40 protein-coding genes and 1 pseudogene are annotated in these 46,573 nt (G+C 66.3%); 21 read left to right on the plus strand and 20 right to left on the minus strand.

What is annotated here, in order from left to right:
* Positions 1–384, plus strand: a 384-nt coding sequence (locus K7W03_RS13755; RefSeq protein ID WP_222886549.1) for a transposase, incomplete at its 5' end; no start/stop codon positions are given.
* A gap of 260 nt (positions 385–644) precedes the next feature.
* On the opposite strand, the pseudogene K7W03_RS13760 reads toward K7W03_RS13755, so the two are convergent.
* From K7W03_RS13760 to K7W03_RS13770, 3 genes and pseudogenes are all read right to left on the minus strand, one after another.
* Positions 645–1,436 (minus strand): annotated as a pseudogene (locus K7W03_RS13760) (HAD-IC family P-type ATPase); the annotation flags it as partial.
* Between the two features lie 13 nt (positions 1,437–1,449).
* Positions 1,450–3,153 (minus strand): potassium-transporting ATPase subunit KdpA, encoded by a 1,704-nt coding sequence (gene kdpA, locus K7W03_RS13765; RefSeq protein WP_222886550.1) that lies wholly within the window; start codon positions 3,151–3,153, stop codon positions 1,450–1,452.
* Between the two features lie 13 nt (positions 3,154–3,166).
* Positions 3,167–3,256 (minus strand): potassium-transporting ATPase subunit F, encoded by a 90-nt coding sequence (locus K7W03_RS13770; RefSeq protein ID WP_222886551.1) that lies wholly within the window; start codon positions 3,254–3,256, stop codon positions 3,167–3,169.
* A 420-nt stretch (positions 3,257–3,676) separates the two neighbouring features.
* Between K7W03_RS13770 and pncB the strand changes: the two genes are divergently transcribed.
* The 3 genes from pncB (at position 3,677) to K7W03_RS13785 (ending at position 7,257) form a co-directional block, all read left to right on the plus strand.
* Entirely contained in the window at positions 3,677–4,981 is a 1,305-nt protein-coding gene (pncB, locus tag K7W03_RS13775; protein ID WP_222886552.1) for a nicotinate phosphoribosyltransferase, read from the plus strand.
* Positions 4,982–5,062: 81 nt separating this feature from the next.
* Complete coding sequence (locus tag K7W03_RS13780; RefSeq protein WP_140043279.1) at positions 5,063–6,127, plus strand: type III polyketide synthase; 1,065 nt, start codon at positions 5,063–5,065, stop codon at positions 6,125–6,127.
* A complete protein-coding gene (locus K7W03_RS13785) occupies positions 6,124–7,257 on the plus strand; it encodes an NAD(P)/FAD-dependent oxidoreductase (RefSeq protein ID WP_222886553.1) in 1,134 nt (377 codons plus the stop codon). The genes K7W03_RS13780 and K7W03_RS13785 overlap by 4 nt, the downstream gene beginning before the upstream one ends.
* Here K7W03_RS13785 and K7W03_RS13790 read toward each other — a convergent pair.
* The gene (locus K7W03_RS13790; RefSeq protein WP_099186962.1) at positions 7,187–7,885 is read right to left on the minus strand and encodes a methyltransferase domain-containing protein; all 699 of its coding nucleotides are present in this window, start codon (positions 7,883–7,885) and stop codon (positions 7,187–7,189) included. The genes K7W03_RS13785 and K7W03_RS13790 overlap by 71 nt on opposite strands.
* Positions 7,886–7,923: 38 nt before the next feature.
* Here K7W03_RS13790 and K7W03_RS13795 point away from each other — a divergent pair, with 38 nt between their 5' ends.
* Entirely contained in the window at positions 7,924–8,361 is a 438-nt protein-coding gene (locus K7W03_RS13795; RefSeq protein ID WP_226870147.1) for a DUF2147 domain-containing protein, read from the plus strand.
* Between the two features lie 32 nt (positions 8,362–8,393).
* On the opposite strand, the gene K7W03_RS13800 is transcribed toward K7W03_RS13795, so the two are convergent.
* The 5 genes from K7W03_RS13800 to K7W03_RS13820 all read right to left on the minus strand — a co-directional run bounded on the left by K7W03_RS13800 (position 8,394) and on the right by K7W03_RS13820 (position 15,057).
* Positions 8,394–9,251: a class I SAM-dependent methyltransferase gene (locus K7W03_RS13800; protein ID WP_226870148.1), complete on the minus strand. Its 858-nt coding sequence runs from the start codon at positions 9,249–9,251 to the stop codon at positions 8,394–8,396.
* Positions 9,252–9,313: 62 nt separating this feature from the next.
* The gene (locus tag K7W03_RS13805; protein WP_222886554.1) at positions 9,314–10,597 is read right to left on the minus strand and encodes an HD-GYP domain-containing protein; all 1,284 of its coding nucleotides are present in this window, start codon (positions 10,595–10,597) and stop codon (positions 9,314–9,316) included.
* Positions 10,598–10,887: 290 nt separating this feature from the next.
* A complete protein-coding gene (locus tag K7W03_RS13810; RefSeq protein WP_222886555.1) occupies positions 10,888–12,327 on the minus strand; it encodes an efflux transporter outer membrane subunit in 1,440 nt (479 codons plus the stop codon).
* Positions 12,328–12,337: 10 nt separating this feature from the next.
* The gene (locus tag K7W03_RS13815; protein ID WP_065847089.1) at positions 12,338–13,894 is read right to left on the minus strand and encodes a DHA2 family efflux MFS transporter permease subunit; all 1,557 of its coding nucleotides are present in this window, start codon (positions 13,892–13,894) and stop codon (positions 12,338–12,340) included.
* A complete protein-coding gene (locus K7W03_RS13820) occupies positions 13,891–15,057 on the minus strand; it encodes an HlyD family secretion protein (protein ID WP_222886556.1) in 1,167 nt (388 codons plus the stop codon). The genes K7W03_RS13815 and K7W03_RS13820 overlap by 4 nt, the downstream gene beginning before the upstream one ends.
* A gap of 80 nt (positions 15,058–15,137) precedes the next feature.
* Between K7W03_RS13820 and K7W03_RS13825 the strand changes: the two genes are divergently transcribed.
* Positions 15,138–15,569 carry a MarR family winged helix-turn-helix transcriptional regulator gene (locus K7W03_RS13825; protein WP_222886557.1) on the plus strand — a complete coding sequence of 144 codons (432 nt, stop codon included), beginning with the start codon at positions 15,138–15,140 and terminating at the stop codon, positions 15,567–15,569.
* 249 nt (positions 15,570–15,818) lie between these two features.
* Here the strand turns inward: K7W03_RS13825 and ilvD are convergent, their stop codons facing one another.
* Positions 15,819–17,672, minus strand: coding sequence for a dihydroxy-acid dehydratase (gene ilvD, locus K7W03_RS13835; protein ID WP_222886558.1), 1,854 nt, complete (start codon positions 17,670–17,672; stop codon positions 15,819–15,821).
* A 100-nt stretch (positions 17,673–17,772) separates the two neighbouring features.
* Between ilvD and K7W03_RS13840 the strand changes: the two genes are divergently transcribed.
* Complete coding sequence (locus tag K7W03_RS13840; RefSeq protein WP_222886559.1) at positions 17,773–18,678, plus strand: LysR family transcriptional regulator; 906 nt, start codon at positions 17,773–17,775, stop codon at positions 18,676–18,678.
* 4 nt (positions 18,679–18,682) lie between these two features.
* Here K7W03_RS13840 and K7W03_RS13845 read toward each other — a convergent pair whose 3' ends face one another.
* Positions 18,683–19,480, minus strand: coding sequence for a DUF2189 domain-containing protein (locus tag K7W03_RS13845; RefSeq protein ID WP_025549805.1), 798 nt, complete (start codon positions 19,478–19,480; stop codon positions 18,683–18,685).
* Positions 19,481–19,814: 334 nt separating this feature from the next.
* On the opposite strand from K7W03_RS13845, the gene K7W03_RS13850 reads away from it, so the two are divergent.
* On the plus strand, positions 19,815–22,730 hold the full coding sequence (locus K7W03_RS13850; protein ID WP_222886560.1) for a TonB-dependent receptor domain-containing protein: 2,916 nt from the start codon (positions 19,815–19,817) through the stop codon (positions 22,728–22,730).
* 21 nt (positions 22,731–22,751) lie between these two features.
* Positions 22,752–23,786: an ABC transporter substrate-binding protein gene (locus K7W03_RS13855; protein ID WP_222886561.1), complete on the plus strand. Its 1,035-nt coding sequence runs from the start codon at positions 22,752–22,754 to the stop codon at positions 23,784–23,786.
* Positions 23,787–23,809: 23 nt separating this feature from the next.
* On the opposite strand, the gene K7W03_RS13860 is transcribed toward K7W03_RS13855, so the two are convergent.
* The 5 genes from K7W03_RS13860 to K7W03_RS13880 form a co-directional block, all read right to left on the minus strand.
* Positions 23,810–24,601, minus strand: a complete 792-nt coding sequence (locus K7W03_RS13860) for an N-acyl homoserine lactonase family protein (protein WP_025551190.1) — start codon at positions 24,599–24,601, stop codon at positions 23,810–23,812.
* A gap of 31 nt (positions 24,602–24,632) precedes the next feature.
* Positions 24,633–25,514, minus strand: a complete 882-nt coding sequence (locus tag K7W03_RS13865) for an NAD(P)-dependent oxidoreductase (protein ID WP_025551188.1) — start codon at positions 25,512–25,514, stop codon at positions 24,633–24,635.
* Between the two features lie 34 nt (positions 25,515–25,548).
* Entirely contained in the window at positions 25,549–26,346 is a 798-nt protein-coding gene (locus K7W03_RS13870; protein ID WP_025551186.1) for an SDR family NAD(P)-dependent oxidoreductase, read from the minus strand.
* Positions 26,339–27,727, minus strand: a complete 1,389-nt coding sequence (locus K7W03_RS13875) for an MmgE/PrpD family protein (RefSeq protein WP_319024317.1) — start codon at positions 27,725–27,727, stop codon at positions 26,339–26,341. The genes K7W03_RS13870 and K7W03_RS13875 overlap by 8 nt, the downstream gene beginning before the upstream one ends.
* A 180-nt stretch (positions 27,728–27,907) precedes the next feature.
* A complete protein-coding gene (locus K7W03_RS13880; protein ID WP_025551184.1) occupies positions 27,908–28,453 on the minus strand; it encodes a carboxymuconolactone decarboxylase family protein in 546 nt (181 codons plus the stop codon).
* Between the two features lie 296 nt (positions 28,454–28,749).
* Here K7W03_RS13880 and K7W03_RS13885 point away from each other — a divergent pair, with 296 nt between their 5' ends.
* From K7W03_RS13885 to K7W03_RS13905, 5 genes are all read left to right on the plus strand, one after another.
* Positions 28,750–29,547 carry an SDR family NAD(P)-dependent oxidoreductase gene (locus K7W03_RS13885; protein ID WP_061938191.1) on the plus strand — a complete coding sequence of 266 codons (798 nt, stop codon included), beginning with the start codon at positions 28,750–28,752 and terminating at the stop codon, positions 29,545–29,547.
* A 90-nt stretch (positions 29,548–29,637) separates the two neighbouring features.
* The gene (locus K7W03_RS13890; protein ID WP_222886563.1) at positions 29,638–31,011 is read left to right on the plus strand and encodes an MFS transporter; all 1,374 of its coding nucleotides are present in this window, start codon (positions 29,638–29,640) and stop codon (positions 31,009–31,011) included.
* Positions 31,011–31,964 (plus strand): alpha/beta hydrolase, encoded by a 954-nt coding sequence (locus K7W03_RS13895; RefSeq protein WP_222886564.1) that lies wholly within the window; start codon positions 31,011–31,013, stop codon positions 31,962–31,964. The genes K7W03_RS13890 and K7W03_RS13895 overlap by 1 nt, the downstream gene beginning before the upstream one ends.
* Before the next feature lie 20 nt (positions 31,965–31,984).
* Positions 31,985–32,899 carry an amidohydrolase family protein gene (locus tag K7W03_RS13900; RefSeq protein WP_222886565.1) on the plus strand — a complete coding sequence of 305 codons (915 nt, stop codon included), beginning with the start codon at positions 31,985–31,987 and terminating at the stop codon, positions 32,897–32,899.
* Positions 32,889–33,701, plus strand: a complete 813-nt coding sequence (locus tag K7W03_RS13905) for an amidohydrolase family protein (RefSeq protein ID WP_222886566.1) — start codon at positions 32,889–32,891, stop codon at positions 33,699–33,701. The genes K7W03_RS13900 and K7W03_RS13905 overlap by 11 nt, the downstream gene beginning before the upstream one ends.
* On the opposite strand, the gene K7W03_RS13910 is transcribed toward K7W03_RS13905, so the two are convergent.
* The gene (locus K7W03_RS13910; RefSeq protein WP_025551176.1) at positions 33,689–34,144 is read right to left on the minus strand and encodes a PaaI family thioesterase; all 456 of its coding nucleotides are present in this window, start codon (positions 34,142–34,144) and stop codon (positions 33,689–33,691) included. The two genes, K7W03_RS13905 and K7W03_RS13910, sit on opposite strands and share 13 nt — an antisense overlap.
* An 83-nt stretch (positions 34,145–34,227) precedes the next feature.
* On the opposite strand from K7W03_RS13910, the gene K7W03_RS13915 reads away from it, so the two are divergent.
* A complete protein-coding gene (locus K7W03_RS13915) occupies positions 34,228–35,154 on the plus strand; it encodes a 3-keto-5-aminohexanoate cleavage protein (RefSeq protein WP_044660633.1) in 927 nt (308 codons plus the stop codon).
* Positions 35,155–35,264: 110 nt separating this feature from the next.
* On the opposite strand, the gene K7W03_RS13920 is transcribed toward K7W03_RS13915, so the two are convergent.
* Complete coding sequence (locus K7W03_RS13920) at positions 35,265–36,641, minus strand: MFS transporter (RefSeq protein ID WP_061938211.1); 1,377 nt, start codon at positions 36,639–36,641, stop codon at positions 35,265–35,267.
* A gap of 548 nt (positions 36,642–37,189) precedes the next feature.
* Between K7W03_RS13920 and K7W03_RS13925 the strand changes: the two genes are divergently transcribed.
* The 5 genes from K7W03_RS13925 to K7W03_RS13945 all read left to right on the plus strand — a co-directional run bounded on the left by K7W03_RS13925 (position 37,190) and on the right by K7W03_RS13945 (position 43,947).
* Positions 37,190–40,120 carry a TonB-dependent receptor plug domain-containing protein gene (locus K7W03_RS13925; protein WP_025551926.1) on the plus strand — a complete coding sequence of 977 codons (2,931 nt, stop codon included), beginning with the start codon at positions 37,190–37,192 and terminating at the stop codon, positions 40,118–40,120.
* A gap of 29 nt (positions 40,121–40,149) precedes the next feature.
* Positions 40,150–41,052, plus strand: a complete 903-nt coding sequence (locus K7W03_RS13930; RefSeq protein WP_222886567.1) for a hypothetical protein — start codon at positions 40,150–40,152, stop codon at positions 41,050–41,052.
* Positions 41,053–41,062: 10 nt separating this feature from the next.
* The gene (locus tag K7W03_RS13935) at positions 41,063–41,839 is read left to right on the plus strand and encodes an HpcH/HpaI aldolase family protein (protein WP_065847108.1); all 777 of its coding nucleotides are present in this window, start codon (positions 41,063–41,065) and stop codon (positions 41,837–41,839) included.
* A gap of 16 nt (positions 41,840–41,855) precedes the next feature.
* Entirely contained in the window at positions 41,856–42,794 is a 939-nt protein-coding gene (locus tag K7W03_RS13940; RefSeq protein WP_061938269.1) for a DUF6282 family protein, read from the plus strand.
* A gap of 139 nt (positions 42,795–42,933) precedes the next feature.
* Positions 42,934–43,947 carry a LacI family DNA-binding transcriptional regulator gene (locus tag K7W03_RS13945; protein ID WP_061938222.1) on the plus strand — a complete coding sequence of 338 codons (1,014 nt, stop codon included), beginning with the start codon at positions 42,934–42,936 and terminating at the stop codon, positions 43,945–43,947.
* Positions 43,948–44,083: 136 nt separating this feature from the next.
* On the opposite strand, the gene K7W03_RS13950 is transcribed toward K7W03_RS13945, so the two are convergent.
* Positions 44,084–44,470 carry a carboxymuconolactone decarboxylase family protein gene (locus K7W03_RS13950; RefSeq protein ID WP_044660637.1) on the minus strand — a complete coding sequence of 129 codons (387 nt, stop codon included), beginning with the start codon at positions 44,468–44,470 and terminating at the stop codon, positions 44,084–44,086.
* 123 nt (positions 44,471–44,593) lie between these two features.
* Between K7W03_RS13950 and K7W03_RS13955 the strand changes: the two genes are divergently transcribed.
* Positions 44,594–45,343 (plus strand): SDR family NAD(P)-dependent oxidoreductase, encoded by a 750-nt coding sequence (locus tag K7W03_RS13955; RefSeq protein WP_222886568.1) that lies wholly within the window; start codon positions 44,594–44,596, stop codon positions 45,341–45,343.
* 139 nt (positions 45,344–45,482) lie between these two features.
* On the opposite strand, the gene K7W03_RS13960 is transcribed toward K7W03_RS13955, so the two are convergent.
* A partial coding sequence (locus K7W03_RS13960) for a thiamine pyrophosphate-binding protein (protein ID WP_222886569.1) occupies positions 45,483–46,573 on the minus strand: 1,091 nt, incomplete at its 5' end.

Genomic DNA, 46,573 nt, shown 5'->3' on the forward strand with positions numbered 1-46,573 from the left:
CTAGGGGAGTTTTTTGCTCGACTGGTCGCAGCAGAGATAGACGACGTAAGTCGTTTCCGATCACCACGAAAGCTTGCGGCCTATGCCGGCCTTGTGCCCTCGACTTATTCGAGTGGTGGCAAGACGTTCAATGGGCGCATTATCAAGGGCGGCAACAAATGGTTGCGATGGGCCTTCGTCGAAGCAGTTGTTCCCGCAATTGTGTCCGATCCCGCCCTGAAGTTCGAATATTATCGTCACAAGACCACCAAAGGCGCCAATCGTGCCAAGGTCGCTGTGGCGCGCAAGCTTTTGACAATTGCCTACCATGTGCTGCGCGATAAGCGGGAGTACCAGTCCCGCGACGCGCGCCCTGAGTGGCAGACTGAATCCCGACTGTCCTGATCGCGCACTAGCGAGTTCCGCAATGCGGATCTGCGCTCACTGAGGAGGATAGGAAGTCCGGGACCGAAGGCCACTTTGTGACTGAATCCAACGGATTCGGGGCACGGATTGGAGGTTGGTTGAAGAGCCTTGTCGCGGGCAAGCGTCGGCCCGCGAATGGAGAAACTCGTCCGTTATGACGCCGGCGGACCGCGAAGGAGCAAACCGTGAGGATTATCGACCAACAGCCTTGCGAAATTTCCTCTTGCGTTCTTTCATTGGAGGGCGGCGATGGTCGTGGGAATCAGCGTGATCAGCAAGGCGGCGAGGATCGCCACCGGCACGGCGCCCCCGGCATAGCTGGCAAAGCCCGGAATCGTGCCCACGGCGATCAGGAAGATGATGGTCAGGCCGACCAGCAGCAGCGTCAGCGCAATCTCATTGGGCGTCTTCTGCCGTTCGGCGCCCTCCACCAGCGCGATCATGCGGTCCAGAAAGCCCTGTCCCGGATTGACCGTCACCCGCACCCGAATCCGGTCGGAAATGACGCGCGTGCCCGCCGTCACCGCGCTGCGGTCGCCGCCCGCCTCCCGGATCACCGGCGCGGATTCGCCGGTGATGGCGGCCTCGTTGACCGAAGCGACGCCGGCGACCACCTCTCCGTCGGATGGGATGAGGTCGCCGGTTTCGACCAGCACGACATCGCCCATCCTGAGCGCGCTTGCCGGGACGGTCTCGACCGCGTCGCCCTTCAGCCGCCTGGCCGTCAGTTCCGCCTTGGTCGCGCGCAGCGAAGCGGCCTGCGCCTTGCCCCGCCCTTCGGCCAGCGCCTCCGCAAAGGTGCCGAACAGAACCGTCAGCCACAGCCAGGCCACCAGTTGCAGCTTGAAGCCAGGGGCAAGATGATCCTGCCCCACGGCCAGCAACAGCGTCAGCAGCACCGCCACGGCGGCGGTCGTGAACATCACCGGGTTGCGGATCAGGTCCCTGGGGTTCAGCTTGCGGAAAGCGTCGCCCATCGCGGGCAGGATGAGGTCGGCGGTGAAGAGCGAACGGGTTTCGGACCGGGGCATGGGCTTGTGATCCTTAGAAGAGCTGGCCACGGACCATCGCGAGATGATCGGCCATGGGGCCAAGGGCAAGGCCGGGGAGGAAGGTGAGGCCGCCGACGATCAGCACGATGCCGACCAGCAGCCCGGTCCACAGCGGCCCCGTGGTGGGGAAGCTGCCCGCGGTTTCCGGCGTGTATTTCTTCGCCGCCAGTCCGCCGGCTATGGCCAGCATGGGTATGATGATGAAGAAGCGGCCGATCCACATCGCCACGCCCAGCAGGCCGTTGTAGAAGGGGGTGTTGGCGGTCAGTCCGGCAAAGGCCGATCCGTTGTTGGCGACCGCGCTGGTGAAGGCGTAGAGGATCTCGCTGAACCCGTGCGGTCCCTTGTTGAGCGGGCCGGCAAGGCCCGCCGGCAACACGCTCGCAATCGCGGTGAAGCCCAGTATCGCCATCGGCAGCACGGCGATGGCGAGGACGGCGAGCTTCACCTCCCGGCTCTCGATCTTCTTGCCGACATATTCCGGCGTGCGGCCGACCATCAGCCCCGCCACGAACACGGCGAGGATGGCGAACAGCAGGAAGCCGTATATGCCCGCGCCGACGCCGCCGACCACCACTTCGCCCAATTGCATGTTGAACAGGGGGACGAGGCCGCCGATGGCGGTGAAGCTGTCATGCATGGCGTTGACCGCGCCGCAGCTCGCCGCCGTGGTGATGACGGAGAAGAGGGCGGAGGCAGCGATGCCGAAACGTACCTCCTTCCCCTCCATGTTGCCGCCGGGAACGCCCAGATGATGGAGGACCGGATTGCCGGCCGCCTCCTGCCAACAGGTGATCGCGACGCCGGCAAGGAACAGGACCATCATCGCGGCGAGGATGGCCCATCCCTGCCGCACATTGCCCACCGCCTTGCCGAAGCTGTGGGTGAGGCCGACGCCGATGGCGAAGATCGACAGCATCTGCACGAAATTGGTGAGCGCCGTCGGATTTTCGAACGGATGGGCGCTGTTCGCGTTGAAGAAGCCACCGCCGTTGGTGCCCAGCATCTTGATCGCCTCCTGACCCGCGACCGGTCCCAGGGCGAGCGTCTGCTTCGCGCCTTCCAGCGTCGTGACCTCAACCGGTCCCGCCAGCGTCTGCGGCACGCCGCTCGCCATGTAGAAGATCGCGAGGAGGACGCAGAGCGGCAGCAGCAGATAGAGCGTCACCCGCACCATATCGGCCCAGAAATTGCCGATGGTCGCGCTGCTGCGCCGGGCAAATCCCCGGAACAGCGCAAAAGCGAGCGCAATGCCCGTCGCCGCGGAAAGGAAATTATGGATGGTGAGCGCCAGCATCTGGCTGAGGTTCGACATGGTCGATTCCCCGGCATAGCTCTGCCAGTTGGTGTTCGAGGTGAAGCTGATCGCGCTGTTGAAGGCGAGATGTCCGCTCACCGCGCCCAGATGCTGCGGGTTGAGCGGCAGCACCGCCTGCATGCGCAGCAGCGCATAGGTGAGGAGCAGCAGCGCCGTGTTGAAGACCAGCATATGCACCGCATAGCGGCGCCAGCCCTGTTCCTCGCGCGGATCGATGCCCGAAAGGCGGTAGAAGCCGCGCTCCACGGGGCCGAGCAGGCCGTGAAGCGGCGTGCGGCGTCCTTCGTAAAGCGCGAACAGCCAGAGGCCGACCGGCTTCACGAGGATCAGCAACAGGCCGACAAAGGCCGCGATCAGCAGCCATCCCTGAAAGGTCATGGAACGCGCCTCCCTAAAAGCGTTCGGGCCGCGCCAGCACCGCGACCAGATAGAGGAGGAGGCCGATGGCGGTGAACGTGGCGAGCCAGAGGTCGATGGTCATGGCGCCCGCCCTCACGCCCGCCCGCACAGCGCGGCATAGCCGAGGCTGGCGGCCAGAAGGATCAGGATCAGGCCGATCCAGAGCATGTCTTGCATAAGGAAACTCCCGCAGCCGAAGCTGTCGCGCGGGGTGCGGGACGGGCCATCGTCTGCCGCCGCTCAATTAGGACAGGGCGGCGTTTGAAATCGAGAGAGGGGAAAAGGGCAGGGCATAGAAATTGCGTATGAAAATGGCGCGCGGCGCGGGTTCCGGCCATCATGGCCGCAGGACACGGCCGGCCGGGTCACGGATGGGCGAGGACGGCGCCGTCTTTGCAGATGAAGGGGAACGGGATCATATCCGGTTCAATTGGCGACGATGGCTGACAGTCGCGCCTGTCGCGCATAGACTGGGGCCGGTCACGGGCTGAACGGAATTTCGATGGTTTACACCGACATCGCCAACCGCACCTATAATCATAATTGGCGGCTGGACCCCATCGTCCGCAGCCTGCTGGACACGGATTTCTACAAGCTGCTGATGCTCCAGATGATCCGCCACCTCTACCCGGATGTGCAGGCGACCTTCAAGCTGATCAACCGCACGCAATCCGTGCGTCTGGCCGAGGTCATCGACGAGGGCGAATTGCGCGCGCAGCTCGACCATGCCCGGTCCGTGCGCTTCGGGAAGAAGGAACTGATCTGGCTGGCGGGCAACAGCTTTTATGGCGAGCGGCAGATGTTCAGCCCGGATTTCATCGCGTGGCTGGCCGATTTCCGCCTGCCCGACTATGACCTGCGCAAGGTCGACGGCCAATATGAACTGTGCTTCCACGGCCCCTGGACCCACAGCAGCATGTGGGAAATCCCGGCGCTGGCGATCATCAACGAATTGCGATCCCGCGCGGCGATGAAGGGACGGGGGCGGTTCGAACTGGACGTGCTCTACGCCCGCGCCAAGGCGAAGCTGTGGGAGAAGGTGGAGCGGCTGGCGCAACTGCCCGATCTCGTCATATCCGACTTCGGCACGCGGCGGCGGCACGGCTTCCTCTGGCAGCGCTGGTGCGTGGAGGCGCTGAAGGAACGGCTGGGCCGCCGGTTCATCGGATCGTCCAACGTGCTGCTGGCGATGGACGCCGATCTGGAGGCCATCGGCACCAACGCCCATGAGCTGCCGATGGTGCTGGCCGCCCTGGCCGAGGGGGATGAGGCGCTGGCCGCCGTCCCCTATCGCGTGCTGGAGGATTGGCGCAATCATTATGCCGGCAACCTGCTGGTCGTGCTGCCCGATGCCTTCGGCACGGCGGCGTTTCTGCGCCATGCGCCGGACTGGGTGGCGGACTGGACGGGTTTCCGCCCCGACAGCGCGCCGCCGATCGAGGGGGGCGAACGGATCATCCGCTGGTGGCGGGAAAAGGGACGCGATCCGCGGACGAAGCTGCTGATCTTCTCCGACGGCATGGATGTCGACAGTATCGAGGCGACCTACCGGCATTTTGCCGGGCGGGTGCGGATGAGCTTTGGCTGGGGCACCAACCTCACTAATGATTTCAGGGGTTGCGCGCCCTTTGCCACGACCGGGCTCGATCCGATCTCGCTGGTGTGCAAGGTGGTGGAGGCCAATGGCCGCCCGGCGGTCAAGCTGTCCGACAACCCCGCCAAGGCGACAGGCGAGCCGGAGGAGATCGCCCGATATTTGCGGGTTTTCGGGGGAGAGGGACGTCTGGAGAAGGAAGTGGAGGTCTAAGGGCGGCAGAGGCCAGGCTGCCGCGATTGATCCTTTCCCCCTGCCCGGACGTTCCACGAAGACAGGAGCCATGACGACCCGATGACCGATACGCGCGCTCGCATCAACGCCATCGGGTGCGCCGTCCCCGCGCTGGACATGCATGCACCCTTCATTCGCTGGGCGACCGGCCAACTGGACGATCCGCGCGAGCGCCGGCTGTTCCAGCGCATGGCGGAGCGGTCCGGCATCGGGCATCGCTGGTGCGTGCTGCCGCCGACCGCCGAGGGCGGATCGCCGGTCGATCCCGGCGGCTTCTACGCGGGCGAAATGCCGCCGACCTCGCTGCGCATGCGCTGCTATGCCGATCATGCGCCCCGCCTGGCGATGGAGGCGATCGCGCGGTTGAGGGCGCAGGTGCCGCTCGACCGGATCAGCCATCTGGTGGTGGCGAGCTGCACCGGCTTCGTCGCCCCCGGCATCGACCAGATCATTGCCGAACGGCTGGGGCTGGAGGGGGTCGAGCGCACATTGGTCGGCTTCATGGGCTGCTATGCGGCGGTCGCGGCATTGCGGACGGCGCGGCACATCGTCCGGTCGGAACCCGATGCGCGGGTGCTGGTCGTGACGGTCGAACTGTCTTCCCTGCATTTCCAGCCGGAACGGCAGATCGAGCGGCTGCTGATGATGCTCCAGTTCGCGGACGGCGCGGCCGCCGCCCTGGTGACGGGGGAGGGCGCCGGCGTCGCGATCGACCGGCCCTTCTCGCTCAACCTCGCGGATTCGGCGGAACTGATCCGCTGGGACATAGGGGATAGCGGCTTCGTCATGCACCTGTCCGGAGAGGTGCCGGGGCGCATCCAGACGGCGCTGGGCGATCCCTCGGTGCGCCGCCGCCTGTGGGGAAGCGACGATATGGCCGGGATAGACCGATGGGCGGTGCACGCAGGCGGCCGGTCGATCCTGGACGCGGTGGAGCAGGGACTGGACCTTGGCCGCGATGCCCTGGCGCCGTCGCGGAGCGTGCTGGCGCGGTTCGGCAACATGTCCTCCTCCACCCTGATGTTCATCCTGCACGACATGCTGGCGGACGCGGGGCAGGGGGTGGCGCTGGCCTTCGGACCGGGACTGGCGGCCGAAGGATTCCGTTTCGAAGGGCTGGCATGACGGCGCGCCTGCCCGCTCTGGTCGTCGGTGGCGGACCGGCGGGCGCGGCGGCGGCGATCGCCCTGGCTCGGGCGGGGGCGCAGGTGCATCTCCTCGACCGGCGGAGCGGCCCGCATGATGGCGTGTGCGGCGGCTTCCTCGGCTGGGATGCGCTGGCGGCACTGGGCGATCTGGGTGTCGACGCGGTCGCGCTGGGCGCGCGGCCGATACGGCGGTTGCGGCTGGTGGCGGACGGCCGGCATCTGGAACTGCCGCTGCCCCATGTTGCGGCGGGGCTGTCGCGGCGGACGCTGGACGAAGCGCTGATCGCGCGCGCGGCACGGGCGGGAGCCGTCGTCCAGCGGGGCCGGGCGGTGCGCGCCGCCGACCCGGCAGCGCGTTCGGTCCGGTTCGACGATGGCGGGCGGTTGGCTGGCGACGCGCTGTTCCTGGCGACGGGCAAGCATGAATTGCGCGGGCTGGCCCGCGATCTCACCGGCCGGCGGGAACCGCCCTGCGTCGGGTTCCGCGCGACCCTGCCCGGCAGCGCGGACCTGACGGGCGTGATCGAGATGCACCTGTTCGACGGCGGCTATGCCGGCCTGCTGTTGCAGGAGGATGGCACCGCCAATCTCTGCCTTTCCGTTGCGCGGGACCGGCTGTCGGATGGCGCGCCCGCGCTGATGCGGGCGATCATGGCGGAGGCGCCCCATCTGGCCCGCCGCATGGCTGGAAAAATGCCGCCGTCTTTTGAGGCGATTGCCGGCGTGCCCTATGGCTGGCGCGCGGCGGCGAGCGTTCCGGGACTCTTCCGCATCGGGGATCAGGGCGCGGTGATCGCTTCCCTGGCCGGCGACGGCATCGCCATCGCGCTCCACAGCGGGACCAGCGCCGCGCAGGCCTATCTGCGGGGCGGACCGCAGGCGGCGATGGGCTGGCAGGACCAGTGGCGCCGCCGCAGCCGGCGGCCGCTGGCGATTGCCGAAGCCTTGCGCCACGGGGCGGCGGGACCATGGGGACGCGGGCTGCTGATGCGGCTGCTGGGCATGATGCCGGGGCTCGGCATTCAGGCCGCGCTGCTCACCCGCATATCCGCTCCACGCACAGGCGGAAGGAAAAGCGCCTCACGATCCGCACATCGTCCAGGCTGATGCCCGCCTGGGGCAACAGCTCCGCCCAGTCGCCGGGGCGGAAGGACCGGGCAATGGACAGCCGGCCATCCTCCCGCACGATGCGGTGGACGCGCAGCAGGCGGGCAAGCAGCGGAAAGCCCCAATGGGCAAATCCATGCCGGTGCAGGTCGCAGATCAGCCAGCCCATCCGCGCCTCCGCCTCCATATGGCGCAGGAAGGTCATCAGTTGCGCATCCGTCATATGGTGCGTCACCTGGCTGGAGATGATGAAGTCGAACCGCTCCGGCTGGTCCAGATAGTCGCCGGCCCGATAGTCGATGGCAAGTTCGGGCGGAGTCGCGTGGCGGGCCGCGGCAAGGCTCTTTTCATTGAGGTCCACGCCGATCAGCTCGGCCTCTATCCCGCGCTTCCGGGCCCAGCGGGCGACCGCGCGCAGGACGTCGCCGTCTCCGAAACCGACATCGAGCAGGCGGAAATGCCGGGCCGGACCGACCGCGCGGTTGAGGAAGGCGATGGTGGGCCAGGCAGTGAAGGTCCAGCGGTTCACGCGGGCGAGGTCGTGCAGCACCCGCTCATAGACGGCGGGGTCCAGGTCCGGCGCGTCCATCTGCTCTTCCTGCCGCGAACGGATCGAAAGGTCGGCCATATGCCCTCTCTTCTTCTCCGGCATCATAGCATATCTTCATGGGCATGGAGGTGCATGCCATGGGATATTTCACCGCGCTCCTGATCATGGCGGCGGCGTCCTCGCCGCCGTCCGTCGAGGGTCGTTGGCTGACCGAGGACCGGAAGGGCGTGGTGCAGATCGCGCCGTGCGGCGGGCAGATGTGCGGTCGGATCGCGCAAGTGCTGGACAAGGGACCGGGCGTGCCGGCGACCGATGTCAACAATCCCGACCCCAAGTTGCGCGGGCAGCCGATATTGGGCCTGCTCACCCTTTGGGGTTTCCGCCGCGATGGCGCGATCTGGAAGGGCGGCCGCGCCTACGACCCGAAATCGGGGCGAAGCTACCGCGCGACATTGGGATTGAACGCGGACGGATCGCTCAGGCTGACGGGATGCGTGCTGTTCCTGTGCCAGTCGCAGCGCTGGACCCGGCTGCGCCAGAGCACGCTGCGCTAAATCGGACGCAGGTCGCCATGGGCTGAATCCCCTCACACCCTAGGACCGGCGCTGTCCTTCTCCCACAGGAAGATGCCGTAGCGCATCGCGCCGGTGCGCAGCGCCAGGATCAGGCGCGGCAGGCTGAGGATGAAGTCGCGGTTCCGGGTCCGGGGACTGAGCGCAAGGCTCCGCAGGGCCGGGTCGCGGATCATGGCCACCGCCAGCCGGCGCAGGCAGATCGCCCAGGTGCGGCGGACGCGGACGCTGGCATCCTCATGGCCGCGCAGCGCGAACCCCGCTTGGGCGGCCAGCGCCTCATAATCCGCCCGGCTGCCCATGCCGGGAAGCCGCCCCTCCCGGCAAATGGGTCGCAGCAGGTGGCGGACTTCCCATGGCCGCGCGCCTTCGCCCTCCAGCCAGGCGCAGACGACCAGCCGCCCGCCGGGCCGCAGCACCCGTGCCGCTTCCGTGAAGAAGCGGGCCTTGTCGACCATATGTTCGGAACTTTCGATCGCATAGGCGCCGTCGAAACCCGCATCGGGCAGATCATTGTGCAGCCAGTCCCGGCGCAGGCAGGTGAAGCGGGACAGCGCACGCGCGCCTGCCACCTTCTCCTGCGCGGAGGAGAGGGTGAGGCCCGTGACATGGACGTCGTGCCGGGCGACGATCCGGGCGGCGGTGGCGCCATAGCCGCATCCTATGTCGCACAGCCTCTGTCCCGGTTCCGGCGCAAGCCGCGCCTCCACCTCCTCGACGAGCGCTTCGGCCGCTTCGGCGGGGCTCTCGCTCCCCGTCCGCCAATAGCCATGATGCACATGCTCGCCCCAGATCCGCCGGTAGGCGAGGTCCAGTTCGTCATAATGAACGGCGACGCCCGCCGCGGTAGAGGGCATATCCGGCACGATCATGCCGCCTATATCCCCTGCCCGGCGGGCAGGCGCAACGAATTTTCAGGGCAGGGCCCCCGCCTTCATCCCGCCGCCGCGAGCAGCCTGGCGCTGAGCGCCGGCCATTCGGTCATGTCCCAACCCTCCGGCGTTTCGCGGGTCATGATCTGGTCCGCGCCGAAGCAGTTGGAAAGGTCTATGTCCTCCGCCTTCACGAAGCTGCGGTCGGAAAGCGAATAGAAGGGCCGCACCACCGGCAGCGTCAGGTCGTCGGCATTCTGCTCGACCACGATCGCCAGCCGGTGCGAGCGCAGGCGGACCAGCGATCCGATGGGATAGATGCCGACCGCGCGCTGGAACGCCTGGAAGATTTCGGGGTCGTAGAGCGTCTGCGCCTCGTCCAGCATCAGCAGCGCGCGGGATGGGTCCTCGCCATGACGGTGGATGCGATTGGACGTCATCGCGTCATAGGTGTCGCAGATCGCCGCCATGCGGGCGAACCGTCCGATTTCATCGCCCTTCAGCCCATGGGGATAGCCGCTGCCGTCCAACCGCTCATGGTGATGGAGGCAGACGTCCAGCACGGCGTCCGGCATTTCGCCGCCCAGCGCCAGGAATTCATGCGCCAGCGTGGTGTGGCTCTTCACGACCTCCCATTCCTCTGGCGTCAGCGGACTGTCCTTGTCCCAGGTTTCCTGCGGCACATGGCCCATGCCGACGTCCATCAGCAATCCGGCAAGCCCGGCCTGCTGCACCTCTTCCGGAGAGAGGCGGAGCTGCTGCGCCAGGCTGATCATCAGCGCGCAGACCGACAGGGCGTGCAGATAGAGATATTCGCTGGTGTTCTTGAGCCGCGTCACCGCCATGAAGGCGTGGGGATTGCGCTGGATGGAGCTGGAGATCTCATCGATCATCGTTTCCAGCTTGTTGAGCTTGATCGCATTGCCCAGTCGGGAATCGTCGAAGATCTTCTGCATCGCGCGCACCGACTTGCGGGCGAGGCGGTTGGCATGAACCATCTCCGCCTTGGCCGGCAGCCTGTCCTTCGACAGCGGGTCGAACGGACGGCTGACGGGCGGCGGCGCCCCGCGCCGGGCAATGGTGGCGCCCGCGCGGCCGAACGGACGGTCACGCTGGTCGTCAGCCGGCGCGCGGGGCGGGGCCGGCGCTTCGCTGGGCTTCAGGTCAGCGCCGCGAGAGGTGTCGATCTGCACCCATTCGACCTTGCTCGCCTTCAACGTTTCCAGTTGTTCGGCATCCTCCAGCAGCATCCTGCTCTTCCAGAAGGGGTGGGCGAACCACGACCCTTCCATCTTGTGGAGGAACATGCCCAATTCGACATGCTCGGTACGAATTCTCTTCAACATGATGATGCGCGGCCCCGACTTGAAAGTCCCTCCTGTCCGATCCGAAGCGCGCTCTCCCGTCCCTGCCGGACTCCTCCCCCGGAGCATGTCGCGCTTCCATCGGACAATATGGACTTTTAGAGCATCGTGCGGAAAAGCCTGTCCTGAGCCCTGTCGAAGGACGGGAACCGGTTTTCTGCCTAAAACGATGCGACAACAGAAACTTGAAGCGCGCGGCCTGTGCCCGATACAAGGCAACGCGCTCCAGCGCGGCATTTCGCTCCCAAAGCCTTGCGGAAAGGTTAAATTCCCTATTGCCAGCCGAGGCCGAGCGCCTTTTGCAGGGCGATATAGTCCGCCGTCATCGCCGCCGTCCCCTGGGTCAGCGCCTGAGCCGCCGACAGGCTCTGCCGCTCCGCGTCGAGAAGCTGGATGCGGGTGGCCGTTCCCGCCTCGAAACGCTGGCGCATCAGCGCGGCGGCGCGCTCAGCCGAGGCCTTCGACCGGGCGGCGCTGGCGACGCTCAGCCGCCGCGCGCCAAAGCGCGAAAGCGCGTCCTCGCCGTCGCGCAGGGCGTTGAGCACCGCCTGCCGATATTGCGCGGCCGCCTCGTCCCGGACGCCTTCGGCCTGTCCGACCCGGGCGGCGTTGCGGCCCAAATCGAGGAAGCTCCAGCTCAGGCGCGGCATGGCGATCGCCGCCAGCGTGTCGAGGTCGACCAGATCGCCCGGATCGGTGCCGCCGATGCCGATCAGGCCCATGAAGCTGAGGCTGGGAAAACGCGCGGCCTCCGCCACGCCGATCCTGGCGGTGGCGGCGGCGAACTGGCGCTCCGCCGCCCTGATGTCGGGACGGCGCCTGAGCAGCGCGGCAGGATCGCCGACCGCGACCTGCGCGGGAGGCAGCGGCACGGGCGCGGGCGCGGCCAGCATGGCGTCGAGCGCGCCGGGCGCTTCCCCGGCCAGGGTGGCCAGCGCGTTCAGATAGGCGTCGCGCTCCGCACTCAGCGGCAGCAGCGCGGCGTCGCTCTGCTCCAGCTGGTTGCGCTGCTGTTCCACCTCCAGCGCGGAGGCGGTTCCCCCGGCGTGGCGCTGTTCCGTCAGGCGCAGCATCTCGCGCTGCCGGGCCGTGGCCTGCTGCGCCAGCGCGATACGCTGCTGCCGGTCGCGCAGATTGACATAGGCCTGGGCGATTTCGGCGGTCAGGCTGACCTGCGCGTCCGCGACATTGGCCTGCGCCGCCTCGACCTGAGCCCGTACCGCCTCCACTCCCCGCCGCCGGCCACCCCACAGATCGACCTCCCAACTCGCGTCGAAGCCCAGATTGTAGAAATTGAGCGACTGGCTGTCGCCGCCATCGGAACTGTCCTCCTCCGAATTGCCGAGGTCGACGCCGGGCACGGTGGCATGGACGTAAAGGGCGGAGGCGTTGACATTGGGAAGGGCATTGGCGCGCTCCGTCCGCAACGAGGCGCGGGCCTGCCGCACCCTAGCCTCTGCCACGGCCACGCCGGGACTGGCGGCCAGCGCGCGGCTTTCCAGCGCGTCCAGCACCGGGTCGCCCAGCGCCGTCCACCAGGCCGCGGCGGCGGGCGCCTGCGGGCCGGCGTCGGCGGGCGTCCTGACGAACCGCGCCGCCGGGCTGACCGGCCTGGCCGCTTCCGGCCCTTGATAATCCGGCCCGGCGGTGCAGGCGGCGAGCGTCAGCAGCGGGAGGATGGCCGGAGGAAGGACGGTCTGGGGGAAACGCATGGAACCAGCCTCAATGCATCGCGACCGCTTGCCCCTTGGGCAAGGGACGCAGGAACAGCACCAGCGGCAATACGGCGATGATGCCGACCGCCAGCATCGTGAAGATGTCGTTATAGGTCATCACCAGCGCTTCCCGCTGGATCGTGCCTGCCAGCGATCGAAGCGCGGCGTCCTGCCCGCCCAGCGAATGGGCGAGGCCGCCGATATAATCCTGCACCTGCCCGCTATTGGCGCTCAGGCTTTCCTCCATGCGGCGGCTGTGCAGCCAGCTTCGCTGGTCCTGGATGGTGGCGATGCCCGCCAGCGCCAGCGATCCGCCCAGATTGCGGACGGCGTTGAACAGCCCGGCGGCATCGCCCGCATCCTCGCGCGGGACCGATGCGATGGCCGCCTGGTTGAGGAACAGGAAACCGAATACGCTGCCCACGCCGCGCAGCAATTGCGACTCGACGAAATCATGGCCTACCGCCTGATTGGTCAGCACCGTGTCGACCCAGCAGCTCGTCGCCATGATGAGCAGCCCGGCGCCCACCGCGATGCGGATGTCGAGGTGCCGGATCAGCAGGGGGGTGAGCGGCATCAGCATCAGGCTCGGAATGCCGGACAGCAGGACGATGCGGCCCGATTGCAGCGCGTCATAGCCGGCGATCGCCGCCAGGAACTGCGGAATGACGAAGGCGGTGCCGTACAGCATCATGCCGATCACCAGCCCCATCAGCGCAACGGCCCCGAATTGCCGGTCGAGCAGCAGCTTCAGCCGGATGACGGGCCTTTTCGCGAAATATTGCCCGGCGAACAGCAGGATGAAGCCGATGCCGGAGACGACCGACATCAGGACGATCTCGCTGCTCTGGAACCATTGTTCCCGCTGTCCCTCCTCCAGCACGATGGTAAGGCCGCCAAGGCCCAGCGCCATGCCCGCGATGCCCAGCCAGTCGGCCTGCCGGAATTCGCTGAGGCGCGGCTTTTGATGCGGCATCGTCACCAGCAGCAGGGTGATCAGCACGATGCCCACGGGCAGGTTCAGGAAGAAGGCGTAGTGCCAGCTTATATTCTCCGTCAGCCATCCGCCGACCAGCGGGCCGAGCACCGGCCCAAGAATGGCGGTGACGCCGAACAGCGCATTGCCGATCGGCTGCTGCGAACGGGGCAGGCGCGTGGCGATGATGGTCATCGCCGTGGGGATCAGCGCGCCGCCGGTAAAGCCCTGGCCGACGCGGCCGATGACCATGGTGGTAAGGTCGCCGGCCACGCCGCACAGCATCGAAAAGCCGGTGAACAGAAAGGCGGCGGCGAGCAGCAGGGTGCGCAGCCCCAGCAGCCGTTCCAGCCAGGCCGCCAGCGGAATGACGATGATCTCCGCGACCAGATAGGATGTCGCGATCCAGGTGCCCTCCGTACCGCTGGCGCCGATCTCGCCCTGGATCGTGGGCAGCGCTGAATTGACGATGGAAATGTCCAGCGTCGCCATCATCGCGCCCAGGCTTCCGGCGATGACGGCCAGCCACGCGGCGGTGTCGGCGCGTTCGGGAAGGGGCGGCGCGGCCGAAGCGGCGGTGGCGTTCATCGGCCGATCCGGGCGTTATGCCGCTCCTGCTCCCGGCGGATCTGCGCGGCGGCGTTCCGGGCCGAACGGGTGTCGACGGACACTTCGACGGACATGCCGGGGACCAGCAGCTTCCGGGTTTCGGGGCCGGCGCTGACGGCGATGCGCACCGGGATGCGCTGGACGATCTTGGTGAAATTGCCGGTGGCGTTCTGCGGCGGCAGGACCGAAAACTGGGCGCCGGTGCCGGGCGCGATGCTGGCGACCCGTCCGGGCAGCTCGATCCCGGGCAGCGCATCGACCGCGATCGTCACCGGCTGGCCGACGCGCATCAGGCCCAGTTGCGTTTCCTTGAAATTCGCCTCGACATAGAGGCTGGCATTGGGAACCAGCGTCATCAGCCGGCTGGCGGCCTGAACGAACTGGCCCTGCCGGACGCTCCTGTCACCGATCCGCCCGTCGACGGCCGCCCGCAATATCGTCGCCTCCACATTGGTGCTGGCGGCCGAAAGCTGCGCACGCGCGGCCTCGCCCTGCGCTTCCGCCTGCCGCACCTGCGTCTGCAGGGTGGCGATCCGCTTCTGCGCGCTGGTCAGCGTCGCCCTGGCGGCCGCGGCCCTCGCCCGCGCCTGGGTCGCCTGGTTCTGAAGCTCCGACAGGCGCTCGCGGGTCTCCGCACCGCTGGCCGCCAGCGGGCGATAGCGCTCCACCTCGCGCGCGGCGAAGGCGGCATTGGCGTTGGCGGCGCTCAGATCGGCCTCGGCCTGCGCGACGGCGGCGCGTTGCTCCGCAATCTGGGCGACGACCCCGGCCGCATTGGCCTTGGCCACGTCGATCTGCGCCACGGACTGAGCCGCCTGCGCCCGGTAATCGCGCGGATCGATCTGAACCAGCGGCTGGCCGGCCTTCACATCCTGGTTCTCATCGACGAAGACGCGGTCGACATAGCCGGACACCTTGGGCGCGACGGTGATCGAATCGGCCTGGATATAGGCGTCGTTGGTCGATTCCTGATATTTGCCGAAGGTTTCGAAGCGGATGAACCACAGCACGCCGCCGCCGATCAGCGCCAGCGTCACGAGCAGCAGGATCGGGCGTGCGCGCGGGCTTCTGAGCGCGGAGGGGCGGCTCTGGCCCGAGTCGTCGCCATGGGGGGGAGAAGAAGCCACTGTCTCAGAACTCATCGATGGAACCCGCAGATCGCAATCCCGTCCCCTATGCTCGCGCTTGCACCATAGCGCAATACCATTTATTGAGGTTCCTCATGAATGGCGCCGACGAACAGCTACTGACCGACCTGTTTCGGGTCATCACATCGATCCGCAGATCGTTCGACCGCGCGATGACGGAACAGGGCGCATCGCTTGCCCAGACCAAGATATTGATGTGCATAAAGGCGCAGCTGGGAACAGCGCGCGCCGCCGACATTGCCGAGATCATGAATCTCGCGCCGCGCACGGTGACGGAGGCGCTGGACGGGCTGGAGCGCGAAGGCCTGATCCAGCGGGTGCCGGACAGGGACGATCGGCGGGTGAAGCGGCTGGCCATCACTCCGGCCGGAGAGGCGGCGGTCGCCGTGACGGAGCCTCTCCGCCTGCAACTGGGGGGAAAGCTCTTGAAGGCGCTGAACCCTTCGGAACGGCGGCATTTCCATGCTGCGCTGCAAAAATTATTGCAGGGACTGGACGACGCCTGACCTTTTGATTCGCGCGATATTCTCTGTTATCATCGCCCCGCCCGACCGGCATAAGCCCGGCGGCAAGGGAGAGTGCGATGGAGCGTATGCATTACAGCATGTGCCAATGCAGCGTCGGGTTGCTGAGCCTGTGCAGCGCGTCGGCCCTGGCGTTGACCGGCACGCTTTATATCCTCCTCCACTGACGGCCCGCGGGCAATCGTCCGGAACGACGCGCCGCGGGGTCGAATGCGGCGCGCGCCCTGAATATCAATCCTTTTCCACCTGGCCCACGTCCCGCACCGCGCCGCGCGCCGCATTGGTGGTGAGCGCCGCATAGGCCCGCAGGGCGGGCGACACATGGCGCTTGCGGCCGAACGGCTTCCACGCCTTCGCGCCGCGCGCCTCCATTTCCGCCTTGCGGGCGGCGATGACGGCGTCGTCTAGGTCCAGCCTGATCACGCGATTGGGAATGTCGATGAGGATGGGGTCGCCGGTCGCGATCAGCGCGATCAGCCCGCCTTCCGCCGCTTCGGGCGACACATGGCCGATGGAAAGGCCCGAAGTGCCGCCGGAAAAGCGCCCGTCGGTGATCAGGGCGCAGGCCTTGCCCAGCCCCTTCGACTTCAGATAGCTGGTCGGGTAGAGCATTTCCTGCATGCCCGGCCCGCCCTTGGGCCCTTCATAGCGGATGACGACGACATCGCCCGCCTTCACTTCATTGCCCAGGATGCCGGCGACCGCAGCGTCCTGGCTTTCATAGACCCGTGCCGTGCCGTGGAAGGTCTGGATGGATTCGTCCACCCCGGCCGTCTTCACGATGCAGCCTTCGGGCGCGATATTGCCGAACAGCACGGCCAGCCCGCCATCCTTGGAAAAGGGATGCGCCGCGCTGCGGATGACGCCGGTCTCGCGGTCGGTGTCCAGTTCCTCCCAACGGGCGTTCTGGCTGAACGCCTGGGTGGTGCGGACGCCGCCGGGCGCGGCGCGGAAGAAGTTGCGGACCTCCTCGCTATTGGTGCGGCCGATGTCCCAGCGGTTGAGCGCGTCGCCCAGCGTCGGCGCATGGACGGTCGGCAGGGTCGCGTCGACCAGCCCGGCGCGTTCCAGCTCGCCCAGGATCGCCATGATGCCGCCCGCGCGATGGACGTCCTCCATATGCACGTCATTCTTGGCCGGCGCGACCTTGCAGAGGCAGGGAACGCGCCGTGACAGCCGGTCGATGTCGGCCATGGTGAAATCCACCCCGCCCTCATAGGCGGCGGCGAGCAGGTGAAGCACCGTATTGGTCGACCCGCCCATGGCGATGTCCAGGCTCATCGCGTTCTCGAACGCGGCGAAGGTGGCGATGTTGCGGGGCAGGGCCGATGCGTCGTCCTGTTCGTACCAGCGCTTGGCGAGGTCGACGATGGTGCGGCCCGCCTCCAGGAACAGCTTTTCGCGGTCGGCATGGGTGGCCAGCGTCGACCCGTTGCCCGGCAGCGACAGCCCCAGCGCTTCGGTCAGGCAGTTCATCGAATTGGCGGTGAACATGCCGGAGCAGGAACCGCAGGTCGGGCAGGCGGACCGCTCGATGACCTTCACTTCCTCGTCGGTATAGCTGTCGTCCGCCGCGACGACCATGGCGTCGACCAGGTCCAGCGCGACGGTCTTGCCGCGCAGCTCGGTCTTGCCGGCCTCCATCGGACCGCCCGAAACGAAGATGGTCGGGATGTTGAGGCGCATCGCGGCCATCAGCATGCCGGGCGTGATCTTGTCGCAGTTGGAAATGCACACCAGCGCGTCGGCGGTATGGGCGTTCACCATATATTCGACGCTGTCCGCGATCAGGTCGCGGCTGGGCAGCGAATAGAGCATGCCGTCATGGCCCATGGCGATGCCGTCGTCGACCGCGATGGTGTTGAATTCCTTGGCGACGCCGCCAGCCGCCTCGATCTCCCGCGCTACGAGCTGGCCCAGATCCTTCAGGTGCACATGCCCCGGCACGAACTGGGTGAAGCTGTTCGCGATGGCGATGATGGGCTTGCCGAAATCCTCGTCCCTCATGCCGGTGGCGCGCCAAAGGCCGCGGGCGCCCGCCATGTTGCGGCCATGGGTGCTGGTGCGTGAACGATAATGCGGCATGGGTCTGTCCTCGGTTCCTGTCCGGCCGCCTTACGCCTTTGCGGACAGGTTGTGAAATATATTATAGGCGCGCTATAAGGTCGTAGGATGACTGACTGACATGGATCTTCGCCAGCTCAACCATTTCCTCGCCGTGGCGGAGGAACTGCATTTCGGCCGTGCCGCCGAGCGGCTGGGCATGACCCAGCCGCCGCTCAGCCAGTCGATCATGGCGCTGGAGCGGGAACTGGGCGCGCCTCTCTTCGCCCGGACCAAGCGGCAGGTGGCGCTCACCCCCTTTGGACGGCAATGGCTGGAGCATGTCCGGCCCGCCGTGGGGGCCGTGGCCGACCTCGCTGCCGTGGCGCGGCGCCTGCAGGCCGGGACGGTCGGGCGGATTGTCCTCTCCTTCGTCAGTTCGGCGGACTACAGCATCCTGCCCACGTTGGTGCGGCGCTATGCCCATGCTTTCCCCAGGGTGGACATGACGCTGGTGGAAGCGACCAGCGACGTGCAGGTGGAGGCGCTGGTGGAAGGGCGGACCGACGCCGGGCTGCTGATCCCGCCCGCATCCGGCCTGCCCGCGGCCATCGACTATCGCCCGTTGCTCCGCGAGCCGCTGGTGGCCGCCGTGCCGGAGAATTGGGTGAAGGACGGCCGCCTGCTGGTGGAGGACGGCAGTCTGGCCGGGGAGGGCTGGCTCGACCAGCCGCTGCTGCTCTTCCCGCGTCACGTCGCGCCCACCTTCCACGATCTTGTCATCGACCATTATCGGGCCCAGGGGCGGGAGCCGCATGTGCGCCAGCGGGCGATCCAGATGCAGACGATCATCAGCCTCGTCTCCGCCGACATGGGATTGGCGTTGGTCCCCGCCTCGCTGCGCAACCTCGCGCGCACGGGCGTGCGCTATCTGCCGCTGGCCGGCCTTGCCCCCATGCTGGAAACCGGCCTGGCATGGCGCCGGTCGGACGAGGCGCCGACGCTGCGCGCCCTGCTGGGCATCGCCCTCGACATGGCCGGGGGCTGACACCTTACCGGACGACCGCGCGCGTATAGAGGTGCCAGGTGGCATAGCCCAGCACGGGCAGCACCACCGCCAGCCCCACCAGCGCGGGCAGGGCGCCCAGCACCAGCAGCGCGACCACGATCAGGCCCCAGGCCGCGACCGTCACCGGATTATGCCATGCCACGCGGCAGGATGTGCGCACCGCGACGCCCCAACTGACCGGCTTGTCCACCGCCATGGGGAAGGAGACGACGCTGACCGCCAGCGTCAGCAGCGCGAAGCCGAAGCCGACCAGATTGCCGAGCACGATCATCTGCCAGCCCTGCGACGTGCCGAATATGGCCGACAGGAAAGCGCCCACGGAGGATGTCGAGCCGGGCACATTTTCCAGCGTCGCATGATAGATGAACCAGGCCGTCGCCATCCACGCCATGAACAGCAGCGCCAGCACGCAGGTCAGGTCGAACAGGGCGGACCCGCCCGGCTTGCGGATCACGTCCAGGAAATGGCGCCAGCGCGCGTCCAGCCCGGCCTCCCGCCGCCGCGCCAGTTCGTAGAAACCGCTGGCGAATGCCGGCCCCAGCAGGATCGCGCCCGCCACCAGCGGAAAGATCAGCGGCAGGATCGACATCCGGCTGGCCGACATGATCGCGAGCGCGACGATGATCGGATAGATGAAGCCGATGAACACCAGATCGCCCCTTTTGGCGAGGAAATCGTCCCATCCCTGACGCAGGGCGACGCGCAGGTCGTCGAACGTGATGGTGCGGATGGAAATATCTTGCCCGGCGGACGCCGCCTGGGACGGGTGAGCCATTGCCATGGTTCGCTCTCCTGACCGAAAGCCATGAAGCTCCTGTTCTTATATGTCCTCTGTCGGGACATGCGCGCTTTTCCGGGGCGAGCATCTCTCGGCATGAGGGAGCGCCTCATGGCCAATGGCGGCATCCTACACCCGGAACAGGGCACCCGCCAGCCCTTTGATGCCCCGCGCGGCTTCGCCCGTCGCGCCACTGCTGGATGATGCGCCTCCGGCATGTTTCTCAGTTATTGTGAATGTTATTTCGTTCAGCGATTTTTCGACGGTCCGCTTCTACGATCCGCTTCTGCGAACAGAACGACAGACCTGCGTCATGCGGGCAATCGGGAGGGATAACATGCGCGTTGCGTCGACCAGACTTGCCCTGCTTTCAGGTATCGCCTTCGCCGCCATGGCTCCGCCGGGTCCATCCTTTGCGCAGCAGCAGGGTGCGGCGGCCCCGGCGGATGGCGCTCCGGAACCGCCGGACGCCGCCCCGGCCGGCTCCTCGATCCCGGCCCCATCCTCGCCCCCCGCGCCGTCCGATCCGCCGGTAGAGGCCGACATCGTCGTTTCCGGTTCGCGCATCGTGCGGGACGGTTTCAACGCCCCCACGCCCATTTCCGTGATCGGTGCGGAGCAGGTGCAGAACCGCGCGGCGATCAGCATCGGCTCGGTGCTGCAGGAGGCGCCCGCCTTCCGCCCCAGCCAGAACCCGTCGGCGGCGCGCACCTTCACCAATAGCGGCTATTATGCCGACCTGCGCGGGCTGGACGCCAACCGCACCCCCGTCCTGGTCGACGGCCATCGCTTCGTGCCGACGTCCAATGTCGGCACCGTCGACCTCAGCCTCATCCCCACCTTCCTGGTCGAACGCGCCGAGGTGGTGACCGGCGGCGCGTCCGCCGCATGGGGCTCCGACGCCGTGGCCGGCGTCGTCAACATCATCCTCGACCACAAGCTGACCGGGCTTCGCGGCGAAGCGCAGGCCGGCATCTCGGAGGAAGGCGACGGCTATAACATGAAGGTCGCGCTCGGCGGTGGGACAAGCTTTGCCGACGGCGCGGGCCATATCATCCTGGGCGCGGAATATTCCTATGACGAGGGGGTGGGCGACAATTACACGCGCGACTGGGGGCGGGAGGAATGGTGGTTCGTCACCAATCCCAATTTCGCCACCAACGGCCAGCCCGCGCGCATCTGGACGAAGAACGTCCACTACGCCTCCCAGACGCCCGGCGGCCTGATCGCCACCGGACCGCTGCGCGGCACCGCCTTCGCGCCGGACGGCACCCCCTTCCAGTTCAACTTCGGGGAAGTATGGGGCGACGACCAGATCGGCGGCGACGGTTACGGCATCGGTTCCTGGACCGGCGTCAACATCAGGCAGCCGCATGAGCGCGTCGTCGCCATGGGCCGGGTCAGCTTCGAAAGCGGCGACACCAGCTTCTTCGCGGAGGGCAACTACGCCCATGTCGACTGGACCGTGCCCAGCATCGGCACGCGCAATTTCGGCACCCAGTCGCCCAGCACCAGCGCCTTTTCCCCCATCGTCGTCAGCGCCGACAATCCCTTCATCCCGGCGGCGACGCGGGCGGCGATCGACAATTACAATGCGACGCGGCCGGCCGGCGCGCCGGCGCTCACCAGCTTCCAGCTCGGCCGGTTCGGGACCGAGAATTTCCAGCAGATCGTCAGCAAGGCGAATGAGACCGCCCGCGGCCTGATCGGCGCCGAAGGCTCCTTCGGCGGCATCAAATGGGACGTCTATGCGCAATATGGCCAGAACCGGTTCATCCGCGGCGTCATCGGCCAGCGGATCGAGGCGAACTGGCGCCGCGCCATCGATGTGGTGAACGTGATGCAGAACGGCGTTTCCATCCCCGTCTGCCGCGACCTGCTCAGCCCCAACGCCGCCATCCGCAACGCCGCGGCGGGCTGCGTGCCCTATAATATCTTCGGCACCGGCACGGCCAGCGACGCGGCCAAGGCCTATGTGACCGGCCTCTCGCTCCAGCATCAGAAGACGACCCAGACGGTCGTCGCCGGCAATCTCCAGGCGGAACCCTTCTCGACCTGGGCGGGCCCCGTGTCCATCGCGACCGGCATCGAATATCGCCGGGAGACATTGCTCTCCATCCCCAGCCCGCTGGAGGCGGCCCGCGCCTTTTCCAGCGCCAACTCCGCCTTCGTGGACGGATCGTTCGACGTGAAGGAAGGCTATGTGGAGCTGCTCGTTCCGCTGGCGGCGGACAGGCCATTCTTCCGCCATCTGGATGTCAACGCCGCCGCCCGCTACGCCGATTATAGCGGCGCGGGCAGCGTGTGGACCTGGAAGGCGGGCGTGAACTGGTCGATCACCGATGAATTCCGCGTCCGCGCCACCCGCTCGCGCGATGTCCGCGCCCCCAATCTCACCGAAATGTTCACGCCGGAAAGGAATCAGAACGCGCGCATCATCGACCCGGTCACCAATACGGCCTATACGGTGCGCACTTTTTCCGTCGGCAACAGGAACCTGGAACCCGAAGTCGCCAATTCGCTGACGGCGGGGTTCGTCTATCAGCCGCAATGGGTATCGGGCCTGCAATTGTCGGTCGACTATTATGACATCGACATAGACGGCGTCATCAACACCTCCGTCGCGCAGGTCGTCCTCGACTCCTGCGTCGCGGGCGACGCCAGCCGGTGCGCCTTCATCACCCGCCCCGTCGCCAACGGTCCGATCACGGAGATGGTGACGCCCTATCTGAACCTCAACCGGTTCCAGACCAGCGGCGTCGACATCGAACTGTCCTATCGCATGCCGCTCGGCGCGGGCAATCTCAGCACGCGGCTGCTCGCCACCTATGTCTGGGACTACAGGCTGACGGACACGACCGGGGCCATCGACCGTTCCGGGCAGAATGGAACGCCCGTCAATGGCGGCACGGTCGGCATGGTGGACCTGACGATGAACGCGACCATCGCCTATGATACCGACGATTTCGGCGTGAACCTCCAGGCGCGCTACATCAACGACGGCAAGATCGACACCGCCGCCGTGCCGGGGACGGCGACCAGCCTCAACATCAACAGGATTCCCAGCCGCATCTATTTCAATCTGGGCGGAAAGCTTGTCCTGACCCGCAGCGAGGACAACGACAGGAAGGTGGAACTGTTCGGGACGATCGACAATCTGCTCGACACCGATCCGCCATTCCCTTCCTTCGACGGGACCTATTATGACCTGGTGGGTCGTGCCTATCGGCTCGGCGTGCGCTTCCGCTATTGACGCCCTTGGGGGAGAATGACGATGCGCGGCAACAAGGCGGCTCTGGCCGCAGCCATGGCGGCCCTGGCGTTCGGCGGATGCGCCGCCGCACCGTCGGCGGCGGTCAATGCCCCAACGGCTCCGGCCGAACCGCTTTCCGTCTTCGGCCATCGATCCGTGCTGGAGTTCGGGCCGGCTCTGCTGGCGGCGAAGAATGCGCCGCCCGGAACCGTCGTCACCGCCAGCGGCGGGGTTCCCAACCTCTGGGCGGCGCCCGACCCCGCGCTCGCCGCTTCGGTCGGCGGGCATGCGGAGGGCGCGCCGCCGCCGCCCAATCCCGGCATGGCCGATCTCGCCGGCAATGCCGAAACGCAGACGCTGCGCATGTCGCTGAAGCATCCCGACGTCCGCATCGTCGTCACCACGACGGAAGGCCTGTACCGCATCGTCGCCCGGCGCTCCTCCGGCATCGCCTCCGTCGCGGACCTGAAGGGAAAACGGATCGCGGTGTTCGTCAACACCTCCGCCGCCTTCTACCTCCACACGCTGCTGAAGGGCGCGGGGCTGGGCGAAGCGGACGTCACCATCGTTCCCCTGACCGCCAGGGCCGGCGCGGACGCGGTGATCAAGGGCGATGTCGACGCGCTGTCGACCTGGGAACCCGAAGCGGAACGCGCGGCTCTCGCGCTGGGAGACAATGGCCTCAGCATCCAGCCCAAGGGCGCCTATCGCGAAATATACAGTCTGAACGCCAGGGCCGGGACGCTTCGCGATCCGGCGAAGCGGAAACAGGTCGTCGCCTTCCTGCGCGAACTGCTGGCCGGCTGCCGCAAGGCGGAGGAAGATCCCGGCGAAATGCAGGCGATGCTGGCGGAACGGACCGGCCAGAATCTCGAACTCATTCGCCAGTCATGGCATCATCACCGCTTTCCCTGCGCGCTTCCCGACGACCTGCTGGACGTGATGGTGGAGGAGGAGCAGTGGCTCGCGAAGATCGACGGCCGCCCGCCGCGCGACCGCGCAACGCTTTCCCGGCTGATCGACCCCAGCCTGTTGCGGGAGGCGCGGGCGCGCTGAGCGGCAGCGCCCGCGTTCCGCCCTCAGGACGCCGGTTCGGCGTCCAGCCGGACCACCCCCGCCACGCCGTCGCGCGCCAGGGGATAGCGGCTCAGCACCAGCGGATCATGGCCGGGAATGATGTGGTTTTCCGAACTCGCCAGTTCCCGCATCCTGTCGAAGCCGAACAGCATGTCGGTCATGCTGTCGAAGGAGGGGAAGGGCCGCGCCTGCTCGAAATTGGCGTAGAGATGCGCGGCGTCGGAACCGAGCACCACCCAGCCGCGCCGGGTCTTCACCCGCACCACCTGCAATCCGCGCGTATGCCCGCCGACCCGGTGCAGGGTCAGGCCCGGCGCCAGTTCGCTGTCGCCATCGTGGAATTGCAGGCGGCCGTCGAACAGCCGCCCGATCATCGCCTGCACGTCGCCGGGCTCATAGGCGTGGCGCAACGGCTCGTGGCACATGCAGCGGCCGGTGCAATAGGCCATTTCCGCATCCTGCACATGGTACCGCGCCTGCGGGAACATCGCATGATTGCCCGCATGATCGAAATGCATGTGGGAAATGATGACGTCGCTGACCGCGGCGGCGTCGATGCCGATGGTCTTCAGCCCTTCGTTCACGGGCCGCACCAACTGCCGGTTGCGCTTGATCCCCATGGCCGCGTCGAAACCGGTGTCGAGTATATAGGTGCCGTGGTCGCCCACCATCGCCCAGACGAAATAGTCGAGCGGCATCGGCCGGTCGTGCGGATCGCCGCCGACGAAATTGGCCGATGCGGTGCGATCGTGATGGCCGTACTGGACGGCATAGACCTGATAGCAATCCTCCAACGACTTCCCTCCCAAATCTCGCGTCAGGCGTTCAGCCGATCTCGACGCCGGCCCATTGCTCCACGACCCGCGCCATCATCGTGAAGTCGGCATCCGCGCCGAACTGCGCCGCCGTGATGTCCAGCATCGTCTTGGCCAGATTGCCCAGCATCATGGGTACGCCCAATGCCTGCGCTTCGTCCAGGCAAAGGCGGACGTCCTTCAGCGACAGGCCGGTCGCGAAGCCGAAGTCGAATGTGCGCGGGACGACGGCGCGGGGAAACTTGTCCCGGGTGGCGCTGTTCTGCCCGCTCGACATGTTGAGCACGTCCAGCATCACATGCGGGTCCAGCCCCGCCTTGACCCCCATCGCCATCCCCTCCGACGTCGCGGCCAGCGCCACCACCGACATGATGTTGTTGATGAGCTTCATCGTCTGCGCCTGACCGGGCTGCATGCCGACCGGGATCACCTTGCCGAAATGGGAAAGCAGGGGCGCGACCTCCTCCTGCACGGCTGCCGGCGCGGCCAGCATCAGCGTCAGCTTGCCCGCCAGCGCCCCGGCGCGCCCGCCGCTGACCGGCGCGTCGGCGAACGACCTGCCATGCTGCGCCAGCAGGCCCGCCGCCTCGGCAGAGGCGCGCGAACCGATGGTCGACAGGTCGACCACGATCCCGACCCTCGTCCCCGCCAGCTCTGCCGCCACTTGCCGGACGATCTGGGGGGAAGGAAGGCTGGTGAACACCATGTCGGCCCGGTTGCCGACCTCCTCCACGCTGTCGCCGGCCAGGCCGCCCGCCGCCGCGAAAGCCGCCCGCGCCGAAGGATTGACGTCATAGGCGATCACCGCATGGCCGTTTTCCAGCAGCCGGGGCGCCATGGCGCTTCCCATGCTGCCAAGGCCGATAAATCCCACATTCCGGCTTTGCGTCATCGACTGCTCCTCAAACATCGCTCTGCCGCTGGCATCAGCGGGCCATCCATCCGCCCTCGATCGGCAATATGGCCCCATTCATATCCGTTCCGGCGGGGCCGCACAGCAGCAGCAGCACCTCCGCGACGCTGTCGACATCGACGAACCGGCCGCTGGGCTGCTTCCCGTCCAGGAAGCGCGTCTCCGCCTCCGGCCGCGTCAGCCCTTCCTCGATCATCATCCGCTCCAGCCGGTCGGACCAGAGGGGCGTCAGCACCGACCCCGGCATCAATGCATGGCAGGTGATCGGACTGCCCGCCGTCTCCAGCGCGGTCGCGCGCGTCAGTCCCTGGATCGCGGTCTTGGTCGTCACATAGTCCACCCGGTTGACGGTGCCCCGATAGCCATAGACCGACGTCATGTTGAACACCCGTCCATATTGTGCCTCCCTCATCTTCGGCAGGACCATCTGCGTCGCAAGGAAGGCGGCGGTCACGTTGACGGCCAGCGCCTCGGTCCATTTGTCGATGGGGAAATCCTCTATCCGCGCGAAATGCCGGACGACGGCGTTGTTGATCAGGATATGGACCGGACCCAGCGTCCGCTCGGTATGGTCGACAAGGTCCCGCACGGCTGACGCCTGGCGCAGGTCGGCGCGGCAATAGACGGCGCGCACGCCATAATCCCGCTCGATCGCCTCTCCCAGACAGGCGGCTTCCTCCGGATCTTCCAGCCCGTGCAGCATGACGTTCGCGCCGGCCGACGCCAGCTTGCGCGCCATGGCCTGGCCCAGTCCCCCGACCGATCCCGTGACCAGCGCATTGCGGCCGGCGAGTCTTCCTGCGTCATTCATGGTCCGTCACCGTCAGTTCGGTAAAGCGCGACACGTCTTCGCACCGGTCCAGCGCCAGTGCGGCGTCGACAAGGCGCCGGGCCTGCGCTGCGGTCAGCGTTCCCGCCACATTCTCGTTGAACTTCGCCACGATCTCATCGGTGGTCATCGGATTTTCCGACGATCCGCGATTATGTTCCTCGATCTCCTCAAGGACGGTGCCGTCGGTCAGTTCCACGGAAATCACCCCCTTGAACTGCTCCGGGCCGGGGAGGGACCTGTCGACCCGATATTCGACCCGCCGCGCCAGGGAGAGAATGGCCTCGTCGCGCAGATATTCCGGCTGATAGGCGTCCTTCCCCAGCCTGCCCCGCACCAGCGCCTCCGCCAGCGTATATTGCAGGCTGACCCGCCCGTGCGAATCCGTCAGCGGATGCAGCTTCTCGCCCTGCGGCTCGCACACGATGCCGACGATATAGGGCGCGACATCGCACCTTATGGCGCGGATGCGCTCTGCCGACAGGCCGTGACGCTCGCGCAGCCGCAGCAGCGCGCTGACATAGGGATGGATGACATGGGCGGCGGGAAAGGGCTTGAAGGAGGCGTTCCGGCTTTCCCATTCCTCGCCCAGCGCATCGGTCAGCCGGCGCCAGTCGGGCGCCACGGCCTCGTCCTGAAGATGCGACGCATAGAGGCCGAAGCGCCCCTCCAGCACCTCGGCGGGACCGGTGACGCCGGCCTCAGCCAGTGTCGCCGCGGCGATCCCGCTCTGCGCGGCCCAGCCGGGGTGCAGGAATTTGGACTGGGTGCCGTCCACCCAGCATTGGATCAGCCCCGCGGCGAAGCTGCCGGTGATCCCGGCGGCGCGGATCATCGCATCCTCCTCCAGCGCCAGCATCTTTCCCGCAAGCCAGCTCACGCCGAACGGCGCGAACAGGCCGGAGGGGTGGAATCCCCGTTTGTGGAACTGACCCGGCGCCAGGCTGCCGACGCGGCAACTGATCTCGTTGCCGATGGCTATGGCCAGGATCGCGTCGCGCCCGCCGCAGCGCAGGCGGTCGCCCAGCGCCAGCGCCGCCGCGACGGCCGGGCTGCTCATGTGCACGATCGATTCATTATGGGTGTCGTCATATTCCAGCGCCTGCGACAGCGCGCCGTTGGCGAAGGCCGCGCCCGACACGCTCGACCGCGCCGTCCCGCCCCAGATGCGGGCCTCCGTTCCGGGATGCAGGCCGGCGGTGGCGCTGCGCACCGACATGCCGAACGGGCGCTGGCTGCCCGCGATGGAAAGCCCCACCACGTCGATGACGCGCAGCATGGTCGCGGTCACAACATCGTCGGGCAGATCATCGAACCGCATTTGCCTAACCCAGGCCGACAGTTTTTGCGAAGCGGCTATCACCCCTCGGACCCCTCCAGATCGTTATTGAAGATACCGGTATCACGATTGGGATACGCCGCGAACCCGCATGGCACAAGTCCCAATTTTCCTGGGCGGCAGGTTTGGCCCGGTTTTCGGTCGTGCGGGGCCGGGCGCGCAACGGCCCTCCGCGCTACGCCTGTCCCGCGCTCCAGGGCATTCTCAGCGTCGCAGATTCCAGTTGGTCACGGCTTCATCGTCGATCTCCGCACCGCTGACGGCCGCCACTCTCGCGAGCATCATATAGGTGCAGGTGATGAAGAGGATCTCGAACAGGGTGGGCAGGCCGAAATATTCCTGCATGGCCGCCAGACTCCTGTCCGAAGGGGAAACGTCCGACACCAGCTCGCTGACGAAATCGCACAGGCATTGCTCTTCCGCAGCAAAGACGCTGAAGTCGCCGCTTTCCAGCCCCTGCCTTTCCCGCTCCGTCAGGCCCAGCGCGGCGGCAATGCTTTCATGATGATAGATCTCATAGTCGGAACGCGACAGATAGGCGACGCGCAGGATGATCAGTTCGCGCTGCCGTGGCGTGATGCTGATGTCGAAGATGGCGGCGCGGCCCAGTGCGCGCTGCGGCGCCCAGAAGGGGTCGGGAGCATGCATGGCCATGCGCGATATGTTCAGCACGCGACCGAACGCCCCGGACAGCACTTCGCGCTTCGTTTCCGACAGGCCGGCGGGGTCTGGATAAGGAATGCGTGTCACGAAATCTCCTGTTTCCGGGTCCTGTCGGCGCTTGCGGACGGAGCAGCCAAGAACGGCACGGCATTTAGCGGATTTCCCGCAATTCCAGCACATCGGGAAAGCATTGGCTATCCAATAACATTATGCTGAAGCGACGGCATATGGCATTCTTCGCGAACTTTGGCCCTAGCTAAACCGAACCATCCTATGGTACCGGTATCTCATAAAGATTCAATGAGGATGGTGAAAAGGAGCGGGAGCGGCCGCCTTCCCAATGGCTGCGCAACGCCTTTCCAGCGCCGCTTCAAGCGCCAGTCATGATCGAGAAGGGTGTTTCCATGTCCGACAATCTCTTTACGCTGCGGGGGCGCAAGGCATTGGTCGTGGGATGCGACAGCGGCATAGGATTGGCCTGCGCCCGCGCCATCGCGGCAGCCGGCGCCAGCCTGGTCATGTCCGGGCTGGAAACGGAGAGGGGGGAGGCATTGGCCCGTGAAATCGCGTCGGACAGCGGGCAATCCGTTCATTATCGCGCCGTGGACGTCCGCGATGAGGCAAGCGTCGAAGCCCTGGTGGCAGCCGCGACCGGGATCATGGATGGCCTGGACATCGCGATGAACAACGCCGGCATCCCCGGCCCGGCGGCGGCCATTCAGGATCTGGCGGCGCGCGATTTCGACAATCTGTTCGCGATCAACGTGCGCGGCGCCTGGCTGAGCATGAAATATGAGATTCCGGCTATGCTGGCGGCGGGGCAGGGGGGCTCCATCATCAACCTCGCCTCGACCGCCGCGCTCTCCGGCCTCGCCTATGTCGGCGCCTATTCCGCCAGCAAACATGCCGTCGCAGGGCTGACCAGGTCCGCCGCCATAGAGCTTGCCCCCCACAATATCCGGGTGAACGCGATCGCGCCGGGGCCGGTCCAGACCGACCTGCTGCACAATATGCGCGCCGGCCGCAGCCAGGTGAGCGACGTGCGGCCCGCATCCGTGCCGATGGGCCGCGTCGCGCAGCCGGAGGAGATGGCCGGCACGGTGGTCTGGCTGGCTTCGCAGGCGGCATCCTTCGTCACCGGATCGATCATATCCGTCGACGGAGGCGTGATCGCCGCCTGAACGACCATGAATTTACGATAGCTAAGACCATAAGCGCCCCGGAAAGGGCGAATAAGCGGAGGTGACGGAGATGGCGCCGGAGGCAATCAGATGAGCGGTGGAGCCCCGATCGATGCGGTGCGCACGGGTTCCGGCCCGGAAGCGGCGGTGGGCGCAGCGCTCGACAGCATCACCTCCGCCCGGCTGCGGATCGTCCCGCCGCTGCTGCTGGGATTCGTCATGCTGTTCGATTCCTGGGACAGCATCGCCATCGCCTATGTCATGCCCTCGCTCACCCGCGAATGGGGCCTGACGCCGGTCGCCGCGGGCAGCCTGATCTCGGCCGGCTATGCCGGGCAGTTCGTCGGGGCGATCCTGCTGGGGTCGCTGGCCGAACGCTTCGGCCGTATGCCGGTATTCCTGGTCTCCGTCGTCTGGATGGGATTGCTGGCGATCTTCTGCGCGCTGACGCCGGGCTATGGCGCGCTGTTCGCCCTGCGCATCGTCCAGGGCGTGGCGATCGGCGGCGCGCTGCCGGTGTCGATCACCTATATCAACGAAATCGCGCCCTCCGCCACGCGCGGCCGCTATTTCGGCATATTCCAGTTCATCACCATGGCGGGCTATGCCGCCGCATCCTTTTCCAGCACGGTGGTCATCCCTCATCTCGGATGGCGCTGGCTGTTCGCCTTCGGGGCGATTCCCCTGTTGATCCTGCCGGTGGTGATGCTGCTGCTCCCGGAATCGCCGCGCTGGCTGGTGCGCAGCGGCCGGGCGGACGACGCGGCGAAGGCGCTGCGCAAGTTCGGCTATGCCGCCGCCGATCCACAGGCGCTCCGTTCGTCCGAACCGTCCGCCGGGCCAGCGCCCCGCCTCCCCGCGACCATATTGTTCGCGCCCGAATTCCGCCGCCGCACGACCGTCGTCATGCTGCTCTGGTTCTTCACCTCCTTCGCCAGTTTCGGGCTGACGACCTGGCTGCCGTCCATCTATGTGTCGGTCTTCCATATCCCGGTGGCGACGGCGTTGCGCTATTCCGCGACGGCCAGCCTGCTGTTCCTGGTCCTCGCGCCGACCATCGCGCTGGTGATCGACAGCGTGGGCCGCCGTCCGCTGGCGATCGGCGGATCGCTGATCGCGACCGTCGCGCTGCTGACGCTGGGCTTCACCCTGCCGAAGGACGTGGCGATCCTGGTGCCGCTGGTGATCGCGGGTCAGCTCTCGATCTTCACCGGCTCCATCGTCCTCTGGCCCTATACGGCGGAAACCTATCCCACCCATGTCCGCGCCGTCGCGCTGGGGCTCAGCAGTTCGCTGGCGCGCGGCGCATCCACCCTGACGCCGGTCGTCGTGGGCGCAATCCTGGCCAGCGGCGCGTCGGTCGCCATCGTCTTCGGCATATTCGGCCTCTGCGCCGCCGGGGCGCTGATCCTGTGGGTCACGGCCACGCGGGAAACCGCCCGGATGCGGCTGGACGCGATCTGATGGCGACCGCCCTGCAAGCCGGACTGGACCCCGACGCCCGCGCCGTGCTCGACCTCATGGAGGCGAGCGGCCGGCCGCCGCTCCATCTTCTGAGCATCGAAGAGGCGCGGACGGCGATCCGCACGTCGCTGGAAACGCTGGGAAAGCCGCCGCCGCCCGTCCGGGAGGCGGATCTTTGGGCGGACGGGCCGCGCGGCCCCATTCACCTCAGGCTCTACCGGCCCATGCAAGTGCCGGACGATGCGCCTCTGCCCGCCATGCTCTATTTTCACGGCGGCGGCTGGATGACCGGCGACCTCGCCTATGGCGCATGGTTCTGCGCCTCGCTGGCGGAGCGGGCCGGCATCGCCATGCTGTCGGTGGACTATCGGCTGGCGCCGGAATATCCCTTTCCCGCGGGGCTGGAGGATTGCATGGCCGCGCTCCGCCATGCCCGTCGCGATGCTGCGGCGCTGGGCATCGACGCAGGACGGATCGCCGTCGGGGGCGACTCGGCGGGCGGCAATCTCGCTGCCGCCTGCGCGCTATGGGCACGCGATGAAGGCCTGCCGCTCAGCGCGCAGATATTGATCTACCCCGTCACCGATCTGGTGGAGGAGCATGAGTCCTACCGCCGCAATGCCGATGGTTTCGGCCTGACCGCGGACATGATGCGGTGGTTCCGTACGGCCTATCGCAACGGAGCGGACCCCGCCGATTGGCGCATGTCGCCGCTGCGCGCGCCCCGGCTGGAGGGTGTCGCGCCGGCATGGGTGCTGACCTGCGGTTTCGATCCCCTGTGCGGCGAGGGCGACGCCTATGCGGATCGGCTGGCGGCGGCCGGCGTGCCGGTGAAGCATATCCGCCATGCCGACCAGATCCACGGCTTTTTGATGTGGCCGAAAATGATGCGCGCATCCGACCGGGCCTTGTCCGGCATGGCGCGGGAATTGCGCGCCAGGCTGTTCGCCTGAGCCAGCAGGAGAGCTTGAATATGGCAGAAGACCCGATTTTCGACACCCATGCGCATCTGATCGCGGATGACAATGTCGCCTATCCGCCGTCGCCCATGCGCGGCACGACCCATGTCACGCAGATGAACTACACGGCCACCGCCGAATGGCTGATCGACCGGATGGACCGCAATGGCGTCGGCAAGGCATGCATTGTCCAGCGCGGCCATGTCTATGGTTATGACAACAGCTATATCATCGATTCGGGCAGGAAATATTCCGACCGTTTCGTGCCGGTGGTGATATTGGACGCGCAGGACCCCGAAACGCCCGCCAAATACCGGGACATGGTGTTGAACCACGGCGTGCGCGGCCTGCGCTTCGCCCAGACGCATTTCGAATTCTTCGATACCGCCTGGATGAATTCGCCCAATGCCATGGAATGCTGGCGGACGGCGGCCGAACTGGGAACGCCGGTGGCGATCATCTTCTTCCGCAGGCATTTGTCCTGGGGGTTGCCGGCCCTGAAGTTCATCGCGGAATATCTGCCGTCGCTGAAGATCATCGTCGATCATATCGGCACGCCGCACACCCTCTCCAACCCGGAAAAGGCGCGCTATGTCGCGGCGGGTCTGGACAGCAGCATGCCGCCGCCGCCGGATTTCGGCATTGCCGATACCATCTCGATCTTCGAAGGGCTGCCCAATATCAGCTTCAAGTTCACGGAGATCAACATGGAGCGGCTGGCCGACCAGAAGGCGGAACCGGCCGCGTTCATCCGGCGGCTGGCGGATGTCTTCGGCGCGGACCGGCTGATGTGGGGCTCCGATCTGGGCCAGAGCGAATGGCCCTATGAGGAAAAGGCGGCGGCGGCGCGAAGGGCGGCGGCCCAACTCGGCCCCGACGAACGCCGCGCCTTCCTCTATGAAACGGCGGAGAGGCTTTATGAGCGCTGAGGTCCAGATGAGCGCCGAGGTCCAGGTCGACACGCACGCCCATATCTGGGGGGCCGCCATGCCCTTCTGGAGCAGGGCGTGGAAAAGGCCCGACTATGCCTATACGGTGGAAACCTATCTCGACACGCTGGACGCCAACGGCGTCGATTTCGCGGTGATCGCGGCGGCCAGCCTGTTCGGAACCTATAATGACTATGTCATCCGCGCCCTGCGGCAGCACAGGCGCCTGCGCGGAACCGTGATCGTCGATCCGGAAATCGGGATGTACGATCTGGAGGGCATGCGCCGCGACGGGGTGGTGGGGGTGCGTTTGCAGCTTTTCCACACCGACCTGCCGGATTTCGCTGCCGACGGCTATAATCGCCTGTTCCACCGGCTGCGCGACATGGACATGCATGTCCATGTGAATGTCGAGGCGCACCGTCTGCCATCGGTGCTGGACGGCCTCAGGCCCAGCGGGGTCAAGGTGGTGATCGACCATTTCGGCTGGCCGGATGCGGAAAAGGGGCTGGACTGCCCCGGCTTCCAGGCGGCGGTCCGGGCCTGTCAGGACGGCATGGCCTGGGTGAAGCTGTCCGGCGGCTTCCGCCGGCCCGATCAGGACATAGCCCGCATGTTCGCGCAGGCCTATGTCGAGCGGGTCGGGACGGAACGGCTGTTCTGGGGCAGCGACGCGCCGTTCGTGGGGGCGGAAGGGACGGTGACGCATCGGCAGACGCTGGACCAGCTTGGCTATTGGCTGCCCGACGCGGCGGTGCGCGCCGCGATCCATCGCAGCGCCCATGATTTCTACTTCGCCTGACCGGAGCGGGTGGAGGGAAGCTTGAAGACGCCGCTGCCGCGTGCGACAGCACCATCCGGCCCCAGCAGCACGCCGTCGCAGAAGGCGAGGGACCGGGTCGCGCGCAGCAGGCGGACGCGGGATTCCAGCCAGTCGCCCGGTTGCGCGCCCCGCATGAAGTCGACGGACAGCGATATGGTCGGCGCGTGGGAAACGGCACAGCCCGCCTGCGCGTTCTGGCCCAGGCAGACGTCGAGAATGGATGACAGCCAGCCGCCATGGGCGAAACCGGAATAGCTGCAATTATGCGGCGCGACCCGGAAACCCAGCCGGACGGCTTCCTCTGCCGCCGGTTCGAAGGGGTCCGCGATATAGAAGGGACCGTTCAGATGCTGGAAGGGATCGACGTCGGCGCCTTCCTTGACGCGCCAGCCGGGCGGGGCGGATTGTTCGATAGGGCTCATGGGGGTCTCCATTGTCGCTTGCCGCGGGCGTGAGATACCGGTACCAATTTCTCTAGGGACAGGATGATGGAAAGGCAAATGATATGAAGAAGGGAAAGGTCATCATAAGCTGCGCGCTGACAGGGAGCATGCATACGCCGACCATGTCGCCGTTCCTGCCTGTCGCGCCGGAAAAGATCGCCGAGGAGGGCATCGCGGCCCACCGGGCAGGCGCGGCGATATTGCACCTGCACGCCCGCGATCCCGAAAATGGCCGTCCGACGCCGTCCGCCGAGGTCTTCATGCAGTTCCTGCCGCAACTTCACGCGGAAACCGACGCGGTGATCAACATCAGCACCGGCGGCGGACCCGGCATGACGTTGGAGGAAAGGCTGCGCGCGGCGGTTCAGGTCAGTCCCGAACTCTGTTCGCTCAACATGGGCTGCATGAACATCAACCTGTCGGAACTGGCGAGCCGCCACGACTTCAAATATGACTGGGAAAAGCCCTTTCTGGAGGCGACGGAAGATCTGGTCGCCAAGAACACCTTCCGCGACATACGCCACATCATCGAGACATTGGGTCCGGGCGGCACCCGGTTCGAGATGGAATGCTACGAGATCGGCCATCTCCACAATATCGCCTTCTTCGCGGACAAGGGACTGCTGAAGCCGCCTTTCCTGATCCAGTCGGTGCTGGGCGTGACCGGCGGCATGAGCGCCGACGCCGACAGCGTCTATTTCATGCGCCAGACCGCCGACCGGCTGTTCGGCAGCGATTATATCTGGTCGCTGTTCGGCGCGGGACGGCATCAGATGGGCGTGTGCACCATGGGCGCGCTGATGGGATCGAGCGTTCGCGTGGGACTGGAGGACAGCCTGTTCATCTCCCGGGGGCAACTGGCGAACAGCAATGCCGACCAGGTGCTCAAGATCCGCCGGATATTGGACGAGCTGGGCCTGGAAGTCGCAACCGCGGAGGAGGCGCGCCAGATGCTGGGGCTGAAGGGCCGGGCCAATATCAACCTCTGATCCGCCATTCACCCTGATCTGCGGGTAATGGCCCAAGAAGCGTCATGCTGAACCTGTTTCAGCATGACGCAGGATTCGATCGGGAAAGATGATTTATGCGGGCCCTGAGCCTAAATCGTCTCCAGCTTCCGCCGCGCCGTTTCCGTGGTGGCGAAGATCCAGAGCAGCGCCGCCCCGAAGGCAAAGGCCGCAAATGCGCTGTAAACCAGTGAAATGGCGGCCCCGGTGCTCAATATCACGCCGACGAACAGCGGCGTCAGCATGGACGCGGCGCGCGCCATCGAACTGGAAACGCCCATGCCCACCGCGCGCAGATGCGTGGGGAAGCTCTCCGCCGTATAGGGCCACTGGATGAAGGAACTGAGCGCGCTGCCCAGCGTGCCGACCACCACCAGCGCCACCAGCGGTCCGGTCTCGAAGCGGAAGAGGGCGAGCGACAGCAAGGCCAGCCCCGCCGCCAGGCAGCCGCCGATCGCATAGGGCCGCCGCCCCACCCGATCCATGGTCGCACCGATGAACGGCGTCGCGAGCAGGAACAATATGGGCGTCGCCGCCGCATAGCGCAGGGCGTCCGCCAGCGCTATGCCGTAAACCGTCACGAAGATCGACGGGGCCCAGGTGGTCAGCCCGAAATTGGTGAAGGCGACCGTGAACCAGATGCTCATCAGGATGATCGTCGATGCGCGCTGTTGCGGCGCGAACAGAGCGGAAATCGGTATCCTCGCCGGCTCCCGAAGGCGCGGCGCGGCCTGCCGCAGGTCGCCATCCGACAGGTCGATCCTGCCCCCCAGCTTCGCCAGCGCGCCCGGAACCTGCCCGGCGCGGCCGGTGCGGGCCAGCCAGCGCGGCGATTCCGGCAGGGTCAGCATCACCACCGGCAACAGCAGCAGCGGAATGCCGCCCAGCCCGATCAGCCAGCGCCATCCCAGTTCCGGTATGATGACCGTGCTGGACAGGGATGCCGCCGCATAGCCGCTCATGCACAGCCACTGGAAGATCATGAAGTAGCGGCCGCGGGTCATCGTCGGCGCGAGTTCGTTGATATAGGTGATCGATACCGGCAACGCCCCGCCGATCGCCAGTCCCTGGACGAAGCGGATCGCCAGCAGCGCCTCCGGCCCCGGCGCCACCGTGCAGGCGATCGCCAGCGTCGCCATCACCAGGACCGATCCGACGAACACCGGCATGCGCCCGAACCGTTCGGCAAGCGATCCCAGGGCTATGGCGCCCAGGAACTGCCCGATATATCCCGAAGAGATGAGCGCCCCCATCATCGCGGGATGCAGCCCCCATTCGCGCGACAGCGACGGCATGACATAGGCGATGGCGATGCTGTCCCAGGAATCGAACAGCATGATGAAGCCCATCAGCAAGGGCGCCAATATGCCGACGCGAAAGGTGCGGAGATTGTCGAGCGCCTCCCCCACGCGCAGTTCCAGCGGACTGGCGGCCGTCCTGTCGGCATGAGCAGCGGTCAGGCTGTCCATCTTGCGATCCTCTCCCTTTACGATCGGAAACGAAGCGGTTTCCCGCCCTTGCTTGTTGAAGCGTCTTAGCCTTCCGGACAGCCGGGCGCAATGATACCGGTCTCAACATTCCGAGCATGCAGGTGCGCGGCTTTGTCGCGATGGTCGCGGAAGCGCGGCGGAAGAAGCGCCGCTGTCCCTGTTCCGGCCCCGAATTTCCGTCCATTCAGGCTGATGGAGCGCGGATTCCCCACCCGTAGGCGCGCCGGAACGACGCAACGCCCGCAGCTTCGCCGGTTCAGCAAAAAATCTCGTCCTGCGCTATATCCACAAATTATGCTCTGATCATGGGGCCCGAACATGCGGCATAGTGAAGAGGCGCTTTTCCTTGCCTGAACAGGCAGCCAGGGCCCGAAATCATGGCTGCTGTCCTGCGCCAGACCCGCCGGCATCACAAATTTCCGATCCGGCGCCATTTGACAGCGCCCTATCTCTGAGATACCGGTAACACATATTCCGCCACCGTTGAGACGTCGCCTGGCAGGAAAAATAAGAGGAGGAGGGGTGAAATGAACTTGCAGGGTGCATTGCTTTGCCGCAGCTCGGCCTTCGCGCTGACATGCGCGACCATTGCGGCGCTGTCGCCGGCCATGGCGCAGGACAATCCTCCGCAGGCGCAGTCGGACGCCGCCGCAGGCGTCAGCGATGCGGACATCGTCGTCACCGGTTCGCGCGTCGGACGCAAGGGCTATGACGCCCCGACGCCGGTCAATGTCGTGGGGGAAGAAAGGCTTCAGCAACTGGCGATCGACAATGTGGCGGATGCGCTGAACCAGATTCCGTCCTTCCGCCCCATCAATACGCCGGCTTCGACCTTTTTCCGCGTGTCCGGCAATATCGGCGCCCGCACGCTCGACCTGCGCGGGCTGGGCGCCACGCGGACGCTGACGCTGGTGGATGGCCGCCGCTTCGTGCCCAGCGCGGATGACGGCACGGTCGACATCAACGGCGTCCCGTCCATGCTGATCCAGCGGACCGAAGTGGTGACCGGCGGCGCATCGGCGGCCTATGGCGCGAACGCCGTGTCGGGCGTCGTGAACCTGATCCTCGATACGAAGCTCAACGGCTTCAAGGCGAATGCCAGCTATGGCATCAGCCAGCGGGGCGACGCCTCCAGCCTGTTCGTCGGCGCGGCGGGCGGCACGGATTTCGCGGGCGGGCGCGGGCATGTCGTCGCGGCGATCGAATATGCAAGGGAAGGCGGCATCGGCCCGTGCGAGGAACGGAGCTGGTGCACCCGCTACACCAATTATGTGCCCAATCCCGGCTATAACACCGCCACCCGGACCAGCACCAACGGCCTTCCGGCCACGCTGGTCCTTCAGGGCACGTCCTTCGTCTATAATGAGAACGGCATCGTCGTCGGCGCGCGCAAGCCCAATGGCACGGGCGGCACGATCACCCTGGGTCAGCAGGTGCTGAACACCGGCGCCACCTCCCTGCCCAATGCGTTGCGCGGCAAGCAGTTCGATTCCAACGGCAATCTGGTCCCCTATCAGTTCGGCAATTATCTGAGCGGCATATTGCAGCAGCTCGACGACCCGACGCAGCCCTATGCGCTGGGCCTCAGTCCGCTGCCGCTGATGGTGCCGACCAAGCATGTGTCGGGGACGGTGCATGCCGATTATGAACTGACGGATTCCATCACGGCTTCGGTCGAATTCATGTATTCGAAGGTCACGGGCGGTCCGACCGCGCGTTCCGCGCCGCTCGACGCAGGTGTCGCGATCAATATCAACAATCCCTATGTGTCCGATGCCACCCGCGCGACCATCCTCGCCGCCGATCCGGCGATCACCCATCTGGTCATCAATTCCTCAAGCTGGGCGCTGGGCAGCCTGTCCAAGGCGACGAGCAAGGTGGATACCTATCGCGGCGCTTTCGCTCTCAAGGGACAATTGTCCGACCAGTGGGATTGGGACGCCTATTACACCTATGGCCGCGTCGACAGCCGGGTCGGCGCCGACAACAACCGCCTGGCCGAATGGAACAACGCGCTGGACGTGGTGTCCGCGCCCGCCGGGTTGCCGGGCATAGCGGCGGGCACGCCGATCTGCCGGTCCACCATCGCCAACCCGGCCAATGGCTGCATACCGATCAACCTGTTCGGCTTCGGCAATATCAGCCAGGCGGCCATCGACCGCTATATCGTGCCCGAATGGCAGACCCGCCGGTTCGAACAGCACGCCGCCGCCGTCAACCTGCGCGGCTCGCTCTTCTCCACCTGGGCCGGCGACGTGAAACTCGCGCTGGGCGGCGAATGGCGCCGCGACACGGCGGAGGGAGAGGTCGATCCGAATACGGCCGCGGGACGGTTCATCGCCGCCAACGGCTCGGCGCTTCCCTTCACGAAGACCAGCGTGGTCGAAGGCTATCTGGAAGTCGCCGTCCCGCTGCTCAAGGACTCTCCGCTCGGGCGCTCACTCGATGTCGACGGGGCGATCCGCCAGACGCATTACGATCCCTTCGGCGACGCCACCACCTGGAAGCTGGGCGCGGTCTACCGTCCCATCGACGACATCACCTTCCGCGTGACGCGCTCGCGCGACATCCGGGCGCCATCCGCCCGCGAATCCAGCCCCAACGCCACGACGATCCAGCTCCCGCTGCCCGATCCGTTCGTCGGCGGCACGACCAGCCAGTTCGTGGTGACGGGCGGCAATCCGGGACTGAACCTGGAAAAGGGCGACACCTTCACCGCCGGCGTGGTGCTGAGGCCGTCCTTCATCCGCAACTTCAACCTGTCGATCGACTATTATGACATCAAGGTGGAAGGCGCGATCGACTCCCTGACCGGCACCGCGATCGCCAATGCCTGCAAGCAGAAGAACCTGCTCTGCAACCTGATCCAGTTCAATCCGAACGGGTCGATCAACACCGTCTTCTCCAATTTCCAGAACCTCAGCAAGCTGCATGCGGAGGGTCTGGAACTCGTCTCCGACTTCCAGGTGCCGGCGCTGGGCGGGAACTTCAATTTCCAGGTCAACGGCAATTATGTGATCGACCTGTCGACCATCGACGCGACCGGGGTGAAGACCCAGCTCGACAACTGGACCGGCAATGCCGGATCGGTGACGAACATCCAGGGCGTGCCGCGCTGGAAACTGGACGGGGTGATCACCTATTCGCGGCCGACCTGGTCCATGACCTTCCACGGGCGCTACATTCCCCGCGCCCTGCTGGACCCGACCAAGATCGGGCCGGAACAGGACGGCTATGACATCAACGATCCCAACAGCATCAGCGAGAACCATATTTCCTCGCGCTTCTATCTCGACATGACGGGAACGCTGAAGGTCAACGAGTCCTTCGAGATTTTCGCCACGGTGAACAATGTCTTCGACAAGGACCAGCCGGAGGAACTGCGGCTGATCGGCAATCCGTTGCATTTCGATCCGATCGGGCGTTTCTTCAAGATCGGGGTGCGGACGCGGTGGTGACGATATGGGGCGGGTACTGGAGGTAATCGATGTACGACAAGACCGACCTTCGTTCGACACTGGCTGGCTCGCCCGCCGGGGCCGCGCCGGTGGACCGGCTCTACGACGCGGAATATGGCCTGTTCTACCGCGATCCGCCGGTGGAGGAGGATGCCCGCGGCAAAAGCTGGTATGTGCGGGGGCAGAATTTCGTCATCGCCTATAGCGAGGCGCTGCCCGGCGCGATCTTCGAACGGACCGGGCAGGCGGACGAATATATGGTCCTGCTGCCCGATGAAGACACCCCCGCCATCGCCGCAGCAGGGGACCAGACCGAACGGAGCGGGGGATATGCGCTGTTCGTCATGCCGCCGGGGGACAGCCGGCTGGTGCTGGAGAAGGGCGGGCGCGTCGTCCGCATCTTCTCCGCCCAGTCGCCCGATCTGGTGGCGAAATGCCCCAATGCGGACGCCTATGCGGATCGGCATGCGAACATCCCGCCCTTCCGGCCATGGCCGGAACCGCCCGACGGGTACAGGGTCCGCCGCTATTCGCTCGACGTGCCGGTCGAAGGCGGCCGGTTCGGCCGCATCTGGCGTTGCACCACGATCATGCTCAACATCCCCAACAGGCAGAAGGGACCGCGCGATCTCACCAGGGTGTCGCCGCACCATCATGACGATTTCGAACAATGTTCGCTCGCGCTGGAGGGGGAATGGCGGCACCATATGCGCTGGCCCTGGGCTGTGGACATGAACAAATGGCATGACGATGTCCATGCCAGGGTGGACTCGCCATCGGTGACGGTGATCCCGGCGCAGGTGATCCACACCTCCACCTGGCATTCCGACGTCAATCAACTGGTCGACATCTTTGCGCCGCCGCGCCTCGACTTCTCGCTGAAGCCCGGATGGGTGCTGAACGAGAGCGACTATCCGATGCCGGCGCAATAGGAGGGATATTTTGGATCGCAAACCAAGCTTGATCGATCGGCTGAAGGCGAAGGACGCATTCCTTGTCGGCACCTGGGCGAAAATTCCCTCGCTGGAGACGGTCGAGCTGATCGGCCATGCCGGTTTCGACTTCGCCGTGGTGGACATGGAACATGCGCCGCACAGCTTCCAGTCGGCTTATCAGGCCATCGCCACGGCGCAGGCGGTGGGGCTTTATGCGATGGCCCGCCTGCCGGACCGCAGCGGCGGCGCGGTCCAGAGGCTGCTCGACGCGGGCATAGACGGGCTGCTGGTCCCCCGGGTGGAGACGCCGGAGATCGCGGCGGACGTGACGGCGGCCATGGCCTTCCCGCCACTGGGGTCGCGGGGCATGGGCTATACCTCGCGGGCGGCCCGCTGGGGGCTGGACAGCGCGGCCGACTATCTGGAGCGGGGGCGCAACCATGTCATGCGCGGCGTGCAGATCGAGGATATGGGCGCATTGGAGCAGATCGAGGGCATATTGGCCGCCCCCGCGCTCAATGCCGTGTTCATCGGCTTCGGGGATCTGGCGCTGAGTTCGGGCCTGCCCGGATCGCACCCGACCCTGCGCGGGCTGGAGGCGAAGGTGCTGGCGGCCGCCAGGGCGAAGGGCGTGCCCTGCGGCACCGCCGTGCAGACGCCGGAGGAAGCGGTGCGCTGCCGCGAGGCAGGCTATTCCTTCGTCATGATCAGCGCCGACACGACCCTGTTCGCGCATGCGGCGCGCAGATTGATGGACGACACGAGAAATGCGTTGGGGCGCTGAAAGCAAAGAGGCGAACATGGTTTCACTATTGGACGAAAATGTCGCGGACCAAGCGTTGGAGGATCGGATTTCCAGCCTGCTGGTCGGCGCGGTCGACATGCATTGCCATAGCGGCCCGTCGGTCATGCCCCGGTCGCTCGACCATATGGAGGCGTTGCAGGATGCGGCGGACGCGGGCTTCCGCGCCATGCTGATCAAGGATCATTATTATTCCGCCACGCCGATCACCGAACTGCTCAACCGAACGCACGGCCATTTGAAGGTGCAGTTGTTTTCGGGCGTGCCGCTCAACAACACCACCGGCGGCTTCAACAAATATGCCGTCGATCACGGCATCGCCCTGGGCGCCCGGCTGGTGTGGATGCCGACCTTCGCCTCGAAGAACCATGTCGAGGCGGACCAGAAGCGGAAAAAGGGCTTCCCCCACACCAGCAAGCCGCTGCTGCCGCCCGATCCGCTGACGCCGCTCGACGCCAACGGCGCGCTGAAGGACGAGGTGAAGGAGATACTCGACATCATCGCGGAACATGACGTGATCCTGTCCGGCGGCCACCTCCATATCTCCGAAATCTTCCCGGTGTTCGAGGAAGCGCGGAAGCGCGGCGTCAGGCGGCTGCTGGTCAATCACCCGACCTTCATCATCGGCGCCTCGCTGGACGACATCAGGCAGTTGGTGACGATGGGCGCCTATATCGAACATTCGCTGTGCATGTTCATCCAGATGATCGGCCGCGAACAGGCGATGTTCCCGCCGGAGGAGCTGGACGCGCTGATCAGGGCCGGCACGGTGGACCGCACCATATTGGCGTCCGACCTGGGGCAGGTGGGCAACGACCGCCCGGTCGACGGCTTCCGGGGCGTGATCCGCAACTGCATCGGCCTTGGCTATTCGGACGAGGACATCCGCAAGATGATCTCGACCAACGCGCTGCGGCTGCTGGGCCTGGAGGATTGAAGGGGACTGACGGCCTGCGCGGCGCGGGGGACCGCGCACGCCGTCAGATTATCATGGCACGCCCCGCCAAGTTACGGTAACGAGCTTCCATCTGCGGAGTGCATCCCTCCGCATGAAACGATGCGAAACGAGGAGCCACTTGCCGGTATCGAAGAAAGCCAATGGGACGATCCGGATGCGCGACGTCGCGGAACGCGCGCAGGTCTCCCGCATGACGGTGTCGCGTGCGCTGAACAGCCCGGAATCCGTCAATGAAACGCTGCGCAACCGCGTGCTGGAGGCGGTGCAGGAGCTGGGCTATGTCCACAACCATCTGGCGCGCAGCCTGTCGTCGCGCCGCTCCAACGTCATCGGCCTCGTCCTGCCCAGCCTGGAAAACTCCATCTTTTCCCAGACGGTGAAGGGCATATCGGATGTGCTTCGGCCGCTCGGCTATCATCTGATGGTGGCGGAAAGCTCCGACGATCCGGAGGATGAGGAGCAGGTGATCGCCGCCTTCCTGGCGCAGCGCGTGGGCGGGTTGATCCTGCATTCGACCAACCATTCGCCCACGGCGGTCAGGATGCTGAAGGCGTCGGACACGCCGGTGGTGGAAAATGGCGATTTCCCGGTCGATCCGGTCGACATGGTGGTCAGCTATTCCAACCGCGCCGCCGCCAAGGCGATGACGCTGCACCTGGCGCGGCTCGGCTACAGGCGGATCGTCTTCGCCGGGCTGGCCGCCAATCCCCGCGCCGCCGAACGCCAGCGCGGCTTTCAGGACGCCCTGGCGGAGATCGGGCAGAAATCCGACCGCAAGCATGTGGTCGCCGTCTCCCGCGGTTTCGGCGGCGGGACGGAGGCCATTTCCTATATCGATGCGAATGTGCCGGACGCCGACGCGCTGTTCTGCGCGGGCGACGTGCTGGCCGTCGGCGCGCTGCTGGAATGCGACAGGCGGGGATGGGCGGTGCCCGGCCGGCTCGCCATCGCCAGCTTCGACGATCTCGACCTGATGCGCCACGTCAGCCCGGCGATCACCTCGCTGCGCCTGCCCCGATATGAGATCGGGCGGCGCAGCGCGCAGATGATCCTCGACCGGATCGAGGAACGCACCATGCCGGTGACGACCATCGACCTGGGCTTCGAAATCGTCCAGCGCGCCAGTTCCTAGAGGGTTTTCCGTTGCCGCATCCTTTCAGGCAGAAAACCGGCCCCATCCTTCGACAGTCTCAGGACAGGCTTTTCTGCACGATATTTCAGGGGCGGACCGCGGACCTTTCACCAGGGTCCGGCTGAATTCCCGCGCCTCACTCCGCCGCCTGATCCACTTCCGCAAAGGCTTCCCGCGCGATCCGCGTCGAATCCAGCCCCGCAGGCACCCCGCAATAAATGGCCACCTGAAGCAATGCTTCGCGTATCTCATCGCGGGACAGGCCGTTGGTCAGCGCCGCCTTCACATGCAGTTTCAGCTCATGGGGCCGGTTGAGCGCGCTGATCATGCCGATGTTGAGCAGGCTGCGGTCGCGCCGGGACAATCCCTCCCGGCACCATATCCTGCCCCAGCAATATTCGGTCGACAATTGCTGCATGGGGCGGCTGAAATCGTCTGCATTGGCGAAGGACCGTTCGACATAGTCGGCTCCCAGCACTTCCTTGCGCAACGCCAGTCCGCGCTCATAATCTTCCGTTGCCATGATGATCTCCTCTGCCGATGGTTTGAACCGCTATTCGGGCTTGCCGAAAGACTATGCGGATGCGATACCGGTAACAACCATAAAAATCACGATATAAGCCCTATTTTTCAGGAAGGATCGAGGATGCGGCTGGATGGGAGGATTGCCGTTGTGACCGGCGCGGCGCGCGGCATTGGACGGTCGATTGCACAGGGGCTGGCCGAAGCGGGCGCCCATGTCGTGCTGACCGACGTGCAGGAGGGGGAAGCCGCCGAAGCGGCGCGGGCCATCGCCGGTGCAGGCGGCCAGGCCACCGCCTTCGGTCTGGACGTTTCCGATGCCGCTGCATGCGAAACGCTGGCGGCGCGGCTGGAGCGGGATGTCGGCCCGGTCTCCATATTGGTGAACAATGCCGGGGTGATCTATCCCGGCCGCATCGAAGAGCCGGGCGCGCGGGAAAAATGGGACCGCACGCTGGCGATCAATGTCGGCGGCCCGTTCAACATGTGCCGGGCCTTCTATCCGCAGCTTCGCGCCACCCGGGGGTCGGTGATCAACCTTGCCTCCATCCGCTCCTTCGTCGCCGCGCCCAATGCGGCGGCCTATGCCGCGTCCAAGGGCGCAGTGATGCAATTGACCCGGGCGCTGGCGGTCGAATGGGGCGGGGAGGGGATCAGGGTCAACGCCATCGCCCCCGGCTTCATCGAAACCACGCTGGTTCCGGACCGGGAAAAGACGGCCGACCGCGAAGCCGCCATCCTCGCAAGGACGCCGCTGCGCCGCCAGGGACAGCCGGACGAGATTGCAGGAACGGCGGTCTATCTCGCCTCGGATGCGGCGCGCTATGTTTCGGGGGCGATCATCCCGGTGGACGGCGCTTATCTGGCCGGGTGAGAAGAGGCCATCCGACCAGATCGCAGCCCCGATGTCGGCTCTTCCCCTCCCCTTCAGGGGAGGGGACTAAGGGGTGGGGGCGTGCCCCAAAGGAAAACCAAGCCTTTAGAGGCACGCCCCCACCCAAACCGCCCGGTTCCTACCCCCGAATAGCCAGAATCTGATCGTCATAGGTCGCCGGATCGATCGTCACGTCGATCAGCGCCGGACGCCCGCTCGCCAGCGCATCGGCGAAGGCTTCGGCCAGCCCGCCTTCCTCATCGACCCGGCGGGCGTGCCAGCCGAAACCGGCGGCCACCTGCGCAAAATCGGTGTGGGAAAAATCCACCCCCGCCGGAGCCAGTTGCCGCCGCCGCTGCTTGGCCCCGATCAATGTCAGGCAGGAGTCGTTGAACAGGACGACGACAGGCTTCGCGCCGCTCTGCACGGCGGTGCCCAGTTCGCCCAGGCACATCATCGCGCCGCCGTCCCCCGTGAAGGCCACGGTGGTGCGGCCCGGATCGGCCAGGCTGGCGGCGATGGCCGCGGGAATGGCGAAGCCCATGGTCGAAAGCCCTCGCGAGATCAGGGACTGGTTGGGTTCGTCGCACCGCCACATATGCAGCACCGGCAGCATATGCGCGCCCGCGTCGATCGTGATGCGGCTGTCCGCCGGCACCGCCTGACGCGCCGCCCGGACCAGCGCCGCCGGGGAAATGCCGCCGCCGCCGAAAATCTGCGCCGCCGCCCATAATGCTTCCTTGCGCCGCGCCAGCTCTCCCGGCTCCCACCCGCTGCTGTCCGTCGCATCGTGCAGGGCGGCGATGGAAGCGGCTATGTCGCCCACCACGGATGCGGTCGGCGCGAACAGCGGATGCTCATAGGCGTGGTTGGTGAGTTCGACCGTCGGAACAGCACCATAGCGCCAGGGCTGCGGCGGTCCCTCGACCGGATCGAAGCCGTAGAGGATGATGAGGTCGGCCGACCCGATCAACGGCTGTTCGGGCACGCCATTGGCGTAGAGGCCCAGCCCGAGCGGCGCATTTTCCGACACCACCCCCTTCGCCTTGTAGGTGGTGAGGACGGGACAGCCCGTCGCCGCGACAAAGGCGCGCAAGGCGGCGGTTCCATCCGGAGACCGCGCCTGAAGCCCCGCCAGCAGGATCGGACGGCGGGCCGCGGCGACCAGCCTCTTCGCCTCCGCCAGCGCGGATGGGCCCGGCGCGGGAAGGTGGGCTGCGGGAAGGCGGG

It is taken from the genome of Sphingobium sp. PNB, from assembly GCF_019873065.1.
Lineage (GTDB): Bacteria > Pseudomonadota > Alphaproteobacteria > Sphingomonadales > Sphingomonadaceae > Sphingobium > Sphingobium fuliginis.

Bases quoted from the DNA above. Each gene is read 5' to 3' on its own strand.
- K7W03_RS13850 (WP_222886560.1), top strand. From the start codon at position 19,815: ATGCGCGTTGCGTCGACCAGACTTGCCCTGCTTTCAGGTATCGCCTTC.
- K7W03_RS13895 (WP_222886564.1), top strand. From the start codon at position 31,011: ATGGCGACCGCCCTGCAAGCCGGACTGGACCCCGACGCCCGCGCCGTG.
- ilvD (WP_222886558.1), bottom strand. From the start codon at position 17,672: ATGCCGCATTATCGTTCACGCACCAGCACCCATGGCCGCAACATGGCG.
- kdpA (WP_222886550.1), bottom strand. From the start codon at position 3,153: ATGACCTTTCAGGGATGGCTGCTGATCGCGGCCTTTGTCGGCCTGTTG.
- K7W03_RS13915 (WP_044660633.1), top strand. From the start codon at position 34,228: ATGAAGAAGGGAAAGGTCATCATAAGCTGCGCGCTGACAGGGAGCATG.
- K7W03_RS13955 (WP_222886568.1), top strand. From the start codon at position 44,594: ATGCGGCTGGATGGGAGGATTGCCGTTGTGACCGGCGCGGCGCGCGGC.
- K7W03_RS13870 (WP_025551186.1), bottom strand. From the start codon at position 26,346: ATGAATGACGCAGGAAGACTCGCCGGCCGCAATGCGCTGGTCACGGGA.
- K7W03_RS13920 (WP_061938211.1), bottom strand. From the start codon at position 36,641: ATGGACAGCCTGACCGCTGCTCATGCCGACAGGACGGCCGCCAGTCCG.
- K7W03_RS13950 (WP_044660637.1), bottom strand. From the start codon at position 44,470: ATGGCAACGGAAGATTATGAGCGCGGACTGGCGTTGCGCAAGGAAGTG.
- K7W03_RS13930 (WP_222886567.1), top strand. From the start codon at position 40,150: ATGTACGACAAGACCGACCTTCGTTCGACACTGGCTGGCTCGCCCGCC.
- K7W03_RS13785 (WP_222886553.1), top strand. From the start codon at position 6,124: ATGACGGCGCGCCTGCCCGCTCTGGTCGTCGGTGGCGGACCGGCGGGC.
- K7W03_RS13820 (WP_222886556.1), bottom strand. From the start codon at position 15,057: ATGAGTTCTGAGACAGTGGCTTCTTCTCCCCCCCATGGCGACGACTCG.
- K7W03_RS13795 (WP_226870147.1), top strand. From the start codon at position 7,924: ATGGGCATGGAGGTGCATGCCATGGGATATTTCACCGCGCTCCTGATC.
- K7W03_RS13890 (WP_222886563.1), top strand. From the start codon at position 29,638: ATGAGCGGTGGAGCCCCGATCGATGCGGTGCGCACGGGTTCCGGCCCG.
- K7W03_RS13780 (WP_140043279.1), top strand. From the start codon at position 5,063: ATGACCGATACGCGCGCTCGCATCAACGCCATCGGGTGCGCCGTCCCC.
- K7W03_RS13840 (WP_222886559.1), top strand. From the start codon at position 17,773: ATGGATCTTCGCCAGCTCAACCATTTCCTCGCCGTGGCGGAGGAACTG.
- K7W03_RS13805 (WP_222886554.1), bottom strand. From the start codon at position 10,597: ATGTTGAAGAGAATTCGTACCGAGCATGTCGAATTGGGCATGTTCCTC.
- K7W03_RS13900 (WP_222886565.1), top strand. From the start codon at position 31,985: ATGGCAGAAGACCCGATTTTCGACACCCATGCGCATCTGATCGCGGAT.
- K7W03_RS13845 (WP_025549805.1), bottom strand. From the start codon at position 19,480: ATGGCAATGGCTCACCCGTCCCAGGCGGCGTCCGCCGGGCAAGATATT.
- K7W03_RS13865 (WP_025551188.1), bottom strand. From the start codon at position 25,514: ATGACGCAAAGCCGGAATGTGGGATTTATCGGCCTTGGCAGCATGGGA.
- K7W03_RS13800 (WP_226870148.1), bottom strand. From the start codon at position 9,251: ATGATCGTGCCGGATATGCCCTCTACCGCGGCGGGCGTCGCCGTTCAT.
- K7W03_RS13825 (WP_222886557.1), top strand. From the start codon at position 15,138: ATGAATGGCGCCGACGAACAGCTACTGACCGACCTGTTTCGGGTCATC.
- K7W03_RS13885 (WP_061938191.1), top strand. From the start codon at position 28,750: ATGATCGAGAAGGGTGTTTCCATGTCCGACAATCTCTTTACGCTGCGG.
- K7W03_RS13910 (WP_025551176.1), bottom strand. From the start codon at position 34,144: ATGAGCCCTATCGAACAATCCGCCCCGCCCGGCTGGCGCGTCAAGGAA.
- K7W03_RS13815 (WP_065847089.1), bottom strand. From the start codon at position 13,894: ATGAACGCCACCGCCGCTTCGGCCGCGCCGCCCCTTCCCGAACGCGCC.
- K7W03_RS13925 (WP_025551926.1), top strand. From the start codon at position 37,190: ATGAACTTGCAGGGTGCATTGCTTTGCCGCAGCTCGGCCTTCGCGCTG.
- pncB (WP_222886552.1), top strand. From the start codon at position 3,677: ATGGTTTACACCGACATCGCCAACCGCACCTATAATCATAATTGGCGG.
- K7W03_RS13905 (WP_222886566.1), top strand. From the start codon at position 32,889: ATGAGCGCTGAGGTCCAGATGAGCGCCGAGGTCCAGGTCGACACGCAC.
- K7W03_RS13855 (WP_222886561.1), top strand. From the start codon at position 22,752: ATGCGCGGCAACAAGGCGGCTCTGGCCGCAGCCATGGCGGCCCTGGCG.
- K7W03_RS13770 (WP_222886551.1), bottom strand. From the start codon at position 3,256: ATGACCATCGACCTCTGGCTCGCCACGTTCACCGCCATCGGCCTCCTC.
- K7W03_RS13810 (WP_222886555.1), bottom strand. From the start codon at position 12,327: ATGCGTTTCCCCCAGACCGTCCTTCCTCCGGCCATCCTCCCGCTGCTG.
- K7W03_RS13940 (WP_061938269.1), top strand. From the start codon at position 41,856: ATGGTTTCACTATTGGACGAAAATGTCGCGGACCAAGCGTTGGAGGAT.
- K7W03_RS13790 (WP_099186962.1), bottom strand. From the start codon at position 7,885: ATGGCCGACCTTTCGATCCGTTCGCGGCAGGAAGAGCAGATGGACGCG.